This is a genomic window from Pseudomonas sp. NBRC 111130 (assembly GCF_001320485.1).
GTDB classification, from domain to species: domain Bacteria; phylum Pseudomonadota; class Gammaproteobacteria; order Pseudomonadales; family Pseudomonadaceae; genus Aquipseudomonas; species Aquipseudomonas vlassakiae.
Genome location: NZ_BCBG01000044.1, coordinates 1 through 46,710 on the forward strand (window position 1 = coordinate 1; position 46,710 = coordinate 46,710).

Consider the following 46,710-nt stretch of genomic DNA (forward strand, 5'->3'; position numbering starts at 1 on the left):
TGACCCGTACAACCAGGGTGGCGGCAACTACGGTGGCGGCCAGCAGCAACAGTACAACCAAGCTCCGCCACGCCAGCAGGCTCAGCGCCCGCAGCAGCAACAGCGCCCGGCGCCGCAGCAGCCTGCGCCGCAGCCGGCGGCTGACTTTGACAGCTTCGATGACGATATTCCGTTCTGATCGAGCGGCAAGGCGTCTAGCTGGAACAGAAACCCAGGGCAGTTGCCTTGGGTTTTTTTATGCCTGTTCAGGCATCGCTATCCAGCGCCGCCTGAGCAAACTGTGCATCCAGCTCCGGCGTGGCACCACTGATGCCAATACCGCCGATATGCATGCCGTTCTTGTCCATGATCGGCAGGCCTCCTTCCAGCAACGTGAACCCCGGTAATGATGCATAGGGGTTGGCCGGGTGTGCGGAGCTGCGTTCGCCAAGTGCGCGTGAAGACAAGGGGAAGCGGGCAGAGGTCGAAGCCTTGAGTTGCGCTACCTTGATGCTGCCGCTGCTGGTGCCGTCCATGCGGTGGAAGTGTTTCAGGTTGCCATGGTTGTCGATGATGCTGATGACGATCGCATAGCCCTGGGCAGTGGCCGCTCGTTCGGCGGCTGCGGTCATTTTTCGCGCTTGTAGTGACGTGAGTGGCGAAGGATTTTCACCCGAGGCGGCTGCAGGACTTGGGGCAATGGTGCCTGAGCCGGCGACGAGTACACTCAGGCAGAACGTCTTGAAATTCATGAGGACAGATCCCTTTGTCGGAGTTTGCCTCAACCTAGTCAGTTTCAAGCGAATCTGATGTAGTCCTTTTCCGAAAGTGCCGAGCGGGAGGCAGAGCGGTGCAGCATGCCGCTCAATAGAACAACCGCGGCTCCGGTGAGTCCAGCAGGCTCGCCAGTTTGGTCAGGGCAAAGCCCAGCTCCTGGCGGCTGGGAGACATCAAGGCAATGCGCACGCCGCAGGTGGCATGGTTGCGCTCGGGCAGGAACTGGCTGCCGCTGACCACCGTGACGCCATTGTTGCGCGCCAGGTTGGCGAACTCGTCGCTGGTCCAGGGCTCGGGCAACTCCAACCAGATATGGAAGCTGTTGGGCTGGCTGCGGATCCTGTACTTGCCCAGGATTTCTCGCGCCATGTGCTGACGCGCAGCTGCTTCCTCCTGCTGCACCTGCACCAGCTGATCGGCCATGCCGCTGTTGATCAGGTTGCTGGCCAGTTGCGCCATCAATGGCGATGGCATCCAGACACTGCTGCGTACCATCGATGATAGCCGCGAGAGGGTTTGCGGCGGGGCATACAGGTAGCCGATACGCAGTGCCGGCAGCACGCTCTTGGACAGGCTGGTGAGGTACACCGACCGCTCAGGGGCATACGCAGCAAGCGGCTTGTAGTCCGGGGCGGGTTCGAGAAAACCATAGATGTCATCATCGACGATGAACAGGTCGAACTCGCGAGCGATCTGGGCGATGGCCTCGCGCCGCGCATGGGGCATGATCGAGTTGGTCGGGTTCTGGTGCGTGGTGACGCACACCAGCAGCGAGGGGCGATGTTCCAGGCATGCCGCACGCAGCGCCTCGGGAATCAGCCCGAATTCGTCCATGGCCACGCCTCGCAGGCGACGCCCCATGCTGTGGGCCAGGGAGATGATGCCTGGGTAGCAGAACGATTCGCACAGCACCACGTCGTCGCTCTTCGACAGGCTGCTGATGGCTACTAGCAAGCCATGCTGGGCGCCCGACGTCAGCACCACCTGCTGCCAGCGGGCTTCGGGCAGCCAGCGCTGGATCCAGGCCGCTCCAGCCTGCTTGTGGGTCGCATGGCCGCCCTCGGTGACATAGTCCAGCACCTGGGCCAGGTCGGGCGACTGGGCCAGTTCGTTGATGGCGCCGCGCAGCCAATCGGTCATGTGGGCGTCATTGGGCTTGATGATCGACAGGTCGATCTGCCCGCTCTCGCGCTCGGCGCTGCTGGGGCTGGGCCGTGCAGGCGCAGGCGGGGCAGGGGGCTGCGCCTGGCGTTGCGGCAGCACGAAAGTCCCGCGCCCGACCTCACCCACCACCAGGCCACGCTTGGCGGCTTCGTCATAGGCTCGGCCAATGGTGCCGGGTGTCACGTCCAGTGACTCGGCCAGGTCCTTGAGGGTTGGCAAGCGTTCGCCAGCCACCAGCCGGCCGCTGCCGATGTCCTGCTCCAGGGCGTCGGCGATCATCAGGTAGACCGGCTGCGCCAGGTCGCTGTAATGAGGAACCCACATAGAAATGGCACCAGAATCTGCGAGAACGCGGAAGCCTAGCACGAAAGGTCTGATGGAAGTAATTGTGTTTTCTTACGTGTAAATTACCTTGATTGAATCGCATCGATCAGTCGGTCGACGACCTTAAATCGAGGCCTTGATCGAAATAAATCCGGTCTGCATCCAGCGCCGTTTCGCCACGCCCTCCAGAAACCTTTTGAAATCAATAAGTTGATTGAATCGACTTAATTGTCTGTTTGCGCCTTTTGGAAAATGGATTGAATCGACGTTATTTTTGTAATTACAATGATTGCGTCGATGCAATTCGCTGGCCTCTTGCCGGCTTCAGCCGCTTGCATCGTCCCGCTGTGACCGGCTTCAAAAACATAAACATCTGCCGCCGACACCGACTGGCCTCAAGCCAGCAACATGGAATATCACTGCAAATGGAAAGTGCACACCTGCATCAAGGCGCCGAGCTACAAGCCTCACTGGAGATCCGTCTGCCCTGGGTCATCTCCAGCGCCTGGCAAACCTTGCTGAACAACACACCGCTCGACTTCGAGACGAGCAAGGAGCTTTATCCACAGCTCAAGGACCAGGCCCAGGACGTGCTGGGCAAGGCGCTTTGCCAACAGATCCGTGGCTTTGTCACGGACCCGTACCTGACCAGCATGATCGTGCGCAATTGCCCGCGTGACCGTGACATCCCACCCACACCTTATTCGGGCGTACTCAGCCCGCGCAGCACGCCGGTTGCCTGCCTGGTCAGCCTGACCATGCAGAGCCTGATGGGGATCAACCCGGTGGTCTACGAGGGTGAGAACGATGGTCGGCTGTTCCGCCATGTCATTCCTTCGCGTCATTCTTCCAGCCACAAGAGCTCCCATGGCTCGAAGCTGCGCTTCTCCTATCATGTGGACAACCCGGACCTGCCACTGTCATCCGAGCCGCTCGGCGACACGTCCTGCTGCCCGGAATACCTGTCGTTCTTCGGCATGCGCTGCGACCCGCGCATCAGCACCACACTGGTGAGCCTCGATGCCGTGGTGGCGGCACTGCCCGCGGCCACCGTACGCGAACTGTGCCTGCCTCAGTTCGAGATCCGCCGCCCCGACTCCTTTAGCGGCAACCGCCGTTGCACGGCCGAACTCCCTGTACTGGTGCGCGGCCATGCCGGTGAATGGTTGTGCCGTTTCGACAGCGAAAACACCCACGGCCTCAACCTGCGGGCCGAGCAGGCACTGGCCAGCCTGCGCAGCGTGCTGGAAACCCGTCGCTTCGACGAACCCCACCTGCTGCTGCCGGGCGACTTCATGGTCTTCAAGAACCAGCGTGTGCTGCATGCCCGCGATGGTTTCGAGCCACAGAACGATGGCGCCGACCGCTGGCTGCTGCGGCTGTTCGCGGTCAACGACCTGAACCGCGTGCATTTCGCCCGGGCCGATCACCTTTACGAAGTGCTCTCCTGATTCTCTTTTACTGACTCGACGGACGTACCGATATGGAACTGTTAGGCGCCTTCTGGGCGGAACACTGGTTGTTGGCGATCCTGATGCTGGGCGCCATCGCATTCGTTGCAGGCTTTGTCGACAGCATCGCCGGGGGTGGCGGGCTGTTTCTGGTGCCGGGCTTTCTGCTGGTGGGCATGCCGCCGCAGGTTGCCCTGGGGCAAGAGAAGCTGGTGAGCACCCTGGGCACCCTCGCGGCCATCCGCAACTTCCTGGTCAACAGCAAGATGGTCTGGCAAGTGGCGCTGATCGGTGTGCCGTTTTCATTGCTCGGGGCTTACCTGGGCGCGCACCTGATCGTGTCGATCCCCCAGGAAACCGTGGGCAAGATCATCCTGGCGCTGATTCCGTTCGGCATCCTCATCTTCCTCACCCCCAAGGACCGTCCGGTGGAGGAGCGCGAACTGTCGCCACGCATGCTGTTCACCGTGGTTCCGCTGACCTGCCTGGCCATCGGCTTCTACGACGGCTTCTTCGGCCCCGGCACCGGCAGCATGTTCATCATCGCGTTCCACTACCTGCTGCGCATGGACCTGGTCTCCAGCTCCGCCAACTCCAAGACCTTCAACTTCGCCTCCAACATCGGCGCACTGGTGGCGTTCGTCATGGCGGGCAAGGTCGTCTACCTGCTGGCGCTACCGCTGGTGGCCTGCAACATCCTCGGCAACCACCTGGGCAGCGCCCTGGCCCTGCGCAAAGGCAATGAAGTGGTACGCAAGGCGTTGGTGTTCTCGATGCTCTGCCTGTTTACCAGCCTGGGCGTGAAGTACCTGGCCTGACCCCTTTCAAAGGAGATAACTGATGAAAACTGCATTCGTCACCGGCGCTTCTTCGGGCTTTGGCCGGGCCATCTGCCGCACCCTGATCGGCAAGGGCTACCGTGTGATCGGCGCCGCCCGGCGCATGGACAAGCTGCAAGTGCTGGAGGCCGAGCTGGGCGACAATTTCATTGCTCTGGCGCTGGATGTCACCGATCCGCGGTCGATCGAGTCGGCGTTCGAACAAGTCCGCGACGCCTCGCTGCAAATCGACCTGCTGGTGAACAATGCCGGGCTGGCGCTGGGTGTCGACCGCGCCCAGGCCAGCAGCAGCGAGAACTGGCAGCAGATGATCGACACCAACGTCACCGGCCTGGCGATGGTGACCCACAAGGTCCTGCCGCAGATGGTGGAGGCCGACAGCGGGATGATCATCAACATGGGGTCCATTGCCGGCACTTATCCGTACCCGGGCGGCAACGTGTATGGCGCCAGCAAGGCGTTTGTCCGCCAGTTCAGCCTCAACCTGCGCGCCGACCTGGCCGGCACCCGCGTGCGGGTGAGCAATATCGAACCGGGGTTGTGCTCGGGCACCGACTTTTCGGTGGTGCGCCTGAACGGCGACCTGGATGCCGTGCAAGCGCTCTATCGTGACGTGGAGGCCATCTTGCCGGAGGACATCGCCGCCACAGTGGCGTGGATTGCCGAGCAACCGGGGCATGTGAACATCAATACCGTCGAGATCATGCCGGTGGCCCAGAGCAGTGCGGCACTCAATGTGGCGCGTAACCTGCCGCACTGTTGATTGGCTTATGCGATGACCCATGTCATCGCACGTTCTCGTTTCTTGACTAGTCTTATCCATTGGCGGCCATCAATTAGCCGCCACCGTGACTACCAAGAGGCGCCGGCCATGTTCCGTGCGTCCGAACCTGATCAGGAGTGCACGATGGATCTCAACCGTCGGCAGTTCTTCAAGGTCGCCGCTGTCGGCCTTGGAGGCTCGAGCCTGGCGGCGTTGGGCATGTCCCCTACGCCGGCCTTCGCCGAGCAGGTGCGTCACTTCAAGCTGGCGCACACGAAAGAAACCCGCAACACCTGCCCCTACTGCTCGGTCGGCTGCGGCCTGATCATGTACAGCCAGGGCGATGCGGGCAAGAACGTCAAGCAGAACATCATCCACATCGAAGGCGACGCCGATCACCCGGTCAACCGTGGCACCCTGTGCCCCAAAGGTGCCGGGCTGCTCGACTTTATCCACAGCCCCAGCCGCCTCAAGTACCCCGAGGTGCGCAAGCCGGGCAGCAAGGAGTGGGTGCGGGTCAGTTGGGACGAGGCGCTCGACCGCGTCGCCGACCTGATGAAGAAAGACCGCGACGCCAACTTCATCGAGAAGAATGCCCAGGGGCAAACGGTAAACCGCTGGCTCACCACCGGTTTCCTCGCTGCCTCCGCCGCCTCCAGCGAGGCGGGTTACCTGACCCACAAGGTCGTCCGCGCAACAGGCATGCTGGGGTTCGATAACCAGGCACGTGTCTGACATGGCCCGACGGTGGCAAGTCTTGCCCCGACGTACGGCCGTGGCGCCATGACCAACCATTGGTCCGATATCGCCAACGCGAATCTGGTCCTGGTGATGGGTGGCAACGCAGCAGAAGCGCATCCATGCGGCTTCAAATGGGTGACCGAAGCCAAGGCGCACAACCAGGCGCGGCTGATCGTGGTCGACCCGCGGTTTACCCGTACCGCTTCGGTGGCGGACTACTACGCGCCGATCCGTACCGGTACCGACATCGCCTTCATGGGCGGGCTGATCAACTACCTGCTGAGCAATGACAAGATCCAGCACGAGTACGTGCGCAACTACACCGACGTGTCGTTCATCGTCAAAGAGACCTATGGCTTCGAGGACGGGCTGTTCAGCGGCTACGACGAGGCCAAGCGCGTGTATGCGGACAAATCCGGCTGGGGCTATGAGCTGGGCGAGGACGGCTTCGCCAAGGTCGACCCGACCCTGCAGCACCCGCGCTGCGTGTTCCAGTTGATGAAGCAGCACTACAGCCGCTACACCCCGGAGCTGGCCAGCATGACCTGCGGCATGCCGCAGGACGCCATGATGAAGATCTGGGAAGAGATCGCCACCTGCTCGGTACCGGGCAAGACCATGACGATCCTCTACGCACTCGGCTGGACGCAGCACTCCATCGGCGCGCAGATCATCCGCAGTGCGGCCATGGTCCAGCTGCTGCTGGGCAACGTCGGCATGCCGGGCGGCGGGGTCAACGCCCTGCGCGGGCACTCCAACATCCAGGGCCTGACCGACCTCGGCCTGCTGTCCAACTCATTGCCGGGCTACCTGACCCTGGCTGGCGACGCCGAGCAGGACTACGCCGCCTATATCGACAAGCGCGCTTCCAAACCGCTGCGCCCGGGGCAGCTGTCGTACTGGCAGAACTACGGCAAGTTCCACGTCAGCCTGATGAAGGCCTGGTACGGGCCGAACGCGACGGCCGAAAACAACTGGGGCTATGACTGGCTACCCAAGCTCGATGTGCCGGCGTACGACGTGCTGCGCATGTTCGAAATGATGAGCCAGGGCAAGGTCAATGGCTACATGTGCCAGGGCTTCAACCCGATCGCCGCGCTGCCGGACAAGAATCGCGTCACCGCGGCGCTCGGCAAGCTCAAGTGGCTGGTGATCATGGATCCGCTGGCCACCGAAACCTCGGAGTTCTGGCGCAATGCTGGGCCGTTCAACGATGTCGACACGGCCAATATCCAGACCGAGGTGATCCGCCTGCCCACCACCTGTTTCGCCGAGGAGGATGGCTCGCTGGTCAACAGCAGCCGCTGGCTGCAGTGGCACTGGAAGGGCGCCGACGGCCCGGGCGAGACCCGCACCGACGTGCAGATCATGAGCGAGTTGTTCATTCGCCTGCGCCAGCGTTACCAGGCCGAGGGCGGGGCCTATCCAGACGCCATGATGAACATTCACTGGCCGTACAAGATCCCCGCAGAGCCATCACCCGAGGAGCTGGCCAAGGAGATGAACGGCTGGGCAGTGGCCGATGTCACCGACCCGACCGGCGCAGTCATCAAGGCTGGCCAGCAACTGTCCGGCTTCGGCCAGCTCAAGGATGACGGCAGTACCGCCTCCGGCTGCTGGATTTTCGCCGGCTGCTGGACCGAGCAAGGCAACCAGATGGCCCGCCGCGACAACAGCGACCCGTACGGCATGCACCAGGTGCAGAACTGGGCCTGGGCCTGGCCGGCCAATCGCCGCATCCTCTACAACCGCGCGTCCAGCGACCCCCAAGGCAAGCCGTGGGACCCAGAGAAGAAGCGCCTGGTGTGGTGGAACGGCAAGGCCTGGACCGGCACCGACGTGCCCGACTTCAAGGTCGACTCGCCACCTGAGGCAGGGATGAACCCGTTCATCATGAACCCCGAAGGTGTGGCGCGGTTCTTCGCCATCGACAAGATGGCCGAAGGCCCGTTCCCCGAGCACTACGAGCCGTTCGAGACGCCGATTGGCATCAACCCGCTGCACCCGCAGAACAAGAAGGCCACCAGCAACCCGGCCGGGCGGATCTTCGATTCCGTGTGGGACACCCTTGGCAAGCACGAAGAGTTTCCATATGCGGCGACCACTTACCGGTTGACCGAGCACTTCCACTTCTGGAGCAAGCACTGCCGCCTCAATGCCATCGCCCAGCCCGAGCAGTTCGTCGAGATCGGCGAGGTGCTGGCCAACGAAAAAGGCATCAAGGCCGGTGACCGGGTGCGGGTGTCGAGCAAGCGTGGTCACATCGATGCGGTGGCGGTGGTGACCAAGCGGATTCGCCCGCTGCAGGTCAACAACCAGACGGTGCACCAGATCGGCATACCGCTGCACTGGGGCTTCACCGGGACCACGCGGCATGGCTACCTGACCAACACCTTGGTGCCGTTCCTCGGTGACGGCAACACCCAGACGCCAGAGTCCAAGTCGTTCCTCGTCAAAGTGGAGAAACTCTGATGGCCAGCCAAGACATCATCGCCCGCTCGGCCACCACCACCGTTCCGCCTTCGGTACGCCAGCTGGACGAGGTCGCCAAACTGATCGACACCACCAAGTGCATCGGTTGCAAGGCCTGCCAGGTGGCGTGCTCGGAATGGAACGAACTGCGTGACGAGGTCGGCCACAACCACGGCACCTATGACAATCCCCAGGACCTCACCGCTGAAACCTGGACCCTGATGCGCTTCACCGAGCACGAGCGCGACGACGGCAACCTGGAGTGGCTGATTCGCAAGGACGGCTGCATGCACTGCGCCGAGCCGGGCTGCCTGAAGGCCTGCCCAAGCCCGGGCGCGATCATCAAGCACGCCAACGGCATCGTCGACTTCAACCAGGACCACTGCATCGGCTGCGGCTACTGCATCACCGGCTGCCCGTTCAACATCCCGCGCATCTCGCAGAAGGATCACAAGGCTTACAAGTGCACCTTGTGTTCCGACCGCGTGACCGTGGGCCTGGAGCCGGCCTGTGTGAAGACCTGCCCGACCGGGGCGATCGTGTTCGGTACCAAGGAGGAGATGAAGGTGCATGCCGCCGAGCGTATCGTCGACCTCAAGTCCCGCGGCTTCGAGCAGGCCGGGCTGTACGACCCGGACGGTGTCGGCGGCACCCACGTGATGTATGTGCTGCACCACGCCGACACACCGAAGCTGTACGCCGGCCTGCCGGACCAACCGGTGATCAGCCCGCTGGTGGGCTTGTGGAAGGGCTTCACCAAACCGCTGGCGCTGTTGGCCATGGGCGCGGCGGTGCTGGCCGGGTTCTTCCACTACGTGCGGGTGGGGCCACAGCGGGTCGAGGAGGACGAACACCCGGTGCCACCGGACAACAGCGTGCATCAGGTGGACCCTGCGGTGCATGTCTATGACCCGACCAAGCCCGGTGGGCAAGGGGAGCAGCGGCCATGAACGACGACAAACCCATCCTGCGCTACAACGCCAATGAGCGGACCAACCACTGGATCGTCGCCATCCTGTTCATGACGGCAGGTCTTTCCGGGCTGGCGCTGTTCCATCCGGCACTGTTCTGGCTCAGCCATCTGTTTGGCGGCGGACCATGGACGCGCATTCTGCACCCCTTCCTGGGCGTGGCGATGTTCGTGTTCTTCCTCGGCTTGGTGTTCCGTTTCTGGCGCGCCAACTTCATCACCGCCAACGACCGCCTGTGGCTGCGCCGCGTGGACCGGGTGATGCTGAACCAGGAGGAGGGAGTGCCACCGATCGGCAAGTACAACGCCGGGCAGAAGCTGCTGTTCTGGACCCTGCTGGTGTGCATGCTGGTGTTGTTGCTCAGCGGCGTAGTGATCTGGCGCGCGTATTTCAGCCAGCTGTTCGGTATCGAGGTCATTCGCCTGTCGGCGCTGGCCCATGCGCTGGCGGCGTTCGTGCTGATCCTCAGCATTATCGTGCACATCTACGCCGGTATCTGGATCAAGGGCTCGATCGGCGCCATGCTGCATGGCGGGGTCAGCCGCGCCTGGGCACGCAAGCACCATGAGTTGTGGTACCGCGAAGTGACCGGCGACAAGACGCCGGGCAATCACGGACGGAAAGAAGGATGAGCGCTTGAGCACGATACTCGAACCGGGGCAGATCGAAGCGTCGGCAGTGATGCCGCCGTTTCTGCACCTGCCGCCTGCCAATCTGTTTGCACTGCGCGCAGCGCGCCTGGAGCACTTGGCTGAGGGCAATGCCCTTGGCGATTACCTGCTGCTGATCGCTCAACTATGCCGCGTCCAGCAGCAGCTTGTGGATAACCCTCCCGGTAGTTTGCCGGTGGCCGAGGAGCGTCATCGCCTGTGCATAAGTCATGGGCTGCCGCCGTTGGCAGCCGACGGTCTGGTACGGGAGGGGCCGTGGCTGGTCTGGTTGCAGGCCTTGCTCTTGCACTTCGATAGCGAGGCCAGTGGCGCGCTGGGCGAAGCGCTACAGGCCCTGCGCGACAGTGACGACAGCCAGCGCAAGAGCTGGGGGATCGCTTTGCTGGCCGGCCAGTACGATGCGCTGCCGGCGGCGTTGGTACCGTTCATTGGCGCCGCCTTGCAGGCAGCCTGGTCGAGCTGGTTGCTGGCCCTGCCAGCACCGGAACTGAAGCCCGCCGGTAGCCTGGCGCAGTGCCCGGCCTGCGGTTCGCCGGCAATGGCCGGGGTGGTGCGCAACCGTGGCAAGCACAACGGCCTGCGTTACCTGGCATGTTCGTTGTGTGCCTGTGAGTGGCATGTGGTGCGGGTCAAGTGCGTCTATTGCGAATCAAGCAAGGACTTGCGTTACACCAGTCTCGAAGACGATCGCCATGCGCCGGGCAAGGCGCCGCTACGGGCCGAATGCTGCCCGGAATGCTCCAGCTACCTGAAGCAGCATTATCTGGAAAACGATGCGGCGGCCGAGCCACTGGCTGATGACCTGGCCAGCCTGGCGCTGGATATCAGGCTGGACGAGGAGGGCTTCCATCGCCTGGCACCCAACCTGATGCTCGCGCCGGGTAGTGGCTGAGTGTCTACACTGTAATACCGAGTTGCCTGCTTCGCGGGTAAACCCGCTCCCACAGTTACAGCGCACTTCTGAAGGTTGGCGCTATACCTGTGGGAGCGGGTTTACCCGCGAAGAGGCCATCAAAGACAACGGACCCGTCCAAGGTAGTACTCTGCATGCCCTCCAGCCTAGCCAGCGACACCCTGCGCCTGCCCTCCATCGATACCCTCCTGCGCCACCCGGCCTGCCTCCCGCTGATCGACCGTCACGGCCGCGACGCCGTCCTGAGCACCTTGCGCCAGCTGCTCGACGACCTGCGTGACCCTGCCCGCAACGGCGAACTCAGCAGTGCCGAACTGGCCCCTGAAATCCTCCTCGGTCGTGCTGGCGAACGCCTCTCGATCCAGCAACGCAGCCAGGTCCGCCGCGTGTTCAACCTCACCGGCACCGTGCTGCACACCAACCTGGGTCGCGCGCTGCTGCCCGAGGAGGCCATCGAGGCCATGCAGACCGCCGCCCGCTATCCCCTCAACCTGGAGTTCGACCTGGCCACCGGCAAGCGCGGCGACCGTGATGACCTGATCGAAGGCCTGATTCGCGAGCTGACCGGCGCCGAGGCCGTCACCGTGGTCAACAACAATGCCGCCGCCGTGCTGCTGGCGCTCAACAGCCTGGGCGCGCGCAAGGAAGGCATCATCAGCCGGGGCGAACTGATCGAGATTGGCGGTGCCTTCCGCATTCCCGACATCATGGCAAGAGCCGGGGTGAAGCTTCACGAAGTCGGCACCACCAACCGCACCCACGCCCGTGACTATGAAGCCGCCATCGGCCCGCGCACCAGCCTGCTGATGCGCGTGCACTGCAGCAACTACAGCATTCAGGGCTTCACCCATCAGGTACCGACTGCCGACCTGGCGCGTATCGCTCACCAGCATGACTTGCCACTGCTCGAAGACCTCGGTAGCGGCAGCCTGCTTGACCTCACGCGCTGGGGCCTGCCCGCCGAACCGACGGTGCGCCAGGCCTTGGCCGATGGCGCCGATATCGTCACGTTCAGTGGCGACAAGCTGCTGGGCGGCCCCCAGGCCGGGATCATCGTCGGTAGCAAAGCCCTGATCGCCAGGATCAAGAAGAACCCGCTCAAGCGCGCACTGCGGGTCGACAAGATCACCCTCGCCGCACTCGAGGCGGTGCTGGCGCTATACCGCAACCCCGACCGCCTGGCCGAACGCTTGCCGAGCCTGCGCCTGCTGACCCGCGGCCAGGCCGAGATCCAGGCCCAGGCCGAACGCCTGGCTCCCGAGCTCAAGGCGCACCTTGGTGAGCAATGGCAAGTCGGCGTCGAGCCGGCGCTGGGCATGATCGGCAGCGGTAGCCAGCCAGTGGCGCGGCTGCCCAGTGCGGCGCTGTGCCTGCGCCCGCTGGTGTCGAAGAAGCTGCGCGGGCGCAGCCTGCATGTGCTGGAGCGTGCCTTGCGCGACCTGCCGGTACCGGTGCTTGGGCGCATCGCTGGCGACGCCCTGTGGCTCGACCTGCGCCAGCTCGACGATGAAGCCCAATGGCTGGCGCAGTTGCCGGCCCTGCAACTTGGGCCCGTGCAATGATCGTCGGCACCGCCGGCCACATCGACCACGGCAAGACTGCGCTGCTTCAGGCCCTCACCGGCCAGGCCGGGGACCAACGCCAGGAAGAGCGCGCGCGTGGCATGACCATTGACCTCGGCTACCGCTACGCGGCGCTGGCCGAGGGGGCTGCCTTGACCGGCTTCATCGATGTGCCGGGCCATGAGCGGTTCATTCACAACATGCTGGCCGGCGCCCATGGCATCGACCTGGTGCTGCTGGTGGTGGCCGCCGACGATGGGGTGATGCCACAGACCCGTGAGCACCTGGCGATCATCGAGCTGCTGGGGATTCCCCAGGCGCTGGTGGTGATCAGCAAATGTGACCGGGTCGAACCCGCTCGTTTGGCAGAGGTGCAGGCGCAGATCAGGGAGTTGCTGGCAGCGGGGCCTTATGCCAAGGCACGGCAGTTCCCCGTGTCGAGCATCACCGGGCAGGGTATCGAGGTGTTGCGTCGGGCCTTGCTAGAGGCCGAGGTGCGGGTGCGTCAGCGCAGCGCACGCGGGGGCTTTCGCCTGGCCGTCGATCGCGCCTTCGCCGTGACCGGCGCCGGGGTGGTGGTGACCGGCACGGCACTGGCCGGGCGTGTCAGTGCCGGCGACACGTTGCTGCTGGGCAAGGCCGGCAAGCCGGTACGGGTGCGTGGCTTGCACGCGCAGAACCAGGTGGCGTTGGTAGCCGAGGCCGGCCAGCGGGTGGCGTTGAACATTAGCGCCGAGCGCCTCGCGGTAGAGCACGTGCACCGAGGCGACTGGCTGGTGCCGGAATGGCTGCATGCGCCCAGCGTGCGAGTCGATATCGAACTTTGCCTGCTCCCCGGTGAAACCCGCCTGTTCGAGCATTTCAGTGCGGTACATGTGCACCTTGGTACTCAGGATGTGACGGCACGGGTGGCCTTGCTCGAAGGTGAAACCTTGGCCGCTGGCCAGCGCATGTTTGCCCAGCTGCTGCTCAACGCACCGTTGCAGGCGGTACATGGAGACCGCCTGGTGCTGCGCGACCAGCGTGCCCAGCGCACCCTGGGCGGCGGCAAGGTGCTCGACCCGTTCGCGCCCAGTCGGCAGCGCCGCAGTGAACAACGCCTGCGCCAACTGCAGGTGCTGCGTGATGCCGATGGCCTGGAGGAGGCACTGCCGGCCTTGCTCGCCAGTGCGCTTGGGGGGCTCGACCCGCAGCGCCTGGAGCGCCAGTTCAATCGCCAGCGCGATACCTGGCTGTTGCCCAATGATGTGTTGGTGGTAGCCACGCGCCAAGGCCCGCTGCTGTTTGCCCAAGGCCAATGGCAAGCGCTGAGGCAGCAGGTGCTGGAGCAACTGGCGCGCTTCCATGAGCAGGAGCCTGACCAGCTCGGCCCGGACCGCGACCGCCTGCGCCGCTTCGCTGCCTTGCCGCTTGAGCGCCCGGCGTTTGTCAGCTTGCTCGATGAGCTGCTCAATGACGAAATGATCGCCAGCAGCGGTCCGTGGCTGCATTTGCCTGATCACAAGGTGCAGTTGAGCGCCGTCGACAGCGCGCTATGGGAGCGGCTGCAGCCGAAGTTGCTCGCAGGGGAATATGACCCACCTTGGGTCCGGACGCTGGCCGCCGAAGAACATTGCGCGGAGGCGGATGTGCGCCTGTTGCTGCGCAAGCTGGCCCGGCTGGGCCTGGTACATCAGGTGGTGCGCGACCTGTTCTATCCTGAGGTAACGCTAAGGCGCATGGCAGAGCTGCTGCTGCGGCAGGCTAACGACACGCCAGTAGTGCAGGTTGCTGCGTTTCGCGATATGTTGGGCATCGGTCGCAAGCGCAGTGTGCAGATTCTCGAATACTTCGACCGTATCGGGCTGACCCGTCGGGTGGCTGACCAGCGCTACATCCGCGCCGACAGTGCCCTGGCCCAGCAGCAGGCCAGGCACTGAGTTCAAGGAAGGCAATCGCGCCCGGTGGCGCGGCCGGGCTTCAAACCCGGTTGGGGACGGCAGCCGTTCCCGGGCAGGTTCGACTCCCGCTGCCTTCCGCCATTTTCCGCTTTCAGGCCCGCTCGCCGCAAAGGTCCAGCGCGAACCATTGCTCCACCGCGTCTACATCCAGCCCCGCACCCAGTAGCGCAAACATCTTGCCCAGCGCCGCTTCGCGGGTCATGCCGCCAGCGCTGACCAGTCCAGCCGCGCGCAGGCGGTTGCCTGCCGCATAGGTATCGAACACGACCGAACCTTCGGGGCACTGGCTGATGGCTGCCAGCAGCACACCACGCTGGCGCGCTGCACGCAGCACTTCCAGCAGCGCCTGATCATCCGACGGGCCGGTGCCACTGCCATAGCATTCCAGCAGTAACCCTTGCACGCCGCTGTCGAGCAAGCCCTTCAGATGCCCGGCTTGCAGGCCCGGGTACACCGGCATCACCGCCAGGTTGACCGGCTGACGCTGCTGGCGATAGTTCAGGGCGGCAGGCAATTCGGCGGCACGCTCGCCTTCACGGTGGCGCGGCAGTGCAGCGAAGGCGTCGAAGGCCTCGCTGCGCAGCTTCGAAGCCCGGCAGCCATGCAGCAGCTGGCCATGGAAGTACAGCTGCACGCCAGCCTCCAGGCCCTGTTCGAGCAGGCGCAAGGCCCCGCACAGGTTGCCCCATGCATCGCTGCCCGGCGCGCCAGCCGGCAACATCGAGCCGGTCAGCAGTACCGGCACCGGCAGGCCCAGCAACAGGAACGACAGCGCTGCGGCGCTATAGGCCAGGCTGTCGGTACCGTGCAGCAGCAGCACACCGTCATGGCCGGCGTCCACCGCCGAGACGATAGCATCGCGCATCGCCAGCCAGTTGTGCTGCTGCATGTTGGCGCTATCGAGCAGCGGGTTCATTTCCTGCAGTGTCCATTGCACCTGGGGCGCGTCGGGCAACTGGGCCAGGTGTTCGCGCATCCGCGTGTCGAAACCGCCAGCCGGCGCAAGGCCTTCGGCGGTTTCGAGCATGCCGATGGTGCCACCGGTGTAGAGCACGAGAAGATTCTTGACAGCACGCATGGAAAGCATCCGTAGCGGTGAGCGGAGGTGAAGCAGCCGCCCACGGACGGGGCGGCCAGGCAGGGGAGGATATCAGCGCTGCGTCTGAACTTGGCCAGCGGCCGCGTCAGTGGCGGTTTCCGCCTGCGGATTGGCAGGCCAGGCGTTACGGTCCAAATCCAGGTCGGCGAATTTCGACGAATCGAACACCGGCTGCTGGATGCCGGCCTTGCGCTGTTCGTCGTAGTCGCGCATTACCCGCAGGCCGACTTTGAACAGCAGCGCCAGGGCCACCAGGTTGACGAAGGCCAGGCAGGTCATGGTGATGTCGGCGAAGGCGAATACGGTCGACAGGTCCTGCATCGAACCCCATACCACCAGCGCCAGTACCAGAGCGCGGAATACCAGCAGCACTACGCGGTTGCGGCTGAGGAACTGCAGGCTGTTTTCACCCAGGTAGTAGTTGTAGAGGATGCAGGTGAACACGAACAGCGACAGTGCCACGCTGACGAACAGGCGGCCCCAGTCGCCGACCACGGCGGCCAGCGAGTTCTGGGTCAGGACGATGCCGTCACCTTCGAAGCCCGGGGTGTAGAAGCCCGACAGCAGGATCAGCAGCGCGGTGCAGGTGCAGATGACGAAGGTGTCGAGGAACACGCTGAACGCCTGGACCACGCCCTGGGCGCCCGGGTGTTTCACAGCGGCCACGGCAGCCACGTTTGGTGCACTGCCCAGGCCCGCTTCGTTGGCGAACACGCCACGCTTGACGCCCATGACGATGGCGCTGCCGAGCAGGCCACCGAACGCCGGGTCAAGGCCGAATGCGCTCTTGAAGATGGTTTCCAGCATGGCGGGCACGTGTTCGATCTGGGTGCCGATCACGTACAGGGTCACGCCGATGTAGGCCAGGGTCTTGACCGGTACCAGCAGGTCGGACACTGCGGCAATGCGCTTGATGCCACCGATGAAGGTGATGGCCAGCAGCACGGCAAGGACGATGCCGGTGTGCTTGGGGTCAAAGGCAAAGGCATTCTGCAGCGAGTGGGTCACGGTATACGACTGCAGGCCGATGAAGGCGAAGCCATAGGTGACCAGCAGCAGGATCGAGAACAAGATGGCCATGCTCTTGAGCTTCAGGCCGTGCTGGATGTAGTAGGCCGGGCCGCCACGGTACAGGCCGTCGCCGTCAGCGCGCTTGTAGACCTGGGCCAGGGTGCATTCGAAGAAACTGCTGGCCATGCCGACCAAGGCAGTGACCCACATCCAGAACACCGCGCCTGGGCCACCCAGAGTCACGGCGATACCGACACCGGCGATGTTACCGGCGCCAACGCGGCCGGCGAGGCTCAGCATCAGGGCCTGGAAGGAGCTCAGCTGGCCTGCCTGGCCACGCAGCGATTCCTTGAATACAGCAAACATGTGGCCGAAGTGGCGGAACTGGACGAACCGCGAACGGATGGTGAAGTAACCGCCGAGACCGACGATCAGCACGATGAGGAGTTTCCCCGAAAGGAAATCGTTGAGTGCTTCGAGCATTGGAAAATGACCTCGATTCTTATTCTTCGCATGGAATGAACAGCGGACGGCAGGCGTATCGCTGTTCGTTGGCGCGCATGGTTGGCCATGACAAAGGTGGTTACAATTTCGCGGGTTGCTCTAATTTGGTGCGACTTGATGCTACACTGGCGTCAATCGCGTCACCCGAGCCCCTAAGCATGAGCGATCATTTCGCTACCAACCTCAAACTGGCGTGCAGCCATTACCGCTCTATCTCCGAAGTTTGCCGCCAGCTGTCGATAAACCGCGCGCAATTCAACAAGTACCTGAGCGGGCAGAGCCGTCCGACGGCTTACAACCTCAAGCGCATCGGTGATTTCTTCGGCGTTGAAGATTACGAGTTGAACTTGCCGCCTGAGCAGTTCAGCCGCCTTATCGGTGCCCGTGCATCGACACCGGCCGAGCAGAGCGGTGACCCGATCAGCGAACTGTTCCGCCCGCTGCACGATCACGCGGGTAATCTGTCGCGTTATTGCGGCTACTACCTGGAATACTCCAACTGCATGTCCGTCCCGGGCACCATCCTGGTGTCGTTGGTGCACCTGTGGGAGGAGCGTGGCCGCTATTTGTTCGAGCGCCAGGAACGCCAGGAGCGCTCCAGTGCCACCGACCCACATGCCGAGGTGCGTTGCCGCTACCTGGGGGCGGCGTTCCAGTTGCAGGACCGTATGTTCCTGGTCGACTACGAATCGTTGACCTTCAACGAGATGAGCCAGACCATCCTGATCCCCAGCTTCAAGAGCCGCATCACGCGCCTGAACGGCCTGAAGGCCGGGGTCTCCAGCGGCGATCGGCGCAACCCGGCCTGCACCCGCGTGGTGTGGGAGTACCTGGGGGAGGAGATCAACCGCATCAATGCCTATCGGCAGGTGAGGTTGTACCAGCCGGATGATCCACGGATCGATGACGATGTGCGTGAGCGGTTGAGTGTTGGGCCGTTGCGTAACAGCTTGTTCGAGATTGAGTGAAATATTTAGTGCAGCACTGTGTAAGCGCGCAGCCATTCACCTACCGGATGACCGTCACCCAGCAGCAACTTCGTCGCCATCAGGCAACACACCGTGATCAACAGTGGTTTGATCAGTTGCGGCCCGAAGTAGAGGGCGCAACGAGCGCCGAGTTGAGCACCGAGGATGGCGCAGGCTGCCATGGCCAGCGCCAAAGGCCAAATGATGGCCCCACCGAAGGCAAATACTGACAACGCTCCAAGGTTGCAGGATGCATTGAGCAGTTTGCTGCTGCAGATTGCCTGCATGAGGTGCTGCCCCAGCAGCAACGTGAAGGCGACCATGAAGAATGAACCGGTACCCGGGCCAAAAATACCGTCATAGAAACCAATGCCTGGCGCTACCACGAGCGCGAAGCACAAATACGACAGCCGCCGCTTACGGTCCTGGTTCTCAAGCTTGGGGCTGAGTGCAAAATAAGCAGCGACCGCTATCAGCAAGAGCGGCACAATTGCTTCCAGGACCGCTCTGTCGAGCAAGCTGATCGACAAGGCGCCTGCAACACCACCTGCGAATGACAGCAAAGCCATTGGCCAGTCTGTTCGCCATTGGATCATTCGCTTGCGCGCGAACGCCCAGACTGCTGAAGAACTGGCCGAGGAGGCCTGGAACTTGTTGGTAGCCATTGCCGCCAGCGGATCGACTCCAGCAATGAATAACGCCGGAAGCGTGAGTAAACCACCGCCGCCTGCGATGGCGTCGAAGAAGCCTGCCAGCAATGCAGTGGCGGCAAGGATCAACAAAGTTGAAGTTTCGATTTCCATATTTGTTATTCCGTCTTATCCGCGAACGACGAGTGGGTCTGATTGAAGTACCAGAGGCTCCGCGTGAGGTGCATATGCAAACAGCCGAACCAGAAGCCTCCTGTTATCAAGAATGGTGTCCCGAGAATGCAGGGCCTGGCTGTTGTTGATCAAAAGCGCTGAGCTTGAGTCCAGCACAAATACTTTGGCTTCTATTTCGCTGACTAATCCCGCTAATGCCTTAAGTGCGTGCTGCGCAGGGATTGAAGCCTCTGAGTCCAACGAGTAGCGGTAAGTGCTGTAGCGCAAGGCAAACCCTTCCATTCTGTCGAACTGCAATATGGAACTTGCACGAGGAGGCGGGCTGTCGTCCTTGATGAAGCATTCGCTTCGGCTGAAGCGAAACGAGCGTGATGTGAGCGCAAGTGCCTCGATCCCGTTCAGTCTTCTGATGGCTCCGCGCATGGGTGTTAACCGTGTCGGCTCGCGCTGAGGGTTCCATCTTGCGGTCAGGATAAGTGCGCTCGGTGCTGGTGAGTGTTCGTCTTCAGCCTTGACCGAACAGTTGTAAGGGGGTTCTGTATGGGGGCCAAGGCTGACGCCTGCATGGGAGCTCAATTCGGCCGTTCGGTCTTGTTTTTCCTCAACAAGCGGGACCTTTCCACCACCTTTGAAGTTACCCACAAGACGCGTTTGTCTCCCCTCGTTATCGGTATCAAATGCGAAGGATTGGTATCCGACGAGACTCAGCAGAATCTGATGTCTGGACGCCAGATAAATAATAGCGGGCGCAGTGTTGAGGTTCTCATGTGGCGGCATTACATCAGGGGGTGGGTCACTGGACAATGGCAGCATGTTGCAGAACTCAATTGCGCAAACCTGGCCGGATGTGAATGCATCAAGAAGTCTCTGCTGTCGAGCTGTGATCTCCTGTTTCAGCCGCTCAGCATAGTGTCTGGATAACGCTGCAGTGCCTGAAGCATCAGGCCCCCCCTCAGCGGCCACACGAAGGCACGCTTCATCCAGTCTACGAGCTTGATCTGGCTCGAAGTTGAAGTGAGCAACATCGTGTAATTCTTCGCTATAGCCCGCAGCCATTGTTTTGTCCTTGCCTGTAGGGATTCTGTGAAACTTTCAAAGATACGGGAGCTATTTAGGCAACTTTTTTTGATGTTGGATGCAGGACCTGGCTACTCGAAGGTGTAGGAATATTCCTGCGAGGTGGTGGCTCCGAGGCGCATTAGTAGCGGCGCACCCTAGGGTTGGACTTCCCCGCCCGGAAACCGCAAAATGGCTCCTTTCCTTCTATCAACCTGTTCGGATCTGCTGACTCTATGCGTATGCGCCTGATGCTGTTGGGTGGTGGCAATGCCCTCGGGCAAGCGCTGATTCGTCTCGGGGCCGAGGAGGACATCGCATTTCTGGCACCGCGCCCGCCGGAGAACGGCTGGGCCCCGGCCAGCCTCACTCAGCTGCTTGACGATCATCGCCCCGATGCCCTGGTCAACCTGGCCTATTACTTCGACTGGTTCCAGGCCGAGTCGGTCAGCGACCAGCGCCTGGCCCAGCAGGAGCGGGCGGTAGAGCGGCTGGCGGAGTTGTGCCAGCACCACCAGATCACCCTGGTACAGCCTTCCAGCTACCGGGTGTTCGACGGTTCGCGGGCCACGGCCTACAGCGAAAAGGACGAACCGGTCCCCTTGGGCCAGCGGGGCCAGGCCTTGTGGCGTATCGAGCAGAGCGTGCGTGCGGCGTGCCCGCAGCATGTGCTGCTGCGCTTCGGCTGGTTGCTGGACGAAAGCATTGACGGTGCCTTGGGCCGCTTCCTGACCCGCGCCGAGCAACCCCAGGAACTGCTGCTGGCCGATGACCGCCGCGGCAACCCGACGCCGGTCGACGACGCCGCGCGGGTGATCCTGTCGGTGCTCAAGCAGCTCGATTGCAGCGCGCCGCTGTGGGGCACCTACCACTACGCCGGTAACGAGGCGACCACGCCGCTGGCACTGGGCCAGGCAATCCTCAGCGAGGCCGGGCAGTACCGTCAGCTGGCCGTGCAGGCCCCGACCGCGCAGGCCCATGCCGCACGGCCGGATGCCAGCGAGGAGCCGCAGCACGCGGTACTGGCCTGCAAGAAAATTCTTCACACCTTCGGCATCAAGCCGCGTGCCTGGCGCGCTGGCTTGCCGCCACTATTGGATCGATTCTACCGCCATGGCTGATGCCCCCATCCTGATCACCGGCGGCGCCGGCTTCATTGGCTCCCACCTGTGCGATGCGTTGCTGGCCAAGGGCTACGCCGTACGTATTCTCGACGACCTTTCCACCGGCAAGCGCGATAACCTGCAACTGGATAACCCGCGCCTCGAACTGATCGAAGGCGATGTGGCCGACGCCGCGCTGGTTCAGCGTGCCGCCGCCGGTTGCGCTGCCGTGGTCCACCTAGCCGCGGTGGCGTCGGTGCAGGCGTCGGTCGAAGATCCGGTGAAGACCCACCAGAGCAACTTCATTGGCACCCTCAATGTGGCCGAGGCCATGCGCGTGCATGGCGTGCGCCGCGTGCTTTTTGCATCGAGCGCAGCGGTTTATGGCAACAATGGTGAAGGCGAGTCGATTGCCGAGGACACGCCCAAGGCGCCGCTGACGCCCTATGCCGTGGACAAGCTGGCCAGCGAGCAGTACCTGGATTTCTACCGCCGTCAGCATGGCCTGGAGCCGGTGATATTCCGCTTCTTCAACATCTTCGGCCCGCGCCAGGACCCTTCCTCGCCGTATTCGGGGGTGATCAGCATCTTCAGCGAGCGGGCGGCCCAAGGCTTGCCCATCACCGTGTTCGGTGATGGCGAGCAGACCCGGGACTTCCTCTACGTCGGCGACCTGGTGCAGGTGATGGTGCAGGCGCTGGAGCAGCCGCAGGTGGAAGAGGGCGCGGTGAACGTTGGCCTCAACCAGGCCACTTCGCTGAACCAGATGCTCAAGGCACTGGAGCAGGTGGTGGGCCGCCTGCCAGCGATCAGTTACGGCCAGGCGCGCTCCGGTGATATTCGCCATTCGCGGGCGGACAACCAACGCTTGCTGGCGCGTTTTGCATTCCCGCAGCCGACCCCGATGGTCGAGGCCTTGGCCAAGCTGCTCGGTAGGGCTTGAGATAGCTGGGGCCGCAAAGCGGCCCCAGCTCACGTATGCCGCACAACCTTGCGCAGGCAATCCTCCGCTGCCAGAAGCCTGCCATCCTCGGATCGCACCTGCAGAATCCCGACTGGCCGCCCCTTGGCACTGTCCACCAGCTCCGACCGCGCTTCCCCCGCCTCGAACAGAAACCGCTCCCCCCACTGGCGCAACCCCACCACGATCGGAAACACCGAGCGTCCTTTCTCGGTCAGCACGTATTCCTTGTAGGCACTGCCATCCGACGCCGGCTGCAAAGCCAGCAGCCCACTCTCCACCAGCCATTTCAGCCGTGACGCCAGGATGTTCTTCGCCAGCCCCAGGTTCTTCTGGAACTCGCTGAAACGGCGCAGGCCATCGAAGGCATCACGCAGGATCATCAGCGCCCAGCGGTCACCCAGCACTTCCAGCGCCCGGGCCACAGGGCATTGAGCATTCACTTCATCGAGCATTGGCAGCACCTGCATGATTCATCTGGTTGCAGATTAAAACCACATTTGCTAAATATCCATCATGTGGTTTCAATTTGAAACCAGGTGCGTAGGAGTCAGCCCGATGAATCGCTGGATAACCCTGTTGCTTGCCGCCACCTGCGCCATGGCAGTGGCCACGGTCTATTTCGCCCAGCCTCTGCTCGAGTCGATCGGCAGTGACCTGGGGGTGGCGCAGCGACAGATCGGTTGGGTAGTCGGTGCGACCCAGGCGGGTTATGCCCTTGGGCTGATCCTGATCGTACCGCTGGGCGATCTGATCGAGCGCAAGCGCCTGCTGCTGGTGCAGCTGCTGGTTGCCGCTTTGGCCCTGGTCGGTGTTGGCCTCGCACAGGACTGGCTTGTTCTGCTGGCAGCCTTGGCCCTGGTCGGGCTGATGGCGGTCATGGTGCAGGTGATGGTCGCCCACGCCGCCACCCTCGCCACCCCAGCCAGTCAGGGCCAGGCGGTGGGCACGGTCACCAGCGGGATCGTGCTGGGCATCCTGCTGGCGCGTCTGGTCTCCGGAGCACTCGCCGACCTGGCCGGATGGCGCAGTGTGTACTTCGTGGCGGCGGCACTGCTCATGCTGATGGCCGTGGTGCTCTGGCGCTGGCTGCCAGCGAGTCGGTTACCCGCGCAACGACCTGGCTACCTGCAACTGATTGGCTCTTTGTACGCCTTGTATCGCCACGACAGTCTGCTGCGCCGGCGTGGGTTGCTCGGCCTGCTGATCTTCGCTGCGTTCAGCGTGCTGTGGAGTGCCATGGTGCTGCCCCTGAGTGCACTCGCGCTTGCGCTCAGCCATACCGAGATCGGCCTGTTCGGCCTGGCAGGTATCGCCGGCACCTTGGCGGCGTCGCGGGCCGGGCGTCTGGCTGATCGAGGGTTGGGCGAGCGCACCACCGGCCTGGCGCTGGCGTTGTTGACGCTGTCATGGCTGCCGACGGCCTTCGTCGGCCAATCGCTGACTTTGTTCGTGCTGGGTGTGCTGATGCTGGATTTCGCCGTGCAGGCGGTGCATGTCACCAACCAGAGCCTGCTGCTGGCGGGGCGTGGTGCGATGGCCAGCCGCTTGATCGGCGCCTACATGTGTTGCTACTCGATTGGTAGCGGCCTGGGCGCGGTGCTGGCGAGCTGGGTGTATGCGCGCTGGGGCTGGACCGCAGTATGCGGGCTGGGGATGGTGATCAGTGGGTTGGCACTGGGGTACTGGTCTTGGGGGCAACGAGAAAGGGCGACCGAAGCCGCCCTGCCGTGTGCAGGTCAGAACTTGTAGCCAAGGCCGACCATGTACACCCATGGGTCGACATCGACGTCGACCTTGGTCTTGCTGTAGCCCAAGGCGGTCGGGCCGTTGACGCTGGCCTTGGTGTCGATGTCGACATACCAGACCGAGGCGTTCACCAGCAGGTTGTCGGTGATCATATAGTCCATGCCCAACTGGCCGGCGATACCCACCGAATCCTGCAGCTTGAGGTTGCTGAAGCCCTGTTGCTTGCGCTCGCTGGTCAGGTCTTCATCGAAGAACAGGGTGTAGTTGATGCCGACGCCAGCGTAGGGCTGGAACTTGGAGTTGGGCTCCATCGGGTAGTACTGCACGGACAGGGTCGGTGGCAGTTGCTTGATGTCGGCCAGCTTGCCGTCCAGCCCGCCGCCCAGGCCCTTGACGCCTACGCTGTGCTTGAACGGGGTCGCGGCCAGCAGCTCCAGGCCGATGTGGTCGGTGAGCATGTAGGCGAAGGTCAGGCCCAGCTGGGTGTCGCTGTCCAGGGTCGCCTTGGTGCCCGACACCTTGTTGCCGTCGAATTTCAGGTCGCCGCTGCTTTCGTTCGGCGCAGTGGTGATGGCACCGGCGCGGACGATGACATCACCCGCCTGGTGGGCGTGGGCAACAGGGGCGGCGAGCGCAAGGGCCACAAGCGAGGCGCCGAGCAAGGACTTGTTCATGGAAGCTCCCAAAGGACGTGAGTAATCGAGTAGTCCAATGGTACGGAGCTGGCTAAACGGAATGTTTGACCCAGCTCAAAGAAGCGTCGTCATGAATCCGACACAGTTCTCACTTGAGAACATAAGCGTATATTTTCTCCGCTTCCATCTGGTATCCGGCGTCGGCCAATTCGCTGCTGGAGGCTCTAACCTGCATCTTTCCCTCGATCCAGTAGGGCTGATAGAGGTCCTCCACGCGCACACCCATTTCGCTGGAAACATGCACGATCTGATTCGACGGCGGCGGTGGCACATGGATGCAGGCGCCGTAGTAGGGCACCAGCAAAAACTCTGTGGTGCGCCCCTCTTCGCTCACCTCCAGCGGCACGATGTAGCCCGGGATCTTGACCTGCTGGCCGTCGAGGCTTTTCACCACTGGGGCATCAGGTGCCTGCTGGCGTGCAGCTGGGGCCGACTCGGCCGACAGCGCATCGCTCAACTGCGACATGTCGTGCAGCGGTGCCAGTTGTGGCGGGATGACCGGCGCGCCTTCGGGGATCAGCGCAGGCCAATCCAGCTCTTTGGGTTCGGCGGCCCACAAGGGCATCGACACTGTCAGCAGCAGGATCAACCCTATCTGCAGTGCTCGCCTGTTCGCGGCCCCTCTGCAAGAGTTGAGGCCTGCGCAGAACCCTGTGGGAGCGGGTTTACCCGCGAAAATGGCAGTGAGGTGCTGGATCATTGCACGGACTCAGAGGTGAATGGACAGGCCATCGGCCAGCGACTGCCGATAGGCACGCCAGGCCGGTACGCTGCCCATCAGCAGCGCAGCGCCAAGGATGATGGCCAGCAATGTCCAGTCATGTGCGCTGGGCAAGGCCAGAGGCAGATACAGCCCGTAGTTGGCCTGAACGTAGCCCTGGGCCAGGGCGATGCCCGCGTACAGCAAACCCAGCCCCGCTGCGATGCCGGTGACGGCCAGGGCTAACGCTTCCAGCACCAGCAGCCCGGCGATATGCCATGGCCGCGCGCCCACCGAACGCAGGATCGCCATTTCCCGGCGGCGTTCGTTGAGGCTGGTGAGAATCGCCGTGAGCATGCCGATCAGGCCGGTCAGCACCACGAACAACGAGACCACGAACAACGCCTGCTCGGCAGTGCCCATCAGGCTCCACAGCTCCTGCAAGGCCACCCCAGGCAGGATCGCCAGCAACGGCTCGTTGCGATACTCGTTGATCTCGCGCTGCAGGCTGAAGGTGGCGATCTTGTTGTTCAGGCCGAGCATGAACGCGGTGATGGCCGCTGGCTGCAGGTCCATGGTCCGCGCCTGTTCGGCACTGATGCGCCCGGCACCACGAGCCGGCACGCCGTTGTGCCAGTCGATGTGGATGGCCTCCATGCCGCCGAGGCTGATGTGCAGGGTGCGGTCGACCGGCGTGCCGGTGCGCTTGAGCACGCCGACCACGGTGAACGGCTTGTCGTCATGCTTGACCAGGCTGATCGCGGCGACACCGTGCGCCAGTACCAGCTTGTCGCCAAGCTTGTAGTGCAGCGCGTCGGCCACTTCGGCGCCGAGTACCACTTCGAACGGGTCGCTGGCGAATTCACGGCCCTGGCTCAGCTGCAGATGCTGCTTGCGGCCGTACTGGTAGTGGCTGAAGTAATCGGTGGTGGTCCCCATCACCCGGTAGCCACGGTGCGAATCGCCCAGCGAAATCGGGATCGCCCACTTGACCCGTGGGTCCTGGGCGTAGTGCTGGTAGCTGTCCCAGCGGATGTTGTTGGTGGCGTTGCCGATGCGGAACACCGAGTACAGCAGCAGGTTCACCGACCCCGAGCGGGCACCGACGATCAGGTCGGTGCCGCTGATGGTGCTGGCGAAGCTGGCGCGCGCTTCGGTGCGCACCCGTTCGACCGCCAGCAACAGGCATACCGACAGGGCGATGGCGAAGGCGGTGAGGAAGGCGGTGAAACGGCGGTTGGCCAGGCTGGCCAGGGCTAGGCGGAGCAGGTACATCAGGCCTCCCGGGGCTTGGCGGCGTGGTTGAGTTCGGCCAGGGACAGGTGACGGTCGAACAGCGGTGCCAGGCTCTGGTCATGGCTGACGAACAGCAGGCTGGAACCGGCCGCGCGGCATTCGTCGAACAGCAGGCGGATGAAGGCCTCACGGGTGTCGGCATCCAGTGCCGAGGTCGGCTCGTCGGCGATCACCAGTTCCGGCTGGCCGATCAGTGCGCGAGCAGCCGCAACGCGCTGCTGCTGGCCGATCGACAGGCTGTCGGCACGCCGTGCGAGCAGCGTCGGGTTCCCCAGGCCCAGGTGCGCAAGCAGCTCGCTGGCGGCCTGGTCGACGCTGCCGTGGCGCTGGATGGCCCGTTCGGCGCGGCTGCGCGAGAAGCGGCAGGGTAGCTCGACATTCTCGCGCACCGAGAGGAACGGCAGCAGGTTGAACTGCTGGAAGATGTAGCCAGTGTGGTCGACCCGGAAGCGGTCACGTGCCCCCTGGCCGAGCAGGGCGAGGTCCTGGCCGAGCAGCTGGATACGCCCCTGTCCCGGCCGGTTGACCCCGCCGAGCAGGCCCAGCAGGGTGGTCTTGCCACTGCCGCTGGGGCCCTTGAGAAACAGCGCTTCGCCGGCCTCCAGGCGGAATGCCGGGATATCCAGCAGCGGCGCCTGGCCGGGCCAGGCGAACACCAGACCTTGCAGTTCAATCAACGCCTGGCTCATTTCAGAATGCGACCACGGCCTTTGCGGGCGAAGTTTCGACGCCTTTCTGGCCGTTCGGGCCAATCAGTTGCACGTTGATCTTCTGGGTGGCCGGGAAGGCTTTGTACAGCGGGGCGAGGTCGATCTGGTTGAGCTTTTCCGGGGTGGCGCAGGTCAGCTGATAGTGGGCATTGATGTCGCTGTGCACGTGGCCTTTCTCATGCTCGTCACCGTCGTCGTCAGCCTTGGCCGCGTCGCCGAACAGCGGGCTTTCCAGTTCTTGCTGGTCTTCCTTGCAGCCGGCGGACGAGGCCAGGGCAAACAGCTTCAGGGGTTGTTCGAGCTGCTGGCGCACCGCGGCAACCTTGGCCTTGTCGGCATCGCTGCTGGCCATGTGCTCGAAGCCGACCAGGTTCATCGCCGGGCTGTCCAGCTCCAGTTCCAGGGTGTTGCCGTCGAGCACGGCGTTGAGCCTGGCCACACCATGCTCGTGGGCGCCGAGGGTACCGTGGGCGTGATCGTGGTCATGTTCGTCGTGGGCGTGGGCCACGGCCAGGGGCAGCAGGGCGAAGGGCAGGGCGAGCAGCAGACGACGCATGAACGACTCCGGGAGCGGGCTGGAAGATTGGGTTATGTTATAACAACTTTTCTTGGCGCCGCCAGCCTGCGTGGCGCAGGTTTCATGTTGCGGTAGCATGGCTGCATTGACTTGAGCTCAAGGAACGCATCGTGAGAATTCGTGGACAGATTGGTGACTGGCCGGTGGACCTGACCATCGAGCTGGAGCCGCAGGAGTGGGCGCAATTGGGGCGGCAGATCGAGGTGCCGGTGGCTGAGCCGGTAGCTGCAGCGGCAGCGGCGCCGCGCCAGGATGATGGGCAGTGGCACGCGGCGTGTGAGGTGCTGCGCCTGGCCGGGCAGATGAGCGGGCCGGAGTTGCTCGATCGGCTGGAAGGGCTGGCCGGCAGTACGGCGGCGGGCAAGCGGTTGCTGGTGCGCTTGCGGCACAGCAGTGAGGTGAAGGTGGAAAGTGGCGTGGATGCGCCGGTGTATCACTGGGTGGGGTGAGGTCCTTTCTGGGGCTGCTCTGCAGCCCTTTCGCGACACAAGGCCGCTCCTACACGAGACCGCGTGCCCTTGTAGGAGCGGCCTTGTGTCGCGAAAGGGCCGCAAAGCGGCCCCGGCAATTTCAAATTCAGAACATCGCCGAAGACAATCGACGGCGGTATACGCTCACCAGCGGATGATCACTGCCCAGCAGTTCGAACACCTGCAGCATCGCCTTCTGCGGCAACCCGTTCTCATATCCACGATTGCGCTGGAACAGCTTCAGCAACCCGTCCAGCGCCGCCTCGTACTGCTGGCGCGACAACTGCTGAACGCTCAGCTGGTAAGCCGCCTCGTCATCCTGCGGGTTCTGCGCCAGGCGGCTCTTCAGGTCGGCAACTTCCGGCAGGCTGGCGGCCTGGCGCAGGAAGGTCAGCTGGGCCTTGGCACCGGCCAGTGCCGCCTTGTGCTCGTCGGTCTTGACCGCATCCAGCACCACTTGGGCCTCGCCCAGTTCGCCACGTTCGGCCAGGCAGCGGGCATACAGGATCAATGCCTCGGCATTGCTGTTGTCTTCGCCCAGCAGTGTTTGCAGCGCAGCCTCGGCCTCGGCAAAACGGCTTTCGGCAAACAGCGCCTTGGCCTGCTCCAACGGCGAAGCGGTCGGTGCGGCGGGCATCTGCACATGCGGCTCGAGCATGGCGCGGATCGCCGACTCCGGCTGCGCACCGGCAAAGCCGTCAACCGGCTGGCCATCCTTGAACAGCACCACGGTCGGCAGGCTGCGGATGCCGAATTGGGCGACTACCTGCTGCTCGACGTCGCAGTTGATCTTGGCCAGCAGCAGTTCGCCCTGGTAACCCTCGGCGATCTTTGCCAGCAGCGGCATCAGCGCCTTGCACGGCGCGCACCACTCGGCCCAGAAGTCCACCAGCACCGGCTTGTGGAAGGAGTTCTCGATCACCAGTTGCTGGAAGGTGGCATCGGTGGCATCGAAGATATATGGGGTGTCCTGGCTCATCGCGACTCTCGCAAATCCGTGAATGGCACCACTATAAAGGCTCGCGGCTGGCATGGTACAGGCTGACCCGGCGGAATTCGTGCGGTTCGGCCAGGTCTGGCAGGGTCAAGGCGTCCAGCACGCCCAGCTGCTGGTACAGCGGGTGGCTGAAATCACGGACACGTGAGTCGGCCACCAGTGCCTGGCGGCCTCGGCCAAGGAAGGCATCGAGCAGCGGCAGGTTGGCGCGGTCGTAGAGCACGTCGGCGACCAGGATCAGGTCGAAGCGGTCGGCTTCGGCGAAAAAATCGCTGCTATAGCCCAGCTCGACATGGTTGAGCATGGCGTTGGCACGGCAGGCTTCCAAGGCCAGCGGGTCAAGGTCACAGGCGACCACTTCCAGCGCCCCGGCCCGGGCTGCCGCGATCCCGGCGATGCCGGAGCCGGCTCCGAAGTCCAGCACGCGCTTGCCGGCGACCCACTCGGGGTGTGCCGCCAGGTAGCGGGCCATGGCCAGGCCGCTGGCCCAGCAGAAGCTCCAGTACGGTGGTTCTTCGAGGATGCGCCGGGTTTCTTCGCTGCTGAAGGCGCGGTCCATGTTCTGATCATCGATCAGCCACAGCTTCAGCTCGCACTCTGGCAGATGGCTGACGACCAGCCGCGCTTCACCGATCAGGCCGCTGAGGGCCTGTTGCAGGGCAAGCGGCGCCACTTACGGCATCTTCTCGAAGCGCAGCGGGCCGGTGGCCTGGGTCTGGGCCTGGAGGATCCGCACGGGGGCCAGATGCATGATCAACTGGCCGGAGCTGCTGGCGCGGCCGCGCAGCTCGACGCGGGCGCCGGCCGGGAAGGCCTCGGGGTTGAAACGCAAGTGATACGGCAGGGCCTGGCCGGTGCCGGTCAGGTTGCTGCTGGCCAAAAGCTGTTGCGGGCGGTCGCGGTCGTCGATGACCAGCAGCGCCAGCTCGACGTCGGCGCCGGCGGGGATTTCCAGCAAGGTGCCGCTCAATTCACGCTGATAGGCCGGCAGCGGCCCAAGCGGTTCGGCGTTTTTCGCCACCTTGGCCACTGCTGGTGCGGGGGCTGCTTCAGGCTTGGGGCGGTCACTGCCGCAGGCGGCGAGCAGGGAAGCGCAGCACAGCACGACGAGCGCACGAAGATGCATGGGTGGGTCCTTCACGGGCAGAATTGTATGGATGTTAACCCCTTTGGCTTGTCTTGCCAGTGCAATGCGCTACCATGGCCCTCCCTTTTTTTGTTGCCTGCCACCATGCACTGTCCCTTTTGCGGTGCCAACGACACCAAGGTCATCGACTCGCGTCTGGTCGCCGAGGGCGAACAGGTGCGCCGCCGCCGTGAATGCGTCGCCTGCGGCGAGCGCTTCACCACCTTCGAAACCGCCGAGCTGGTGCTGCCCCGGCTGATCAAGCAAGACGGCACGCGCCAGCCTTTCGATGAAGAGAAGCTGCGTGCCGGCATGCAGCGAGCGCTGGAGAAGCGCCCGGTCAGCATCGAGCGCCTGGAAGCGGCGCTGGCGCATATCAAGAGCCGCCTGCGCGCCACTGGCGAGCGCGAGGTCAAGTCCCTGGTGGTAGGCGAAATGGTCATGGCCGAGCTGCGCAAGCTCGACGAAGTGGCTTATATCCGCTTTGCCTCGGTGTACCGGCGCTTCCAGGACCTCGACGAATTCCGCGAAGAAATCGACCGCCTGGCCCGCGAGCCGGCCAAAGAGTGAGCATGCCCAGCCAGACCGCGATCCTCGACGCCCATTACATGGCCCGCGCGCTGGAGCTGGCGCGCAAGGGTGTGTACACCACCCACCCCAACCCGCGAGTGGGTTGCGTGATCGTCCGCGATGGCGAGGTGGTCGGTGAAGGCTGGCACGTGCGTGCCGGCGAGCCGCATGCCGAAGTGCATGCCCTGCGTCAGGCCGGCGAACTGGCCCGTGGTGCCTGCGCCTACGTGACCCTGGAGCCGTGCAGCCACCATGGCCGCACGCCGCCGTGCGCAGAGGCGCTGGTCAAGGCTGGCGTAGCCCGGGTGGTCGCGGCCATGCAGGACCCCAATCCGCAAGTCGCAGGGCAAGGCCTGCGGCGCCTGGCAGAAGCCGGCATCGTCGTGGCCAGCGGCGTGCTCGAAACCGAAGCCCGCGCCCTCAACCCTGGCTTCCTCAAACGCATGGAACACGGCCTGCCATTCGTCCGCGCCAAGCTGGCCATGAGCCTGGATGGCCGCACCGCCATGGCCAGCGGCGAAAGCCAGTGGATCACCGGGCCGGCTGCCCGCTCGGCAGTGCAGCGCCTGCGCGCCCGTTCCAGTGTGGTGCTGACCAGTGCGGCCAGCGTGCTGGCCGATAACGCGCGGATGACCGTGCGGGGCAGCGAACTGGGGCTGGACGCCGAAACCACCGCCCTGGCACTGAGCCGCACGCCGTTGCGCGTTTTGGTCGACGGTCGCCTGCGTTTGCCGCTGGACGCGCCGTTCTTCCAGGCCGGCCCGGCGCTGGTGGTCACTGCCGTCGCAGATGACGTGCGCTATGCCGCTGCCGGCCATGAACTGCTCAGCCTGCCGGGCGACAATGGCCAGGTAGACTTGCCGGCGCTGCTGCAGGCGCTGGCCGCCCGCGGCGTCAATGAGGTCCTCCTGGAGGCCGGTGCCAGCCTGGTCGGCGCCTTTGCCCAGCTGGGCCTGATTGACGAATACCAGCTGTTCGTCGCCGGCACATTCCTCGGTTCCCAGGCCCGGCCGTTGCTGGACTGGCCGCTGCAGAAGATGAGCCAGGCACCACGGCTGAAAATCACCGAAATGCGCGCAGTGGGCGATGACTGGCGGGTCACGGCCATCCCTCTGCCGGCGCCCGGCGTATAATGCCGGGCTTGCCCCGCGCGACCCGTTTCTGAGGAAGTCCCCATGTTCACCGGCATCATCGAATCCATCGGCACCATCCGCAGCCTGACCCCCAAGGGCGGTGACGTGCGCGTCTACGTCGAAACCGGCAAGCTCGACCTGGGTGACGTCAAGCTCGGCGACAGCATTGCCGTCAACGGCGTGTGCCTGACCGCCGTCGAGCTGCCGGGCAACGGGTTCTGGGCCGACGTCAGTGTCGAGACCCTCAAGCGCACCGCGTTCATCGACCTCAAGAGCGGCAGCAAGGTAAACCTGGAAAAGGCCCTGACCCCGACCACCCGCCTGGGCGGCCACCTGGTCAGCGGCCACGTCGACGGCGTCGGCGAAATCATCTCGCGCAGCGATAACGCCCGCGCCATCCAGTTCCGCGTGCGTGCGCCCAAGGAGCTGGCCAAGTACATCGCCCACAAGGGTTCGATCACCGTCGACGGCACCAGCCTGACGGTCAACGAGGTCAATGGCGCCGAATTCGAGCTGACCATTGTCCCGCACACCCTGTCCGAAACCATCATGGCCGACTACCGCGCAGGGCGTCGGGTAAACCTTGAGGTCGACCTGCTGGCCCGTTACCTGGAGCGTCTGCTGCTGGGCGACAAGGCTGCTGAACCGAGCAAGGGCAGTGGCATCACCGAAAGCTTCCTGGCCGCCAACGGCTTCTTGAAATCCTGATTGAGAAGGGGGTGCCGAGTGGCGCTCAACAGCATCGAAGAACTGGTCGAAGACATCCGCCAGGGCAAAATGGTCATCCTCATGGATGACGAAGACCGCGAGAACGAAGGCGACATCATCATGGCGGCCGAGTGCTGCCTGCCTGAGCATATCAACTTCATGGCCAAGCACGCCCGGGGCCTGATCTGCATGCCGATGACCCGCGAGCGCTGCGAAACCCTGAAACTGCCGCTGATGGCGCCGCGCAACGGTTCGGGCTTCGGCACCAAGTTCACCGTGTCGATCGAAGCCGCCGAAGGCGTCACCACCGGCATCTCCGCCGCTGACCGCGCACGTACCGTGCAGGCGGCCGCTGCCAAGGACGCCAAGGCCGAAGACATCGTCAGCCCAGGCCACATCTTCCCGCTGATGGCCCAGCCGGGCGGCACCCTGGCCCGCGCCGGCCATACCGAAGCGGCTTGCGACCTGGCGCGCATGGCCGGCTTCGAGCCGAGCGGCGTGATCTGCGAAGTGATGAACGACGATGGCACCATGTCGCGTCGCGCCGAACTGGAAGTGTTCGCCGCCGAGCACGGCCTGAAGATCGGCACCATCGCCGACCTGATCCACTACCGCATGATCCACGAACGCACCGTGCAGCGCGTCTCCGAGCAGCCGATCGAGAGCGAGCTGGGCGAGTTCAACCTGGTCACCTACCGTGACTCGGTGGAAGGCGACGTGCACATGGCCCTGACCCTGGGCAATATCTGCGCCGAAGAGCCGACCTTGGTGCGCGTGCACAACATGGACCCACTGCGCGACCTGCTGCTGGTCAAGCAGCCTGGCCGCTGGAGCCTGCGCGCGGCCATGGCCGCGGTGGCCGAGGCGGGCAGCGGCGTGGTGCTGCTGCTGGGCCACCCGCTGGACGGTGACGTGCTGCTGGCGCACATCCGCGAAAGTGCGGGTGATGCACCGACCAAGGCGCCGACCACCTACAGCACCGTCGGTGCCGGTTCGCAGATCCTGCGCGACCTTGGCGTGCGCAAGATGCGCCTGATGAGTTCGCCGATGAAGTTCAATGCGATATCCGGATTCGATCTGGAAGTTGTAGAATACGTGCCCTCCGAGTGACTTGAGGCGGCATTGACGCCCTTAAGCTCGAGTCCAGACCCCTGTCGAGGCCGCTTGTAAGCGGCCTCGCTCTTGAAGATGAGAATATCGGAATGACCCTGAAGACCATCGAAGGTACCTTCATCGCCCCCAAAGGTCGCTATGCTTTGGTGGTTGGCCGCTTCAACAGCTTCGTTGTCGAAAGCCTGGTAAGCGGCGCCGTTGATACCCTGGTACGCCACGGTGTCAGCGAAAGCGACATCACCATCATCCGTGCCCCGGGCGCCTTCGAAATCCCGCTGGTGGCACAGAAAGTCGCCCAGCAAGGCGAATACGACGCGATCATCGCCCTGGGCGCCGTGATCCGTGGCGGTACCCCGCACTTCGAATACGTGGCGGGCGAATGCACCAAGGGCCTGGCCCAGGTGTCCATGGAGTTCGGCGTACCGGTGGCCTTCGGCGTTCTGACCGTCGACTCCATCGAACAAGCCATCGAACGCTCCGGCACCAAGGCTGGCAACAAAGGCGGTGAAGCTGCCCTGTCCGCTCTGGAAATGGTCAGCCTGCTGGCGCAGTTGGAGGCCAAGTGATTAGCGACGAAAGCGATCGTTTCAACCCGCGCGATCCAAAACCTGCGGATGCCGGCAAGCCCTCGAAAAGCGCCAAGCGCCGCGAAGCCCGCAAGCTCGCGACCCAGGCCCTGTATCAGTGGCACATGGCCCAGCATTCGCTGAACGAGATCGAAGCGCAGTTCCGGGTCGATAACGATTTTACCGATGTCGACGGTGCCTATTTCCGCGAGATCCTCCACGGGGTCCCGGCGATCAAGGGCGAAATCGACAAGGCGCTGGTGCCTTGCATGGCCATCGCCCTGGAAGAACTCGACCCGGTCGAGTTGGCAGTGTTGCGCCTGTCCACCTGGGAACTGATCAAGCGCGTCGACGTACCGTACCGCGTGGTGATCAACGAAGGCGTGGAACTGGCCAAGGTCTTCGGCGCCACTGATGGCCACAAGTTCGTCAACGGTGTGCTGGACAAGCTCGCCCCGGCCCTGCGTGAAGCAGAAGTCAAGGCGAACAAGCGCTGATCCCGGCGCTGCCTGCCCATGGGTGAGTTCGAGCTGATCAACCATTACTTCGCCGCCGCGCCTTGTGCGCAGGGCGGTGAGGGCGTGGCCCTGGGTATCGGCGACGACTGTGCCCTGCTGGACCTTCCACCCGGTGAACAACTGGCGGTGTCGACCGACACCCTGGTCGCCGGGGTGCATTTCCCTGCTGTCTGCGATCCGCTGCTGCTTGGTCAGCGCTCGTTGGCTGTGGCGGCCAGTGACCTGGCAGCCATGGGCGCGACGGCGATCGGCTTTACCCTTGCCCTGACCCTGCCTGATGTCGGCGCCGACTGGCTGGCGGCTTATGCCGACGGCCTCAGCCGCATGGCCCAGCGTTGCCGCATGAGCTTGATCGGTGGGGATACCACCCGCGGCCCGCTGAGCATCACCGTCACCGTGTTCGGCCGCGTGCCGGCCGGCCAGGCGTTGCGCCGCAGCGGCGCGCGGCCGGGCGATCTGCTGTGTGTAGGTGGTTCGCTGGGCAAGGCGGCAGGGGCGTTGCCGCTGGTCCTGGGTGAGCGCGAGGCACCGGCGGAGCTGGCCGAGCCGCTGCTCCAGCACTACTGGTCGCCGATGCCTCAGCTCCACCTGGGCCAGCTGCTGCGCGGCCGGGCCACGGCGGCGTTGGATATTTCCGATGGCCTGCTCGCCGACTGCGGGCATATTGCCAAGGCGTCCGGGGTCGCACTCGAGGTGAACCTGATGCAGGTGCCAGTGTCTCCTGCATTGGAAGCCTTCCTTGGCCATGATGCGGCCCGGCGGGCAGCGCTCACCGGCGGCGACGACTACGTACTGGCCTTCACCCTGCCACCTGCGGCGCTCGCGCCGCTGACCGACCTCGGTTTCGCCGAGTTGCATGTCATCGGCCGCGTGCTCGAAGGCCAGGGCGTGACCCTGCGCGACCCGCAGGGCCAGGACATCACCCCGGTTCAACGGGGCTATCAACACTTTAGGGAGACACCGTGACCGACCACCCCAACCAGGTGCCTGCGGAGTTCGTTCCGCCATCGGTCTGGCGCAACCCGTGGCACTTCATCGCTTTCGGCTTCGGCTCCGGCACCCTGCCCAAGGCGCCCGGCACCTGGGGCTCGATGGTAGCGATCCCGTTCATCCCGCTGTGGCAGATGCTGCCTGACTGGGGCTACTGGCTGTTGCTGGGCGTGACCATGCTGTTCGGCTTCTGGCTGTGCGGCAAGGTCGCCAACGACTTGCGTGTGCACGACCATGAAGGCATTGTCTGGGACGAAATGGTCGGCATGTGGATCACCCTGTGGCTGGTGCCGGAAGGGTGGCAGTGGCTTCTCGCGGGGTTCCTGATGTTCCGCTTCTTCGACATCCTCAAGCCATGGCCGATTCGCTGGATCGATCGCCATGTGCACGGGGGTGTCGGGATCATGCTCGACGATATCCTGGCCGGTGTATTTGCCTGGCTGGGCATGCAGATTCTGGTGTGGGCGGTAGGCTGAAGCAGGGAGCGTTTCGATGGCCATAAGGACTGTGCTGCTGGCAATGATGCTGAGCCTTGCCCCTTGGGCGGTGGCGGCCGATGCGTTACCGAAGCAGATTCACCTGGTCAGCGAAGAGTGGATCGACTACACCAATGCCGATGGCAGCGGTGTGGCCTGGGATGTGCTGCGCAAGGTGTTCGAGCCTGCCGGGGTCAAGGTGGTGGCCCAGAGTGCGCCGTACAGCCGCGCGGTCGGCCTGGTCAAGCGTGGCGAGGCCGATGCCTGGGTCGGGTCGTACAAGGAAGAGAACGACGACAACCTGTATCCGCGCTGGCATTTCGATATGGACCACATCTACGCCCTGGGCCTGGCCAGCAAGCCGGTGCCGACATTGGCCACCGTCGGCCAGTACCGCCTGGCCTGGGTGCGCGGCTATGACTACGGCAGTTACCTGCCCAATGCGCACAACTTCCGCGAAATCCAGCGCCGCGAAGGCATCCTGCCGATGCTTGAGCATGAGCGGGTGGATTTCTACATCGATGCGCAGACCGAAGTCGACTATGTGCTCGGGCAGGCCTCGCAGCCGGAGCGTTTTCGCAGCACCCATGTGGCCGAATTGCCGCTGTACCTGGCGTTCTCCAGAAACGAGCACGCCAAAGCCCTGTGCGACCTGTTCGACAAACGCATGGCCGAGCTGGTGCACAGCGGCGAGCTGAAGCCGATCTTCGAGCACTGGAAGCAGCCGTATCCCTTCACGGCGGACAGCAAGCCACAGTAAGACCACTGTTTCATGGCCTGCGCGGCCTCCTGTGGGAGCGGGCATGCCCGCGAAGCAGGCGACGCGGTGGATGGCACCGGCGCTGCCGGTGTTCGCGGGCACGCCCGCTCCCACATGGGTCGTGTAAGGCCCAGGCGAGTGCCAGCCCCCGACTAAGCATCGAACTTTTCGATCTTAAGCCACGGTATTCAACGAGCGCACACGCAGCGACCTGCTGATACAATCGGCTCACGAGAAATTTCCTACTTAATCCAGGAGCACAACGTGCCCGTCGTCTTTGTTGCCGCCTCGAAACTCCCGACTCCCTTTGCGATCTTCACCATGCATGGCTTCCTCGACGAAGCCACTGGCCGTGAGCACGTCGTGCTCAGCCTGGGTGATATCGCCGACGGCGAGCCGGTGCTGGGGCGCCTGCACTCCGAGTGCCTGACCGGCGATGCCCTGTTCAGCCAGCGCTGCGACTGCGGTTCGCAGCTGGAAGCCGCGCTGCAGGCGATCGCCCGTGAAGGCCGTGGCGTGCTGCTGTACCTGCGTCAGGAAGGCCGCGGCATCGGCCTTCTGAACAAGATCCGTGCCTATGAGCTGCAGGATGGTGGTGCCGACACCGTCGAGGCCAACGAGCGCCTGGGCTTTGCCGCGGACCAGCGCGACTACGCCATGTGCCTGCCGATGCTCGAGCACCTGGGTGTGAAATCGCTGCGCCTGATGACCAACAACCCGCGCAAGGTCAAAGCGCTGACCGACATGGGTATCAAGGTCGCCGAGCGCGTGCCTCTGCACACCGGGCACAACCCGCACAACCGCTACTACCTGGCGACCAAGGCCGGCAAGCTTGGCCACATGCTGGGTAATGAACACCAGGGCGAGGCGCCCCAGGCGTGACTCGCGGCGAGGTCAAGCGGCGCCTGGCGCTGGCCTGGTGGCAGTACCTGGCGGTTGGCCTGGTGCCGCTGCCGGTCATGGCCTGGGCCTTTGGCGGCGGCGAAGCACTGATCCCGGTGCTGGCGATGCCGCTGTTCATCGCCGGTGCCGCGACCATGTTCCTCAGCCTGCCGCGTTTCGGCGCCTACAAGCGGGCACTGATCGCCACCTCGAAGGTGCTGGGCACGGCTGAAGAGCCCGCCGCCTGGATCATCCTGGCGCGGGTGCGGCGCATGGCCATGCTGTTTGCCTGCTTCCCGGCCTGGGTCGCTGCGCTGTCGGTGCTGGTCGGGCTGGAGGCGGTGCCGCAGATCCTCCTCGCGCTGTCCACCGTGGTGCTGCTCTACCTCTACCGCATTCCGCGTCAGCTGGGCTGATGCGCATCCTGCTCTGCCTGCTGGCATTGCTGGCCCTTGGCGCAAGGGCCGGCGAGCCTTTGCGCGTGGTCAGCCTCGCGCCGTCGATGAGCGAAATCATGCTCGAACTGCACGCCGATGACCTGCTGGTGGGGGTGCTTGACGGCGGCGAGCGACCGCAAGCGCTGCAACGGCTGCCTTCGGTCGGGCGCCAGGGCCAGCTGGACATGGAAACCCTGCTCAGTCTCAAGCCTGACCTGCTGCTGCTCTGGCCCGGTAGCGTGGCACCCGCCCAGCGCGACCAGCTCAAGCGCTTGGGCATTGCCACCTACAGCGCCGAACCCCACGACCTGAATCAGCTGATCGAGCAGATCGAGGCAATTGCCGTGCGTGTCGGGCGGGGCGAGCAAGGCAGGCCCTACGTGCAGGCGTTGCGCGAGCGCCTGCGGCAGCTGCGCCAGGAATACCGGCGCGAGCAGCCGTTGCGGGTGTTCTACCAGGTGTGGGATCGGCCGCTGTACACCCTGGGCGGGCGGCAGGTGGTCAGCGATGCCTTGGCGGTGTGTGGGGCGCGCAATGTCTTTGCCGATCTGAGCCAGCCGGCACCGCAGGTGAATGTCGAGTCGGTGCTGATGCGTGACCCGCAGGTGATCCTGGCGGGTGACAAGGCGCAGCTGGCGAGCTGGAAGGCCTGGCCGCGGCTGAGCGCGGTGGCCGGCGAGGGCTTGCTGGTGGTGCCGGACAAAGGCCTGGAGCGGCCCAGCGGGCAGATGATCGAAGCCACCGCCCGCTTGTGCGCGCTGCTGGCGGCTAGAGTGCCGGCGTCCAGGTGATGCTGAACAGCGCAGTGCGGCCTTCTTCGCGGTAGCCGTAGCTGGCCCCATCGAAGCTGTACAGCGCCCGGCTGTAGTCCTTGTCCAGCAGGTTATCCAGCTTCACTTCCAGCTTCAGTTCCTCGCTTGCCAGCCAGCCTGCACGCAGGCCCAGCAAGCCGTAGCCGCCGAGTCGATTGCGGTTGGCTTCGTCGTCGTAGCTGGCGCTCACGGCCTGCCAGCTGGCGCCTACGTTTAAACGTTCGAACTGGCGATCCAGGTCCAGGCTCAAGGTGCGGCGGGCGCGGCGGGCGAGGGTATGGCCACTGTCGCGGTCACGTGGGTCGATCAGCGCCAGGCCAAGCTGGCTGCGCCATTCGCCCCATTGCTGGTCCAGTGCCATCTCCAGGCCGTTGATACGCGCCGAGGCGACGTTTTGCGGAATCGAGTCCTGGCCGAAGATGATCGCGTCGCGCAGGTCGGTGCGGTACAGCGAGGTCTCCAGCCGGCTGTCATGGGTCAGCTGGCTGCGCCACTGCACTTCATAGCTCTTCGAACGCTCGGGCTTGAGGTCCGGGTTGCTGTACTGCGGGTAGTACAAGTCGTTGAACGTCGGGGCGCGGAAGCCTTCGCTATAGGACAGCAGCACGTCATTGCGGGCATTCAGCGGTATGGTGAGGCTGCCACTCCAGGTGGTCTGGCCGCCGAACTGCTGGTTCTCGTCGTGCCGTACACCCAGCTCGGTGGAGAAGTCTTCACCGCTGTAGCGGTGCTGGATGAAGGCCGCACGGTTCCAGCGGCTGTCTTCGCTGAAGTCGGTGCTGCCGTGCACGCGGTCTTCGTACCAGTCACCGCCCAGCAACAGGTTGTGTTGCTCGGCCAGCTTCAGGTCGTTCTGCCAGGTGATCTGGTCACGGTAAGTGTTGAACACGAAACGCTCGTCGCTCAGCTTGTCGCGCTTGTCGTCACGGTTTTCGCTGTGGGCGAGCTCCAGGCGCGAATGCCAGGCATCGTTGAGCTGAGCGTCAAGATAGCTGCCCAGACTGCTGACGCTGAAGTCGGTGTAGGGCTTTTGCCCGAAGCTTTCGAAAGTGACCGGGTCGAAGCGGCCGAACGGGTTGTCGTATTCGCTGCGGCCGCGGCTGTCGAGCAGGTTCAGGCCGGCTTCGAAGCGCTCGTCGAAGGTATGGCTCAGGCTCAGGGTGAGCGACTTGTCGCGGTAGGCGTCGTGGTCGCCGTCGCTGGCAAACGACGGGCCGGTCGAGTCGATGCCAGCGGTTTCATCGAGGCTGGCGCCGAGGTTGAAACGGGTAGCATCGTCACCGCCGGACAGCCCCAGGCTGCGCTGGAACGTCTGGTTGCTGCCTGCCGCCAGGCGCAGGCGGGGTTGCAGGCCAGGGCCGCTGCTGCGGCGGGTGAAGATCTGGATCACCCCGCCGATGGCATCGCTGCCATACACCGCCGAGCGCGAACCGCGCAGCACTTCGACGCGTTCGATCTGGTCGACATCGAGAAATTGCAGGCCGCTGTCGCCGGAGGTGGCATTGGCGATACGCACGCCATCGACCAGCACCAGGCTCTGGGCGGCCTTGGTGCCGCGGATGAAGATGCCAGGCAGGCTGCCGCGGCCTCCGGTGGGCGCGACTTGCACGCCGGGCACGCGGGTGAGCAGGTCGGTCACGCTGCTGGGTTGCAGGCGGTCGATGTCGGCGCGGGTGAAGACGGTGTTGGCGGCGCTGGTGGCGGTGCGCGATTCGACCTGGCGGTTGGCGCTGATCAGGGTGTCGGGGAGCTTGAGGGCGTCGTCGCGCTCGGCGGCCAGCAGGATCGTGGGGGCGCAGAGTAGCGCAGCACAGGCGGCATTTTTCATTGGCAGTTCCAAAGCATTCGCGGGCATGCCCGCTCCCACATGGGCATCACCGGCCTTGAGGGCGGTGAGCTCTCTGTGGGAGCGGGCGTGCCCGCGAATAGGTCCTAAAGGCCGAGCTTGGCCATTCGAGCTTTGACGGAAGCCTCGATGCCAGCAGCATCCAGCCCACACTCGGCCAGCATCTGCGCCGGCTTGGCATGCTCGACATAGATGTCCGGCAGCCCCAGATGCAGCAGCGGCTTGACCACGCCCTCACGGGCCAGGAACTCGCCCACGGCAGCCCCGGCGCCACCCATGATGCTGTTTTCTTCGATGGTTACCAGCAGCTCATGGTTGGCAGCCAGTTCCAGCACCAGGGCCTCGTCCAGTGGTTTGACGAAGCGCATGTCGACCACGGTGGCGTTGATCTGCTCGGCAACCTGCTGGGCTTCGGCCAACTGCACGCCGAAGACCAGCAGGGCAACCTTTTCACCTTGCCGGCGAACCACGCCCTTGCCGATCTCCAACGGTTCGAGGTCACCACTGATCGGTGCATTCGGGCCGGTGCCACGCGGGTAGCGCACAGCGGCCGGGCCGTTGTACAGGTGGCCGGTGCTGAGCATCTTGCGCAGTTCGTTCTCGTCGCTCGGGGCCATCACCAGCATGCCGGGAATGCAGCGCAGGTACGACAGGTCGTAGGCGCCAGCATGGGTCGGGCCGTCTTCGCCGACCAGGCCGGCACGGTCGATGGCGAACAGCACATCGAGGTTCTGCACCGCTACGTCGTGGATCAGCTGGTCGTAGCCGCGCTGCAGGAAGGTGGAGTAGATCGCCACCACTGGCTTGCTGCCTTCGCAGGCCATGCCTGCGGCCAGGGTCACCGCGTGCTGTTCGGCGATCGCCACGTCGAAGTAGCGCTCGGGGAAGCGTTCGCTGAAATCGACCAGGTCGGAGCCTTCCTTCATCGCCGGGGTGATGCCCACCAGGCGGTTGTCGGCGGCGGCCATGTCGCACAACCACTGGCCGAACACCGCAGAGTACTTCGGCCCGCTGACCTTTTTCGGCGCAGCCGGCTTGTCGGCGGGTTCGAGCTTGGTGATGGCGTGGTAGCCGATCGGATCGACCTCGGCGGGGGCGAAGCCCTTGCCTTTCTTGGTCACCACGTGGAGGAACTGCGGGCCTTTGAGGTCACGCATGTTGCGCAGGGTGGCGATCATGGTCGGCAGGTCATGGCCGTCGATCGGGCCGATGTAGTTCCAGCCCAGCTCTTCGAACAGCGTGCCCGGCACCAGCATGCCTTTGGCGTATTCCTCTGTGCGGCGGGCGATTTCCCAGGCACCGGGCAGGCGCGACAGCACCTTCTTGCTGCCCTCGCGCATGCTCGCGTAGGTGCGGCTGGAGAGGATCTTGGCCAGGTAGTTGGACAGGCCGCCGACATTGCGCGAAATCGACATGTCGTTGTCGTTGAGGATCACCAGCATGTCGGCGTTGACTTCCTGAGCGTGGTTCAACGCTTCGAAGGCCATGCCGGCAGTGAGGGCGCCGTCGCCGATCACGGCGATCGACTTGCGTGCGCTGTTCTGCAGGCGGGCGGCGATGGCCATGCCCAGCGCGGCACTGATCGAGGTGCTGGAGTGGCCGACGCCGAAGGTGTCGTACTCGCTCTCGCTGCGGCGCGGGAAGGCGGCGATGCCGTCCTTCTGGCGCAGGCTGAGCATGCGCTTGCGGCGCCCGGTAAGGATCTTGTGCGGGTAGGCCTGGTGGCCAACGTCCCACACCAGCCGGTCGTCCGGGGTGTCGAAGACGTAGTGCAGAGCGATCGTCAGCTCGATGACGCCCAGGCCGGCGCCGAAATGCCCACCGGTCTGACCAACGGTGTAGAGCAACTCCTGGCGCAATTCGTCGGCCAGGGTCTCCAGGTCGGCTTCAGCCAGCCGGCGCAGGCCGGCAGGCGTGTCAGCGCGGTCGAGCAACGGCGTGACCGGGCGTTCGCGGGGGATCTCTTGAAACGTCGTGGGCATCAGGCGAGTCGTTATAGGTGTGTGAAGACGCGGCAGTTTACCCCATTGTGGGAAAAGCTGCCCATTCATGCGGGTGCTGCTGGGGCTGCTTTGCAGCCCTTCGCGGGCAGGCCCGCTCCCCCAGGATTACCACTGTCTTCACGGCCAGTGAAGTCCGTGTGGGAGCGGGCTTGCCCGCGAAGGGCCGCAAAGCGGCCCCACTCAATCAGTGACGGCGCTCGACGATATAGCGTGCCAACGCCCGCAGCGGCTCGGCATTTTCGCCAAACCCTTGCAGTGCGACCAGCGCCTGGTCGCGCAGTTCGATTGCGTAGGCCTTGGCGGCTTCCAGCCCCAGCAGGGCCGGGTAGGTCGGTTTGTCACGGGCGATGTCAGCCCCCTGGCGCTTGCCCAGGGTGGCGGTGTCGCTTTCCACGTCGAGGATATCGTCTTGCACCTGGAAGGCCAGGCCGATGGCCTGTGCATAAGTCTGCAGGGCATCCAGTTGTGCCTGCTCGGCGCGGGCACTGGCCAGGGCGCCGAGGCGCACACTGGCTTCGATCAGGGCGCCGGTCTTGTGCCGGTGCATGAATTCCAGGGCCTGCTGGTCCAGCTTCAGGCCGACCGAGCCGAGGTCGATGGCCTGGCCGCCGACCATGCCCGCAGGGCCTGCGGCCTTGGCCAGGGCCTGGACCATGGCCAGGCGGGTGCTGTCGGCTTGCGGGCTCAGGGTTGGGTCGAGCAGGGCGCTGAACGCCAGGCTCTGCAAACCGTCACCGGCAAGAATCGCGCAGGCTTCGTCGAAGGCCTTGTGGGTAGTCGGCTGGCCACGGCGCAAGTCGTCGTCGTCCATGGCCGGCAGGTCGTCATGCACCAGCGAATAGGCGTGGATCAGTTCCACCGCACAGGCCGCCCCGTTGGCTTGCTCGGCTGGCGCGCCAAGGGCTTCGCAGGCGGCATAGGCGAGCAGCGGGCGCACGCGCTTGCCGCCGTTCATCACGCTGTAGCGCATGGCGGCGTAAAGCCGCTCCAGCTCCCTGGTCGGGGCGACGAACAGCGGTTCGAGGGCGGCGTCGACACGGGCCTGGCAGCTGGCCTGGTAAGCAGTGATCATGCCTCTGGCTCCGCATCGAACGGCTGCGCGGCCAGTTCGCCGTCACGTTCCAGCAGGATCTGCACTTTCTGTTCGGCCTGGGCCAGGGCGCCCTGGCAGTCGCGGGTCAGGGCGATGCCTTGCTCGAACGCGGCCAGCGAGTCTTCCAGCGACAGTTCGCCGTTCTCCAGGCGCTCGACCAGGGCTTGCAGGTCGGCGAGGGATTGTTCGAAATCGATGGAGGCTTTTTTGCGGGCCATGGCGACAGTCTCGGTGGCGGGTCAGAACGGCGCGACGTTAGCAGAGCGGGGCGGGGGGAGCAAACATCCGACTTGCTGATCAGTTAACGCGCAAATTTGTGGGAGCGGCCTTGTGTCGCGAAAGGGCTGCGAAGCAGCCCTGCAATTTCTGCATTTACGCTGAAATTCTGGGGCCGCTGTGCGGCCCTTTCGCGACAAAAGGCCGCTCCCACAGGGATCAGGCTGGCTCGGCCTCGAGTTGCACCATGGCCTCACGGCACCGCGCCAGTTCCTCGATGGTCAGCACCGGCAGGTTGTACTGCCGCGCATACACCGCCACCTGCTCACCGCGCGCCATGCTGCCATCGGGGTTCATCAGCTCGCACAGCACCGCGGCCGGGCGCAGGCCGGCCAGGCGCGCCAGGTCCACCGAGCCTTCGGTATGCCCGCGACGGGTCAGCACACCCCCATCGCGCGCGCGCAGCGGGAATACATGGCCCGGGCTGACGATATGGCGTTGCTCGGCGGTCGAACGCAGCGCCGCTTCGATGGTGGTGATGCGGTCCTGGGCGGAAACGCCGGTGCTCACGCCTTCGGCTGCCTCGATGGTGACGGTGAAGCCGGTGCCGTGACGGGCCTGGTTGTTCTGCACCATCGGCGCCAGCTGCAGGGCGTCGACAGTGGCTTCGTCCAGGCACAGGCAGACGATGCCGCTGCAATCGCGGATCATCATGGCCATGGTCTGCAGCGACAGGTTCTCGGCAGCGGCGACGATATCGGCTTCGTCCTCGCGGTCGTCATCGTCGAGCAGCAGCACAGGGCGCCCGGCCTGGAAGGCGGCGATGGCGGCGGAGACATTGGGAAATTGTTTTTGCAGCAAAGGGGACATGAAACGCTCCTCGTGATTGATCGATGAACGTCTCGGGGCGAACAAAATGCGCGCGCAGGGGCGCCCGAATGGCCCCTGCCTGACGCCTTCTTTCATCCGGACTATGACCGTCGGCTCTGGAGTCGCACCAGATCTGCTGACCCCCGGCATGGCCGGGGCGCTCGCGGGCTCATCTTTCGATTTACCGCCGGTGGGGACTTTCACCCCGCCCTGAAGACCGGCCAAGCATACAGCACTGTGCCACCTTGCTGGCAAGCCGCTGTTCCAAGACCTTCGGCGGTATCATGCAGGCATGGCTCAACAGGAACAGCCCCATGGACATTCTCCAGGTCGCCGGTGGCAAGCCGGTCAAACTGTGGGCCGACGGCGTGCCGGTCGAAGACGACGCCCGTCGGCAACTGCTCAATACAGCGAAGATGCCGTTCATCTTCAAGCACCTGGCGGTGATGCCGGATGTGCACCTGGGCAAGGGCTCGACCATTGGCAGCGTGATCCCCACGGTCGGCGCGATCATCCCCGCCGCGGTGGGCGTCGACATTGGCTGCGGCATGATCGCGGCGCGTACCTCGCTGCAGGCGCGTGACCTGCCGGACAACCTGCACCGCCTACGCGGCGCCATCGAGCAGGCGGTGCCCCACGGCAAGACCTTCGGCAAACGCGACCAAGGTGCCTGGGACAACGTGCCGGGCCTGGCAGACAAAGCCTGGGGCCAGCTCGCCGGGCGTTTCAAGGCCATCACCGACAAGTATCCGCGCCTGGAAAAGACCAACAACCGCCACCACCTTGGCACCCTGGGCGGCGGTAACCACTTCATCGAGGTGTGCCTGGACGAGGCCGACCGGGTCTGGTTCATGCTGCACAGCGGCTCGCGCGGTGTCGGCAATGCCATCGGCAACCTGTTCATCGAACTGTCCCAGGCCGACATGCGCCAGCACCTGGCCAACCTGCCGGACAAGGACCTGGCCTACTTCGAGGAGGGCAGCCGCCATTTCGCCGACTATGTCGAGGCGGTGGAATGGGCGCAGGACTTTGCCCGGCGCAACCGTGAACTGATGATGCTGGCGGTGATCGCGGCCACCCGCAAGGTGCTGGGCAAGCCGTTCGAGGCAAGCCTGGAGGCGGTCAACTGCCACCACAACTATGTGCAGCGCGAGCAGCATTTCGGCCGCGAGGTGCTGGTCACGCGCAAGGGCGCGGTGTCGGCGCAGAAAGGGCAGTTGGGCATCATTCCTGGCTCCATGGGCGCCAGGAGCTTCATCGTGCGGGGGCTGGGCAACGAGGAATCGTTCTGCTCCTGCAGCCAT

47 protein-coding genes, 1 tRNA gene, 1 pseudogene and 1 riboswitch are annotated in these 46,710 nt (G+C 64.2%); of the genes and pseudogenes, 29 read left to right on the top strand and 20 right to left on the bottom strand.

Features of this window, described 5'->3' with window-relative positions:
• Nucleotides 1-178, top strand: a pseudogene (locus APH33_RS27995) (single-stranded DNA-binding protein); the annotation flags it as partial.
• Between the two features lie 67 nt (nucleotides 179-245).
• Here APH33_RS27995 and APH33_RS18360 read toward each other — a convergent pair.
• Both APH33_RS18360 and APH33_RS18365 read right to left on the bottom strand, forming a co-directional pair.
• The gene (locus APH33_RS18360; protein ID WP_082433645.1) at nucleotides 246-731 is read right to left on the bottom strand and encodes a heme-binding protein; all 486 of its coding nucleotides are present in this window, start codon (nucleotides 729-731) and stop codon (nucleotides 246-248) included.
• 112 nt (nucleotides 732-843) lie between these two features.
• Complete coding sequence (locus APH33_RS18365; protein ID WP_054886522.1) at nucleotides 844-2,244, bottom strand: PLP-dependent aminotransferase family protein; 1,401 nt, start codon at nucleotides 2,242-2,244, stop codon at nucleotides 844-846.
• A gap of 425 nt (nucleotides 2,245-2,669) precedes the next feature.
• Between APH33_RS18365 and APH33_RS18370 the strand changes: the two genes are divergently transcribed.
• The 10 genes from APH33_RS18370 (at nucleotide 2,670) to APH33_RS18420 (ending at nucleotide 14,648) form a co-directional block, all read left to right on the top strand.
• Nucleotides 2,670-3,695 (top strand): TauD/TfdA family dioxygenase, encoded by a 1,026-nt coding sequence (locus tag APH33_RS18370; RefSeq protein WP_054886523.1) that lies wholly within the window; start codon nucleotides 2,670-2,672, stop codon nucleotides 3,693-3,695.
• A 32-nt stretch (nucleotides 3,696-3,727) separates the two neighbouring features.
• Nucleotides 3,728-4,513: a TSUP family transporter gene (locus APH33_RS18375; protein ID WP_054886524.1), complete on the top strand. Its 786-nt coding sequence runs from the start codon at nucleotides 3,728-3,730 to the stop codon at nucleotides 4,511-4,513.
• A 22-nt stretch (nucleotides 4,514-4,535) separates the two neighbouring features.
• Nucleotides 4,536-5,297, top strand: coding sequence for an SDR family NAD(P)-dependent oxidoreductase (locus APH33_RS18380; protein WP_054886525.1), 762 nt, complete (start codon nucleotides 4,536-4,538; stop codon nucleotides 5,295-5,297).
• Between the two features lie 144 nt (nucleotides 5,298-5,441).
• On the top strand, nucleotides 5,442-8,510 hold the full coding sequence (gene fdnG, locus APH33_RS18390; RefSeq protein ID WP_143524216.1) for a formate dehydrogenase-N subunit alpha: 3,069 nt from the start codon (nucleotides 5,442-5,444) through the stop codon (nucleotides 8,508-8,510).
• Nucleotides 8,510-9,460 carry a formate dehydrogenase subunit beta gene (gene fdxH / locus APH33_RS18395; RefSeq protein ID WP_054886528.1) on the top strand — a complete coding sequence of 317 codons (951 nt, stop codon included), beginning with the start codon at nucleotides 8,510-8,512 and terminating at the stop codon, nucleotides 9,458-9,460. The genes fdnG and fdxH overlap by 1 nt, the downstream gene beginning before the upstream one ends.
• A complete protein-coding gene (locus APH33_RS18400) occupies nucleotides 9,457-10,113 on the top strand; it encodes a formate dehydrogenase subunit gamma (protein WP_054886529.1) in 657 nt (218 codons plus the stop codon). The genes fdxH and APH33_RS18400 overlap by 4 nt, the downstream gene beginning before the upstream one ends.
• 4 nt (nucleotides 10,114-10,117) lie before the next feature.
• Nucleotides 10,118-11,044 (top strand): formate dehydrogenase accessory protein FdhE, encoded by a 927-nt coding sequence (gene fdhE / locus APH33_RS18405; RefSeq protein WP_054886530.1) that lies wholly within the window; start codon nucleotides 10,118-10,120, stop codon nucleotides 11,042-11,044.
• Between the two features lie 155 nt (nucleotides 11,045-11,199).
• The gene (selA, locus tag APH33_RS18410) at nucleotides 11,200-12,627 is read left to right on the top strand and encodes an L-seryl-tRNA(Sec) selenium transferase (protein ID WP_054886531.1); all 1,428 of its coding nucleotides are present in this window, start codon (nucleotides 11,200-11,202) and stop codon (nucleotides 12,625-12,627) included.
• Nucleotides 12,624-14,546: a selenocysteine-specific translation elongation factor gene (gene selB / locus APH33_RS18415; RefSeq protein ID WP_054886532.1), complete on the top strand. Its 1,923-nt coding sequence runs from the start codon at nucleotides 12,624-12,626 to the stop codon at nucleotides 14,544-14,546. The genes selA and selB overlap by 4 nt, the downstream gene beginning before the upstream one ends.
• 6 nt (nucleotides 14,547-14,552) lie before the next feature.
• Nucleotides 14,553-14,648, top strand: a tRNA-Sec gene (locus APH33_RS18420).
• A 10-nt stretch (nucleotides 14,649-14,658) separates the two neighbouring features.
• On the opposite strand, the gene APH33_RS18425 is transcribed toward APH33_RS18420, so the two are convergent.
• Nucleotides 14,659-15,645, bottom strand: coding sequence for an asparaginase (locus tag APH33_RS18425; protein ID WP_054886533.1), 987 nt, complete (start codon nucleotides 15,643-15,645; stop codon nucleotides 14,659-14,661).
• Between the two features lie 72 nt (nucleotides 15,646-15,717).
• Nucleotides 15,718-17,160, bottom strand: a complete 1,443-nt coding sequence (locus tag APH33_RS18430; protein WP_054886534.1) for a sodium:alanine symporter family protein — start codon at nucleotides 17,158-17,160, stop codon at nucleotides 15,718-15,720.
• Between the two features lie 179 nt (nucleotides 17,161-17,339).
• On the opposite strand from APH33_RS18430, the gene APH33_RS18435 reads away from it, so the two are divergent.
• Entirely contained in the window at nucleotides 17,340-18,149 is an 810-nt protein-coding gene (locus APH33_RS18435) for a helix-turn-helix transcriptional regulator (RefSeq protein WP_054886535.1), read from the top strand.
• A gap of 5 nt (nucleotides 18,150-18,154) precedes the next feature.
• Here APH33_RS18435 and APH33_RS18440 read toward each other — a convergent pair whose 3' ends face one another.
• A complete protein-coding gene (locus tag APH33_RS18440) occupies nucleotides 18,155-18,952 on the bottom strand; it encodes a TSUP family transporter (RefSeq protein WP_054886536.1) in 798 nt (265 codons plus the stop codon).
• Nucleotides 18,953-18,967: 15 nt separating this feature from the next.
• The gene (locus APH33_RS18445) at nucleotides 18,968-20,029 is read right to left on the bottom strand and encodes a hypothetical protein (RefSeq protein WP_054886537.1); all 1,062 of its coding nucleotides are present in this window, start codon (nucleotides 20,027-20,029) and stop codon (nucleotides 18,968-18,970) included.
• Nucleotides 20,030-20,265: 236 nt separating this feature from the next.
• On the opposite strand from APH33_RS18445, the gene APH33_RS18450 reads away from it, so the two are divergent.
• Both APH33_RS18450 and APH33_RS18455 read left to right on the top strand, forming a co-directional pair.
• The gene (locus APH33_RS18450; RefSeq protein WP_054886538.1) at nucleotides 20,266-21,150 is read left to right on the top strand and encodes a sugar nucleotide-binding protein; all 885 of its coding nucleotides are present in this window, start codon (nucleotides 20,266-20,268) and stop codon (nucleotides 21,148-21,150) included.
• On the top strand, nucleotides 21,143-22,075 hold the full coding sequence (locus APH33_RS18455; protein ID WP_054886539.1) for an NAD-dependent epimerase/dehydratase family protein: 933 nt from the start codon (nucleotides 21,143-21,145) through the stop codon (nucleotides 22,073-22,075). Before APH33_RS18450 ends, APH33_RS18455 begins: the two co-directional genes overlap by 8 nt.
• Before the next feature lie 29 nt (nucleotides 22,076-22,104).
• On the opposite strand, the gene APH33_RS18460 is transcribed toward APH33_RS18455, so the two are convergent.
• A complete protein-coding gene (locus APH33_RS18460) occupies nucleotides 22,105-22,548 on the bottom strand; it encodes a helix-turn-helix domain-containing protein (RefSeq protein WP_054886563.1) in 444 nt (147 codons plus the stop codon).
• Between the two features lie 61 nt (nucleotides 22,549-22,609).
• Between APH33_RS18460 and APH33_RS18465 the strand changes: the two genes are divergently transcribed.
• A complete protein-coding gene (locus tag APH33_RS18465) occupies nucleotides 22,610-23,845 on the top strand; it encodes an MFS transporter (protein WP_054886540.1) in 1,236 nt (411 codons plus the stop codon).
• Here the strand turns inward: APH33_RS18465 and APH33_RS18470 are convergent.
• The 5 genes from APH33_RS18470 to APH33_RS18490 all read right to left on the bottom strand — a co-directional run bounded on the left by APH33_RS18470 (nucleotide 23,833) and on the right by APH33_RS18490 (nucleotide 27,799).
• Complete coding sequence (locus APH33_RS18470) at nucleotides 23,833-24,516, bottom strand: OmpW family protein (protein WP_054886541.1); 684 nt, start codon at nucleotides 24,514-24,516, stop codon at nucleotides 23,833-23,835. The two genes, APH33_RS18465 and APH33_RS18470, sit on opposite strands and share 13 nt — an antisense overlap.
• A 109-nt stretch (nucleotides 24,517-24,625) precedes the next feature.
• A complete protein-coding gene (locus tag APH33_RS18475; protein WP_371263258.1) occupies nucleotides 24,626-25,102 on the bottom strand; it encodes a DUF3299 domain-containing protein in 477 nt (158 codons plus the stop codon).
• Between the two features lie 144 nt (nucleotides 25,103-25,246).
• Nucleotides 25,247-26,512 carry an ABC transporter permease gene (locus APH33_RS18480; protein ID WP_054886542.1) on the bottom strand — a complete coding sequence of 422 codons (1,266 nt, stop codon included), beginning with the start codon at nucleotides 26,510-26,512 and terminating at the stop codon, nucleotides 25,247-25,249.
• The gene (locus APH33_RS18485; RefSeq protein ID WP_054886543.1) at nucleotides 26,512-27,222 is read right to left on the bottom strand and encodes an ABC transporter ATP-binding protein; all 711 of its coding nucleotides are present in this window, start codon (nucleotides 27,220-27,222) and stop codon (nucleotides 26,512-26,514) included. Before APH33_RS18485 ends, APH33_RS18480 begins: the two co-directional genes overlap by 1 nt.
• 1 nt (nucleotide 27,223) lies before the next feature.
• The gene (locus tag APH33_RS18490) at nucleotides 27,224-27,799 is read right to left on the bottom strand and encodes a DUF2796 domain-containing protein (RefSeq protein ID WP_054886544.1); all 576 of its coding nucleotides are present in this window, start codon (nucleotides 27,797-27,799) and stop codon (nucleotides 27,224-27,226) included.
• Between the two features lie 131 nt (nucleotides 27,800-27,930).
• Here APH33_RS18490 and APH33_RS18495 point away from each other — a divergent pair, with 131 nt between their 5' ends.
• Nucleotides 27,931-28,269 carry a hypothetical protein gene (locus tag APH33_RS18495; protein WP_054886545.1) on the top strand — a complete coding sequence of 113 codons (339 nt, stop codon included), beginning with the start codon at nucleotides 27,931-27,933 and terminating at the stop codon, nucleotides 28,267-28,269.
• Between the two features lie 127 nt (nucleotides 28,270-28,396).
• Here APH33_RS18495 and trxA read toward each other — a convergent pair whose 3' ends face one another.
• The 3 genes from trxA to APH33_RS18510 are packed head-to-tail and all read right to left on the bottom strand — an operon-like array spanning nucleotide 28,397 to nucleotide 30,413.
• Entirely contained in the window at nucleotides 28,397-29,269 is an 873-nt protein-coding gene (gene trxA, locus APH33_RS18500; protein WP_054886546.1) for a thioredoxin, read from the bottom strand.
• Nucleotides 29,270-29,300: 31 nt separating this feature from the next.
• Complete coding sequence (locus tag APH33_RS18505) at nucleotides 29,301-29,960, bottom strand: methyltransferase (RefSeq protein ID WP_054886547.1); 660 nt, start codon at nucleotides 29,958-29,960, stop codon at nucleotides 29,301-29,303.
• Entirely contained in the window at nucleotides 29,961-30,413 is a 453-nt protein-coding gene (locus APH33_RS18510; RefSeq protein ID WP_054886548.1) for a YbaY family lipoprotein, read from the bottom strand.
• A gap of 105 nt (nucleotides 30,414-30,518) precedes the next feature.
• Between APH33_RS18510 and nrdR the strand changes: the two genes are divergently transcribed.
• The 12 genes from nrdR to APH33_RS18570 all read left to right on the top strand — a co-directional run bounded on the left by nrdR (nucleotide 30,519) and on the right by APH33_RS18570 (nucleotide 39,357).
• Nucleotides 30,519-30,983: a transcriptional regulator NrdR gene (gene nrdR / locus APH33_RS18515; protein ID WP_054886565.1), complete on the top strand. Its 465-nt coding sequence runs from the start codon at nucleotides 30,519-30,521 to the stop codon at nucleotides 30,981-30,983.
• 2 nt (nucleotides 30,984-30,985) lie between these two features.
• Nucleotides 30,986-32,116, top strand: a complete 1,131-nt coding sequence (gene ribD / locus APH33_RS18520; protein ID WP_054886549.1) for a bifunctional diaminohydroxyphosphoribosylaminopyrimidine deaminase/5-amino-6-(5-phosphoribosylamino)uracil reductase RibD — start codon at nucleotides 30,986-30,988, stop codon at nucleotides 32,114-32,116.
• Between the two features lie 42 nt (nucleotides 32,117-32,158).
• Nucleotides 32,159-32,824: a riboflavin synthase gene (locus tag APH33_RS18525; protein WP_016497780.1), complete on the top strand. Its 666-nt coding sequence runs from the start codon at nucleotides 32,159-32,161 to the stop codon at nucleotides 32,822-32,824.
• Between the two features lie 18 nt (nucleotides 32,825-32,842).
• Nucleotides 32,843-33,934 carry a bifunctional 3,4-dihydroxy-2-butanone-4-phosphate synthase/GTP cyclohydrolase II gene (ribBA, locus tag APH33_RS18530; protein ID WP_054886550.1) on the top strand — a complete coding sequence of 364 codons (1,092 nt, stop codon included), beginning with the start codon at nucleotides 32,843-32,845 and terminating at the stop codon, nucleotides 33,932-33,934.
• Between the two features lie 92 nt (nucleotides 33,935-34,026).
• A complete protein-coding gene (gene ribE / locus APH33_RS18535; protein ID WP_027917814.1) occupies nucleotides 34,027-34,503 on the top strand; it encodes a 6,7-dimethyl-8-ribityllumazine synthase in 477 nt (158 codons plus the stop codon).
• Nucleotides 34,500-35,000: a transcription antitermination factor NusB gene (nusB, locus tag APH33_RS18540; RefSeq protein ID WP_054886551.1), complete on the top strand. Its 501-nt coding sequence runs from the start codon at nucleotides 34,500-34,502 to the stop codon at nucleotides 34,998-35,000. Before ribE ends, nusB begins: the two co-directional genes overlap by 4 nt.
• An 18-nt stretch (nucleotides 35,001-35,018) precedes the next feature.
• Complete coding sequence (gene thiL, locus APH33_RS18545) at nucleotides 35,019-35,987, top strand: thiamine-phosphate kinase (RefSeq protein ID WP_054886552.1); 969 nt, start codon at nucleotides 35,019-35,021, stop codon at nucleotides 35,985-35,987.
• A complete protein-coding gene (locus tag APH33_RS18550; RefSeq protein ID WP_054886553.1) occupies nucleotides 35,984-36,487 on the top strand; it encodes a phosphatidylglycerophosphatase A in 504 nt (167 codons plus the stop codon). The genes thiL and APH33_RS18550 overlap by 4 nt, the downstream gene beginning before the upstream one ends.
• A gap of 16 nt (nucleotides 36,488-36,503) precedes the next feature.
• Nucleotides 36,504-37,247, top strand: a complete 744-nt coding sequence (locus APH33_RS18555) for an ABC transporter substrate-binding protein (RefSeq protein ID WP_054886554.1) — start codon at nucleotides 36,504-36,506, stop codon at nucleotides 37,245-37,247.
• Between the two features lie 264 nt (nucleotides 37,248-37,511).
• The gene (gene ribA, locus APH33_RS18560) at nucleotides 37,512-38,129 is read left to right on the top strand and encodes a GTP cyclohydrolase II (RefSeq protein ID WP_054886555.1); all 618 of its coding nucleotides are present in this window, start codon (nucleotides 37,512-37,514) and stop codon (nucleotides 38,127-38,129) included.
• Nucleotides 38,126-38,545, top strand: a complete 420-nt coding sequence (locus APH33_RS18565; RefSeq protein WP_054886556.1) for a hypothetical protein — start codon at nucleotides 38,126-38,128, stop codon at nucleotides 38,543-38,545. The genes ribA and APH33_RS18565 overlap by 4 nt, the downstream gene beginning before the upstream one ends.
• Complete coding sequence (locus APH33_RS18570; RefSeq protein WP_054886557.1) at nucleotides 38,545-39,357, top strand: cobalamin-binding protein; 813 nt, start codon at nucleotides 38,545-38,547, stop codon at nucleotides 39,355-39,357. Before APH33_RS18565 ends, APH33_RS18570 begins: the two co-directional genes overlap by 1 nt.
• On the opposite strand, the gene APH33_RS18575 is transcribed toward APH33_RS18570, so the two are convergent.
• The 5 genes from APH33_RS18575 to ribB all read right to left on the bottom strand — a co-directional run bounded on the left by APH33_RS18575 (nucleotide 39,335) and on the right by ribB (nucleotide 45,406).
• Entirely contained in the window at nucleotides 39,335-41,206 is a 1,872-nt protein-coding gene (locus APH33_RS18575; RefSeq protein ID WP_054886558.1) for a TonB-dependent receptor domain-containing protein, read from the bottom strand. The genes APH33_RS18570 and APH33_RS18575 overlap by 23 nt on opposite strands.
• 104 nt (nucleotides 41,207-41,310) lie before the next feature.
• The gene (gene dxs, locus APH33_RS18580; protein ID WP_054886559.1) at nucleotides 41,311-43,206 is read right to left on the bottom strand and encodes a 1-deoxy-D-xylulose-5-phosphate synthase; all 1,896 of its coding nucleotides are present in this window, start codon (nucleotides 43,204-43,206) and stop codon (nucleotides 41,311-41,313) included.
• A 205-nt stretch (nucleotides 43,207-43,411) separates the two neighbouring features.
• The gene (ispA, locus tag APH33_RS18585) at nucleotides 43,412-44,299 is read right to left on the bottom strand and encodes a (2E,6E)-farnesyl diphosphate synthase (RefSeq protein WP_054886560.1); all 888 of its coding nucleotides are present in this window, start codon (nucleotides 44,297-44,299) and stop codon (nucleotides 43,412-43,414) included.
• A complete protein-coding gene (locus APH33_RS18590) occupies nucleotides 44,296-44,538 on the bottom strand; it encodes an exodeoxyribonuclease VII small subunit (protein ID WP_008092375.1) in 243 nt (80 codons plus the stop codon). Before APH33_RS18590 ends, ispA begins: the two co-directional genes overlap by 4 nt.
• Before the next feature lie 217 nt (nucleotides 44,539-44,755).
• A complete protein-coding gene (ribB, locus tag APH33_RS18595) occupies nucleotides 44,756-45,406 on the bottom strand; it encodes a 3,4-dihydroxy-2-butanone-4-phosphate synthase (protein WP_054886561.1) in 651 nt (216 codons plus the stop codon).
• Between the two features lie 80 nt (nucleotides 45,407-45,486).
• Nucleotides 45,487-45,628, bottom strand: a riboswitch (FMN riboswitch).
• 92 nt (nucleotides 45,629-45,720) lie between these two features.
• On the opposite strand from ribB, the gene APH33_RS18600 reads away from it, so the two are divergent.
• Nucleotides 45,721-46,710: RtcB family protein (locus APH33_RS18600; protein ID WP_054886562.1), on the top strand; the 990-nt coding region annotated here is incomplete at its 3' end.

What these genes read in the sequence shown, in the direction of transcription:
- APH33_RS18465 (WP_054886540.1), top strand. Translation starts at nt 22,610, where the DNA reads ATGTGGTTTCAATTTGAAACCAGGTGCGTAGGAGTCAGCCCGATGAAT.
- APH33_RS18370 (WP_054886523.1), top strand. Translation starts at nt 2,670, where the DNA reads ATGGAAAGTGCACACCTGCATCAAGGCGCCGAGCTACAAGCCTCACTG.
- APH33_RS18575 (WP_054886558.1), bottom strand. Translation starts at nt 41,206, where the DNA reads ATGAAAAATGCCGCCTGTGCTGCGCTACTCTGCGCCCCCACGATCCTG.
- APH33_RS18480 (WP_054886542.1), bottom strand. Translation starts at nt 26,512, where the DNA reads ATGTACCTGCTCCGCCTAGCCCTGGCCAGCCTGGCCAACCGCCGTTTC.
- APH33_RS18365 (WP_054886522.1), bottom strand. Translation starts at nt 2,244, where the DNA reads ATGTGGGTTCCTCATTACAGCGACCTGGCGCAGCCGGTCTACCTGATG.
- selA (WP_054886531.1), top strand. Translation starts at nt 11,200, where the DNA reads ATGCCCTCCAGCCTAGCCAGCGACACCCTGCGCCTGCCCTCCATCGAT.
- APH33_RS18425 (WP_054886533.1), bottom strand. Translation starts at nt 15,645, where the DNA reads ATGCGTGCTGTCAAGAATCTTCTCGTGCTCTACACCGGTGGCACCATC.
- thiL (WP_054886552.1), top strand. Translation starts at nt 35,019, where the DNA reads ATGGGTGAGTTCGAGCTGATCAACCATTACTTCGCCGCCGCGCCTTGT.
- APH33_RS18380 (WP_054886525.1), top strand. Translation starts at nt 4,536, where the DNA reads ATGAAAACTGCATTCGTCACCGGCGCTTCTTCGGGCTTTGGCCGGGCC.
- APH33_RS18570 (WP_054886557.1), top strand. Translation starts at nt 38,545, where the DNA reads ATGCGCATCCTGCTCTGCCTGCTGGCATTGCTGGCCCTTGGCGCAAGG.
- APH33_RS18400 (WP_054886529.1), top strand. Translation starts at nt 9,457, where the DNA reads ATGAACGACGACAAACCCATCCTGCGCTACAACGCCAATGAGCGGACC.
- APH33_RS18430 (WP_054886534.1), bottom strand. Translation starts at nt 17,160, where the DNA reads ATGCTCGAAGCACTCAACGATTTCCTTTCGGGGAAACTCCTCATCGTG.
- APH33_RS18510 (WP_054886548.1), bottom strand. Translation starts at nt 30,413, where the DNA reads ATGCATCTTCGTGCGCTCGTCGTGCTGTGCTGCGCTTCCCTGCTCGCC.
- ispA (WP_054886560.1), bottom strand. Translation starts at nt 44,299, where the DNA reads ATGATCACTGCTTACCAGGCCAGCTGCCAGGCCCGTGTCGACGCCGCC.
- selB (WP_054886532.1), top strand. Translation starts at nt 12,624, where the DNA reads ATGATCGTCGGCACCGCCGGCCACATCGACCACGGCAAGACTGCGCTG.
- APH33_RS18360 (WP_082433645.1), bottom strand. Translation starts at nt 731, where the DNA reads ATGAATTTCAAGACGTTCTGCCTGAGTGTACTCGTCGCCGGCTCAGGC.
- nrdR (WP_054886565.1), top strand. Translation starts at nt 30,519, where the DNA reads ATGCACTGTCCCTTTTGCGGTGCCAACGACACCAAGGTCATCGACTCG.
- trxA (WP_054886546.1), bottom strand. Translation starts at nt 29,269, where the DNA reads ATGAGCCAGGACACCCCATATATCTTCGATGCCACCGATGCCACCTTC.
- dxs (WP_054886559.1), bottom strand. Translation starts at nt 43,206, where the DNA reads ATGCCCACGACGTTTCAAGAGATCCCCCGCGAACGCCCGGTCACGCCG.
- APH33_RS18590 (WP_008092375.1), bottom strand. Translation starts at nt 44,538, where the DNA reads ATGGCCCGCAAAAAAGCCTCCATCGATTTCGAACAATCCCTCGCCGAC.
- fdxH (WP_054886528.1), top strand. Translation starts at nt 8,510, where the DNA reads ATGGCCAGCCAAGACATCATCGCCCGCTCGGCCACCACCACCGTTCCG.
- APH33_RS18450 (WP_054886538.1), top strand. Translation starts at nt 20,266, where the DNA reads ATGCGTATGCGCCTGATGCTGTTGGGTGGTGGCAATGCCCTCGGGCAA.
- APH33_RS18455 (WP_054886539.1), top strand. Translation starts at nt 21,143, where the DNA reads ATGGCTGATGCCCCCATCCTGATCACCGGCGGCGCCGGCTTCATTGGC.
- APH33_RS18440 (WP_054886536.1), bottom strand. Translation starts at nt 18,952, where the DNA reads ATGGAAATCGAAACTTCAACTTTGTTGATCCTTGCCGCCACTGCATTG.
- APH33_RS18485 (WP_054886543.1), bottom strand. Translation starts at nt 27,222, where the DNA reads ATGAGCCAGGCGTTGATTGAACTGCAAGGTCTGGTGTTCGCCTGGCCC.
- APH33_RS18490 (WP_054886544.1), bottom strand. Translation starts at nt 27,799, where the DNA reads ATGCGTCGTCTGCTGCTCGCCCTGCCCTTCGCCCTGCTGCCCCTGGCC.
- APH33_RS18460 (WP_054886563.1), bottom strand. Translation starts at nt 22,548, where the DNA reads ATGCTCGATGAAGTGAATGCTCAATGCCCTGTGGCCCGGGCGCTGGAA.
- ribD (WP_054886549.1), top strand. Translation starts at nt 30,986, where the DNA reads ATGCCCAGCCAGACCGCGATCCTCGACGCCCATTACATGGCCCGCGCG.
- APH33_RS18375 (WP_054886524.1), top strand. Translation starts at nt 3,728, where the DNA reads ATGGAACTGTTAGGCGCCTTCTGGGCGGAACACTGGTTGTTGGCGATC.
- APH33_RS18445 (WP_054886537.1), bottom strand. Translation starts at nt 20,029, where the DNA reads ATGGCTGCGGGCTATAGCGAAGAATTACACGATGTTGCTCACTTCAAC.
- APH33_RS18525 (WP_016497780.1), top strand. Translation starts at nt 32,159, where the DNA reads ATGTTCACCGGCATCATCGAATCCATCGGCACCATCCGCAGCCTGACC.
- APH33_RS18555 (WP_054886554.1), top strand. Translation starts at nt 36,504, where the DNA reads ATGGCCATAAGGACTGTGCTGCTGGCAATGATGCTGAGCCTTGCCCCT.
- APH33_RS18475 (WP_371263258.1), bottom strand. Translation starts at nt 25,102, where the DNA reads ATGCCCTTGTGGGCCGCCGAACCCAAAGAGCTGGATTGGCCTGCGCTG.
- APH33_RS18435 (WP_054886535.1), top strand. Translation starts at nt 17,340, where the DNA reads ATGAGCGATCATTTCGCTACCAACCTCAAACTGGCGTGCAGCCATTAC.
- ribB (WP_054886561.1), bottom strand. Translation starts at nt 45,406, where the DNA reads ATGTCCCCTTTGCTGCAAAAACAATTTCCCAATGTCTCCGCCGCCATC.
- APH33_RS18470 (WP_054886541.1), bottom strand. Translation starts at nt 24,516, where the DNA reads ATGAACAAGTCCTTGCTCGGCGCCTCGCTTGTGGCCCTTGCGCTCGCC.
- ribE (WP_027917814.1), top strand. Translation starts at nt 34,027, where the DNA reads ATGACCCTGAAGACCATCGAAGGTACCTTCATCGCCCCCAAAGGTCGC.